The organism is Novosphingobium sp. HNCC26DJ243 (assembly GCF_057180545.1).
On sequence record NZ_JBXUGN010000005.1, the window covers coordinates 57,672 to 115,342 of the forward strand.

The 57,671-nt window shown below is 63.3% G+C and carries 41 protein-coding genes (2 of these 41 cut by a window edge); 8 read left to right on the plus strand and 33 right to left on the minus strand.

Going from position 1 to position 57,671, the window contains the following annotated elements; all coding sequences use genetic code 11:
* A protein-coding gene (locus tag AC2A04_RS14445) for a M28 family peptidase (RefSeq protein WP_484213059.1) crosses the window boundary here: on the minus strand, nucleotides 1–300 show its 5' end (the start). The gene continues 1,041 nt to the left of window position 1, outside the view; 300 of the gene's 1,341 nt are visible here — the first part of the coding sequence; its start codon is at nucleotides 298–300; its stop codon lies beyond the left edge, outside the window.
* Nucleotides 301–438: 138 nt separating this feature from the next.
* On the opposite strand from AC2A04_RS14445, the gene ettA reads away from it, so the two are divergent.
* The gene (gene ettA / locus AC2A04_RS14450; protein ID WP_484213060.1) at nucleotides 439–2,112 is read left to right on the plus strand and encodes an energy-dependent translational throttle protein EttA; all 1,674 of its coding nucleotides are present in this window, start codon (nucleotides 439–441) and stop codon (nucleotides 2,110–2,112) included.
* A gap of 21 nt (nucleotides 2,113–2,133) precedes the next feature.
* Here the strand turns inward: ettA and AC2A04_RS14455 are convergent, their stop codons facing one another.
* On the minus strand, nucleotides 2,134–2,622 hold the full coding sequence (locus AC2A04_RS14455) for a DUF6265 family protein (protein WP_484213061.1): 489 nt from the start codon (nucleotides 2,620–2,622) through the stop codon (nucleotides 2,134–2,136).
* Nucleotides 2,623–2,663: 41 nt separating this feature from the next.
* Nucleotides 2,664–3,176, minus strand: coding sequence for a flavin-binding protein (locus AC2A04_RS14460; protein WP_484213062.1), 513 nt, complete (start codon nucleotides 3,174–3,176; stop codon nucleotides 2,664–2,666).
* Nucleotides 3,177–3,388: 212 nt separating this feature from the next.
* Between AC2A04_RS14460 and AC2A04_RS14465 the strand changes: the two genes are divergently transcribed.
* Nucleotides 3,389–4,378, plus strand: a complete 990-nt coding sequence (locus tag AC2A04_RS14465) for an RcnB family protein (RefSeq protein WP_484213063.1) — start codon at nucleotides 3,389–3,391, stop codon at nucleotides 4,376–4,378.
* Nucleotides 4,379–4,473: 95 nt separating this feature from the next.
* Here the strand turns inward: AC2A04_RS14465 and AC2A04_RS14470 are convergent, their stop codons facing one another.
* Nucleotides 4,474–4,842, minus strand: a complete 369-nt coding sequence (locus AC2A04_RS14470) for a winged helix DNA-binding protein (RefSeq protein WP_484213064.1) — start codon at nucleotides 4,840–4,842, stop codon at nucleotides 4,474–4,476.
* 253 nt (nucleotides 4,843–5,095) lie between these two features.
* Between AC2A04_RS14470 and AC2A04_RS14475 the strand changes: the two genes are divergently transcribed.
* Both AC2A04_RS14475 and AC2A04_RS14480 read left to right on the plus strand, forming a co-directional pair.
* Nucleotides 5,096–5,773 carry a prolyl hydroxylase family protein gene (locus AC2A04_RS14475; protein WP_484213065.1) on the plus strand — a complete coding sequence of 226 codons (678 nt, stop codon included), beginning with the start codon at nucleotides 5,096–5,098 and terminating at the stop codon, nucleotides 5,771–5,773.
* Nucleotides 5,746–7,629, plus strand: coding sequence for a DUF885 domain-containing protein (locus AC2A04_RS14480; protein ID WP_484213066.1), 1,884 nt, complete (start codon nucleotides 5,746–5,748; stop codon nucleotides 7,627–7,629). Before AC2A04_RS14475 ends, AC2A04_RS14480 begins: the two co-directional genes overlap by 28 nt.
* 3 nt (nucleotides 7,630–7,632) lie before the next feature.
* On the opposite strand, the gene AC2A04_RS14485 is transcribed toward AC2A04_RS14480, so the two are convergent.
* The gene (locus AC2A04_RS14485) at nucleotides 7,633–9,240 is read right to left on the minus strand and encodes a lysine--tRNA ligase (protein ID WP_484213067.1); all 1,608 of its coding nucleotides are present in this window, start codon (nucleotides 9,238–9,240) and stop codon (nucleotides 7,633–7,635) included.
* Between the two features lie 125 nt (nucleotides 9,241–9,365).
* Complete coding sequence (locus tag AC2A04_RS14490) at nucleotides 9,366–10,193, minus strand: flagellin N-terminal helical domain-containing protein (RefSeq protein WP_484213068.1); 828 nt, start codon at nucleotides 10,191–10,193, stop codon at nucleotides 9,366–9,368.
* 170 nt (nucleotides 10,194–10,363) lie between these two features.
* On the opposite strand from AC2A04_RS14490, the gene AC2A04_RS14495 reads away from it, so the two are divergent.
* Together AC2A04_RS14495 and AC2A04_RS14500 are read left to right on the plus strand one after the other, a co-directional pair.
* Entirely contained in the window at nucleotides 10,364–13,084 is a 2,721-nt protein-coding gene (locus tag AC2A04_RS14495) for an ATP-dependent DNA helicase (protein WP_484213069.1), read from the plus strand.
* Nucleotides 13,081–13,626: a SixA phosphatase family protein gene (locus tag AC2A04_RS14500; protein WP_484213070.1), complete on the plus strand. Its 546-nt coding sequence runs from the start codon at nucleotides 13,081–13,083 to the stop codon at nucleotides 13,624–13,626. The genes AC2A04_RS14495 and AC2A04_RS14500 overlap by 4 nt, the downstream gene beginning before the upstream one ends.
* On the opposite strand, the gene AC2A04_RS14505 is transcribed toward AC2A04_RS14500, so the two are convergent.
* The 5 genes from AC2A04_RS14505 to rpmF all read right to left on the minus strand — a co-directional run bounded on the left by AC2A04_RS14505 (nucleotide 13,623) and on the right by rpmF (nucleotide 16,713).
* The gene (locus AC2A04_RS14505) at nucleotides 13,623–13,949 is read right to left on the minus strand and encodes a MerR family transcriptional regulator (protein WP_484213071.1); all 327 of its coding nucleotides are present in this window, start codon (nucleotides 13,947–13,949) and stop codon (nucleotides 13,623–13,625) included. The genes AC2A04_RS14500 and AC2A04_RS14505 overlap by 4 nt on opposite strands.
* A gap of 79 nt (nucleotides 13,950–14,028) precedes the next feature.
* Entirely contained in the window at nucleotides 14,029–14,325 is a 297-nt protein-coding gene (locus AC2A04_RS14510) for an integration host factor subunit alpha (protein ID WP_484213072.1), read from the minus strand.
* A 124-nt stretch (nucleotides 14,326–14,449) separates the two neighbouring features.
* A complete protein-coding gene (locus AC2A04_RS14515; RefSeq protein WP_484213073.1) occupies nucleotides 14,450–15,427 on the minus strand; it encodes a beta-ketoacyl-ACP synthase III in 978 nt (325 codons plus the stop codon).
* Nucleotides 15,424–16,506 carry a phosphate acyltransferase PlsX gene (gene plsX, locus AC2A04_RS14520; RefSeq protein ID WP_484213074.1) on the minus strand — a complete coding sequence of 361 codons (1,083 nt, stop codon included), beginning with the start codon at nucleotides 16,504–16,506 and terminating at the stop codon, nucleotides 15,424–15,426. Before plsX ends, AC2A04_RS14515 begins: the two co-directional genes overlap by 4 nt.
* 27 nt (nucleotides 16,507–16,533) lie before the next feature.
* Complete coding sequence (gene rpmF / locus AC2A04_RS14525) at nucleotides 16,534–16,713, minus strand: 50S ribosomal protein L32 (protein WP_183612822.1); 180 nt, start codon at nucleotides 16,711–16,713, stop codon at nucleotides 16,534–16,536.
* Between the two features lie 260 nt (nucleotides 16,714–16,973).
* Here rpmF and AC2A04_RS14530 point away from each other — a divergent pair, with 260 nt between their 5' ends.
* A complete protein-coding gene (locus AC2A04_RS14530; RefSeq protein ID WP_484213075.1) occupies nucleotides 16,974–17,366 on the plus strand; it encodes an MAPEG family protein in 393 nt (130 codons plus the stop codon).
* A gap of 44 nt (nucleotides 17,367–17,410) precedes the next feature.
* On the opposite strand, the gene AC2A04_RS14535 is transcribed toward AC2A04_RS14530, so the two are convergent.
* The 3 genes from AC2A04_RS14535 to AC2A04_RS14545 all read right to left on the minus strand — a co-directional run bounded on the left by AC2A04_RS14535 (nucleotide 17,411) and on the right by AC2A04_RS14545 (nucleotide 19,110).
* Nucleotides 17,411–18,079, minus strand: coding sequence for an MBL fold metallo-hydrolase (locus AC2A04_RS14535; RefSeq protein ID WP_484213076.1), 669 nt, complete (start codon nucleotides 18,077–18,079; stop codon nucleotides 17,411–17,413).
* Between the two features lie 46 nt (nucleotides 18,080–18,125).
* A complete protein-coding gene (locus AC2A04_RS14540; RefSeq protein ID WP_484213077.1) occupies nucleotides 18,126–18,818 on the minus strand; it encodes a S24 family peptidase in 693 nt (230 codons plus the stop codon).
* A 70-nt stretch (nucleotides 18,819–18,888) separates the two neighbouring features.
* A complete protein-coding gene (locus AC2A04_RS14545) occupies nucleotides 18,889–19,110 on the minus strand; it encodes a hypothetical protein (protein ID WP_484213079.1) in 222 nt (73 codons plus the stop codon).
* On the opposite strand from AC2A04_RS14545, the gene AC2A04_RS14550 reads away from it, so the two are divergent.
* The gene (locus AC2A04_RS14550) at nucleotides 19,109–19,486 is read left to right on the plus strand and encodes a hypothetical protein (protein ID WP_484213080.1); all 378 of its coding nucleotides are present in this window, start codon (nucleotides 19,109–19,111) and stop codon (nucleotides 19,484–19,486) included. The genes AC2A04_RS14545 and AC2A04_RS14550 overlap by 2 nt on opposite strands.
* A gap of 64 nt (nucleotides 19,487–19,550) precedes the next feature.
* Here AC2A04_RS14550 and AC2A04_RS14555 read toward each other — a convergent pair whose 3' ends face one another.
* From AC2A04_RS14555 to cobT, 19 genes are all read right to left on the minus strand, one after another.
* The gene (locus AC2A04_RS14555) at nucleotides 19,551–24,122 is read right to left on the minus strand and encodes an LVIVD repeat-containing protein (RefSeq protein ID WP_484213081.1); all 4,572 of its coding nucleotides are present in this window, start codon (nucleotides 24,120–24,122) and stop codon (nucleotides 19,551–19,553) included.
* Nucleotides 24,122–26,158 carry a hypothetical protein gene (locus tag AC2A04_RS14560; RefSeq protein ID WP_484213082.1) on the minus strand — a complete coding sequence of 679 codons (2,037 nt, stop codon included), beginning with the start codon at nucleotides 26,156–26,158 and terminating at the stop codon, nucleotides 24,122–24,124. The genes AC2A04_RS14555 and AC2A04_RS14560 overlap by 1 nt, the downstream gene beginning before the upstream one ends.
* Nucleotides 26,158–28,152 carry a GlcG/HbpS family heme-binding protein gene (locus tag AC2A04_RS14565; protein ID WP_484213083.1) on the minus strand — a complete coding sequence of 665 codons (1,995 nt, stop codon included), beginning with the start codon at nucleotides 28,150–28,152 and terminating at the stop codon, nucleotides 26,158–26,160. The genes AC2A04_RS14560 and AC2A04_RS14565 overlap by 1 nt, the downstream gene beginning before the upstream one ends.
* Entirely contained in the window at nucleotides 28,152–29,570 is a 1,419-nt protein-coding gene (locus tag AC2A04_RS14570) for a multiheme c-type cytochrome (protein WP_484213084.1), read from the minus strand. The genes AC2A04_RS14565 and AC2A04_RS14570 overlap by 1 nt, the downstream gene beginning before the upstream one ends.
* A gap of 178 nt (nucleotides 29,571–29,748) precedes the next feature.
* The gene (locus AC2A04_RS14575; RefSeq protein ID WP_484213085.1) at nucleotides 29,749–31,182 is read right to left on the minus strand and encodes an aldehyde dehydrogenase family protein; all 1,434 of its coding nucleotides are present in this window, start codon (nucleotides 31,180–31,182) and stop codon (nucleotides 29,749–29,751) included.
* A gap of 135 nt (nucleotides 31,183–31,317) precedes the next feature.
* On the minus strand, nucleotides 31,318–33,009 hold the full coding sequence (locus AC2A04_RS14580; RefSeq protein WP_484213086.1) for an acetolactate synthase large subunit: 1,692 nt from the start codon (nucleotides 33,007–33,009) through the stop codon (nucleotides 31,318–31,320).
* A 161-nt stretch (nucleotides 33,010–33,170) separates the two neighbouring features.
* The gene (locus tag AC2A04_RS14585; protein ID WP_484213087.1) at nucleotides 33,171–34,109 is read right to left on the minus strand and encodes a D-2-hydroxyacid dehydrogenase; all 939 of its coding nucleotides are present in this window, start codon (nucleotides 34,107–34,109) and stop codon (nucleotides 33,171–33,173) included.
* Nucleotides 34,110–34,165: 56 nt separating this feature from the next.
* The gene (cysS, locus tag AC2A04_RS14590; RefSeq protein ID WP_484213088.1) at nucleotides 34,166–35,653 is read right to left on the minus strand and encodes a cysteine--tRNA ligase; all 1,488 of its coding nucleotides are present in this window, start codon (nucleotides 35,651–35,653) and stop codon (nucleotides 34,166–34,168) included.
* A gap of 38 nt (nucleotides 35,654–35,691) precedes the next feature.
* Nucleotides 35,692–44,346: a beta strand repeat-containing protein gene (locus AC2A04_RS14595; protein WP_484213089.1), complete on the minus strand. Its 8,655-nt coding sequence runs from the start codon at nucleotides 44,344–44,346 to the stop codon at nucleotides 35,692–35,694.
* A 113-nt stretch (nucleotides 44,347–44,459) separates the two neighbouring features.
* Nucleotides 44,460–46,178 carry a ShlB/FhaC/HecB family hemolysin secretion/activation protein gene (locus AC2A04_RS14600; protein WP_484213090.1) on the minus strand — a complete coding sequence of 573 codons (1,719 nt, stop codon included), beginning with the start codon at nucleotides 46,176–46,178 and terminating at the stop codon, nucleotides 44,460–44,462.
* 277 nt (nucleotides 46,179–46,455) lie between these two features.
* The gene (locus AC2A04_RS14605; protein WP_484213091.1) at nucleotides 46,456–47,229 is read right to left on the minus strand and encodes a hypothetical protein; all 774 of its coding nucleotides are present in this window, start codon (nucleotides 47,227–47,229) and stop codon (nucleotides 46,456–46,458) included.
* 1 nt (nucleotide 47,230) lies between these two features.
* A complete protein-coding gene (locus tag AC2A04_RS14610) occupies nucleotides 47,231–47,956 on the minus strand; it encodes a hypothetical protein (RefSeq protein WP_484213092.1) in 726 nt (241 codons plus the stop codon).
* Between the two features lie 31 nt (nucleotides 47,957–47,987).
* Nucleotides 47,988–50,045 (minus strand): CHASE2 domain-containing protein, encoded by a 2,058-nt coding sequence (locus tag AC2A04_RS14615; protein WP_484213093.1) that lies wholly within the window; start codon nucleotides 50,043–50,045, stop codon nucleotides 47,988–47,990.
* 3 nt (nucleotides 50,046–50,048) lie between these two features.
* Nucleotides 50,049–53,171: a CHAT domain-containing protein gene (locus tag AC2A04_RS14620; protein WP_484213094.1), complete on the minus strand. Its 3,123-nt coding sequence runs from the start codon at nucleotides 53,169–53,171 to the stop codon at nucleotides 50,049–50,051.
* Nucleotides 53,172–53,332: 161 nt separating this feature from the next.
* Complete coding sequence (locus AC2A04_RS14625) at nucleotides 53,333–54,004, minus strand: nitroreductase (protein WP_484213095.1); 672 nt, start codon at nucleotides 54,002–54,004, stop codon at nucleotides 53,333–53,335.
* A gap of 104 nt (nucleotides 54,005–54,108) precedes the next feature.
* A complete protein-coding gene (locus AC2A04_RS14630) occupies nucleotides 54,109–54,699 on the minus strand; it encodes a hypothetical protein (protein ID WP_484213096.1) in 591 nt (196 codons plus the stop codon).
* Nucleotides 54,700–54,707: 8 nt separating this feature from the next.
* Nucleotides 54,708–55,919 (minus strand): M48 family metallopeptidase, encoded by a 1,212-nt coding sequence (locus tag AC2A04_RS14635; RefSeq protein ID WP_484213097.1) that lies wholly within the window; start codon nucleotides 55,917–55,919, stop codon nucleotides 54,708–54,710.
* A 2-nt stretch (nucleotides 55,920–55,921) separates the two neighbouring features.
* Entirely contained in the window at nucleotides 55,922–56,671 is a 750-nt protein-coding gene (locus AC2A04_RS14640; protein ID WP_484213098.1) for a hypothetical protein, read from the minus strand.
* 110 nt (nucleotides 56,672–56,781) lie between these two features.
* Nucleotides 56,782–57,671 carry the final stretch of a cobaltochelatase subunit CobT gene (cobT, locus tag AC2A04_RS14645; RefSeq protein ID WP_484213099.1) on the minus strand. 925 nt of this gene lie beyond the right edge of the window, so 890 of the gene's 1,815 nt are visible here — the last part of the coding sequence; its start codon lies off the right edge, out of view; the stop codon is at nucleotides 56,782–56,784.

The following is a 57,671-nucleotide window of genomic DNA, read 5'->3' on the forward strand; positions in this document are numbered from 1 at the left end:
GACTGCCAGCGTGAAATGGATCGGCGCGAGGAGGCTCGCCTGGTCACGCCCGCGCACGTAGCCGCGGATCGTGAACGGCTCGACCGCGACCTTGGCGAAGCCCAGCGCCTTCAGCCGTGCGCCTGCCCAGACCCGAGCCCTTGCCTCCGCCTCGCTGCCGGGCATCCGCGGACCCACTTCGCTGGTGAGCCCGGCAAGGATGTCCCAGGCGGTGTCCGCCGCCGGTTCCGGCGTCTGAGCCTGTGCTGACAATGGAACGATCAGGGCGGAGAGCGCCAGCGCGCGGAAATTGTTTCGCATGAAACCTTGCCTATCGCTCGGCCGAGCCGCTGCCAAGCCCCTCTTGCCCCTATGGCGCGCCAACCCCCGCTTGCCCGCACCGGCTTGCTCGGATAAGGGCGGCGCAACTCATTCTCGCCATTCATCCAAGGACCCGACATGGCTGCCCAATACGCCTACGTCATGAAGAACATGACGAAGACCTTCCCCGGCGCGCAGAAGCCGGTTCTCAGCGACATCAGCCTGCAGTTCTATCAGGGCGCCAAGATCGGCATCGTCGGCCCTAACGGCGCCGGCAAGTCGACCCTGATCAAGATCATGGCCGGGATCGACAAGGACTACACCGGCGAAGCCTGGGCGGGTGAAAACATCACCGTCGGCTATCTCGAGCAGGAGCCCCAACTCGACGAGACGAAGACCGTGCTCGAAAACGTCAAGGACGGCGCGCGCGGGATCGCCGATATGGTCGATCGGTTCAACCAGATCGGCATGGAAATGGGCGAGGAAGACGCCGATTTCGACGCGCTGGGCGCCGAGATGAGCGAGCTTCAGGACAAGATCGACGCGGTCGACGGCTGGACGCTCGACAACCAGCTCGAGATCGCGATGGAAGCGCTGCGCTGCCCGCCGGGCGACTGGCCGGTGACCAGCCTCTCGGGCGGTGAAAAGCGTCGCATCGCGCTGACCCGCCTGCTGATCCAGAAGCCGTCGATCCTGCTGCTCGACGAGCCCACCAACCACCTTGACGCAGAATCCGTCGAATGGCTGGAAAATCACCTCAAGGAATATGCAGGCGCGGTGCTGATGATCACCCACGACCGCTACTTCCTCGACAACGTGGTCGGCTGGATCCTCGAACTCGATCGCGGAAAGTACTTCCCTTACGAGGGCAACTATTCGACCTACCTCGAAAAGAAAGCCAAGCGCCTCGAGCAGGAAGACCGCGAGGAAAGCGGCAAGAAGAAGGCCCTTACCCGCGAACTCGAATGGATCAGGCAGACGCCCGCCGCGCGCCAGACAAAAAGCAAGGCGCGTATCCGCAAGTTCGAGGAACTGCAGAACGCCCAGGACAACCGTCCGATCGGCAAGGCCCAGATCGTCATCCAGGTGCCCGAACGCCTTGGCGGCAAGGTCATCGAGGTCAAGAACATCTCGAAGGCCTATGGCGACAAGCTGCTGTTCGAAGACCTTTCGTTCATGCTGCCGCCGGGCGGTATCGTCGGGATCATCGGTCCTAACGGCGCGGGCAAATCCACGCTGTTCAAGATCCTGACCGGCAAGGAACAGCCAGACAGCGGCACCGTGGAAATCGGCAGCACCGTTCACCTCGGCTATGTCGACCAGAGCCGCGACGACCTGAACCCCAAGAACAACGTCTGGGAGGAAATCTCGGACGGGCTGGACTACATGACTGTCAACAAGCAGGACATGTCCACCCGTGCCTACGTGGGCGCGTTCAACTTCAAGGGCGCTGACCAGCAGAAGAATGTCGGCAAGCTTTCAGGCGGTGAACGCAATCGCGTCCACATGGCCAAGATGCTCAAGCTGGGCGGAAACGTGCTGCTGCTCGACGAACCGACCAACGACCTTGACGTGGAAACGCTGAGCGCGCTGGAAGACGCCATCGAAAACTTCGCCGGCTGCGCCGTGGTCATCAGCCACGACCGCTTTTTCCTCGATCGTCTGGCAACCCACATCCTCGCGTTCGAAGGCAACAGCCACGTCGAATGGTTCGAAGGCAACTTCGCAGCCTACGAGGAAGACAAGCGCCGCCGCTTGGGCGATGCCGCCGACCGCCCGACCGCGCTCGCCTACAAGAAGTTGACGCGCTGACCCAGTGCAGCCGGTGTTCCGCTATTTGCCCGTGCGGCGGAAGCGGAACACCAGCGTCTCATCCTTGCCGCCGTCGCCATGGACCACCACGGTCGCGGTCATCGTATCCGGCCCCGTCCGTTCGTAGACCAGCCCCGAAAAGTCCCAACGCTCCTTGCCCGCCTGCGTCAGCGGAAAAGCGACAACTTTGTCCTTCTCTTCCCAGCCGGTCAGGTCTGGATTGAAGTGCTTTAGCCGGTAGGCCAGCGATCCGCCGTTCTCGACGATGGTGATGAGTTCATAGAACATCACCGACCCGTCCTTGTTCAGTTGGCGAAAGTGGCCGACCATCTGCCCGCCTGCGGCCGAAGCATAGGTTTCAAGAGCAGGTGCGCCCTCGATGCCATCGCCTTCCCACGATCCTGCCAACCATGACAGGTCGGCCAGCGTTGCCGACGGCGATGGTGTGGCAGCGAGCGCGATTTCCGGGGTCAGGATGGTTGCAGCCAGAGCCAGAAAGGTTGCTTTCATCGACGCCACGCTCCGTCATAATCGGGTAAGAGAAAGCTACATCACGGCGCGAGCCATGTCCCGTGCCAATCTTCGTGGGCGCAGGATCGTTCGAAACGGGCACGCACGCCGCCTTCGTGGGTAAGCTGCAACCAGTCGAGCACGAGAACCTCGACCAGAAGCACCGCAAAGTTCTCGCGTCCGGGCAGCGACTCCGCGAGAGTGGGTGAGCGGCGCAACAGGCTTTCGGGCAGCGCAGACCCGGCCTCGGGCAAGGCGGCTCCCGGACCTTGACTGGCAAGGTAGCACCGCCTGCTTGAAAGCGCCGCGGCGCTCCAGGCGAGGTCCACTGCCGTCCCGTGTTGTTCGACCTTCCCAAGGCCGCGCATGCGCAGCTGAATGCGTGCCACAGGATCGTATGCCAGAACCGACACCCGGGGATTGTCCGCGATCAGTCCGACCTTCGGACTGCGCAGGTCGGTGTGGAAGCGAATCAGTGACAAGTCGGCCTGCGCCTCGCGCAGGACCATGATCCTCAAGTCGCCGTCAGCCGTGCCCACGACGGGTGTATGCATCGGGTGACGCGCACTGTTTGCGGCTTGTGCGAGGCGGGCAGACGCATCGCGAGGCAATTCTGACAGCGACAAATCCATTCATTGAACCCATTACAAACCTGAACGAGAAGCTGTCAGTCCGGTTCAGGGATCGGACAGCGCGACTCATCTATTACCAACGTATTAAGCCGCGAAGGGTTTTGCGGCGAACAATCGGGAAAGGGTCGGCTACCATGTCCGACAAGTCCAATTTGAAGAACTCGGCGTTGGCGGCGCTTGCCTTCGCCCTCGTCGCAACGGCTCTTCCTGCATCGGCCTCTGCCGAACCCCAGCGACGCGAGGAACGCGGTGGCAGGGCGTGGGGCGGCGGCAATGATGGCCAGCGCGGCGGTGGCGACTTTCGCGCCAGAGCGATGGGTCAGGGGCAGGCGCAGGCCCGCCCGCAGCAAGCGCCTCCGCAACAGGCGCGCACCGAACAGCCGCCGATGGAACGACCGGCAGCGGGCTGGCAGGGACGCGGCAACGCTGGCGAAGCTCCGCGGTGGGGATCGCAGGATCGTGGATCGGGCAATCGCCCCGGACGCGACTGGCAGGCAGGTACGGTAAACCGCCCTGCCCCCGCCGAACGGGCAGCGACGCCTGCAGTGCCGCAACGTGGCTGGGACGGCACGCGCTGGAATCCCAGCAATGGCGCTCGCGTCGAAACCAGCCGTGATCGCGATCGTGATCGTGATGGCAACCGGGATCGCAACTGGTCAGGCAATCGGGATCAGCGCGACGGGTGGAACGGTCGCAACTCGACCTACACCGACCGCAACCGCCACGACAACAACTGGCGGGATAACGATCGACGCGATGGCGACCGGTGGCGGCAGGGCAGCCAATGGCGCGGCAACGATCGCGATAACCACCGGCGTTGGAGCAACGACTGGCGGCGCGACAATCGCTACAACTGGAGCAGCTACCGCAATACCAACCGCAACCACTATCGGATGCCGCGGTACTACGCGCCCTATCGCGGTTACAATTACAGCCGCCTGTCGATCGGGTTTTTCTTGAACTCGGGATTCTACGGCAGCAACTACTGGATCAACGATCCATGGTCATACCGCCTGCCCCCGGCTTACAGCGGCTATCGCTGGGTCCGGTACTATGACGACGTCATGCTCGTCGACACCTACTCCGGCGAAGTCGTGGACGTGATCTACAACTTCTTCTGGTAAGAATGACGGAAGTGGCAGGCGCATCAACGTCTGCCGCACCGCAGGCAAGGTTTCGGTGACGAAGGCCTCGCGCACCAGTTGCGCGGGGCCTTTGGTCATTCAACACCGCTGGACGACATCGCCAGAAGAATCGAGCGCATCATGCTGCGCCCCGCGTCGGTCAATCGGACGTAGCGTCGGCGCGCGTCGGCGTTGTCGGCGATGCGATAGATCAAACCTTCACGCTCGAGCCGGGCGATCCAGCGCAGGATCGTGGTCGACGGGACACCGGCATCGAGGCAGACGCTGGAAACCTGGATCTCGGTGCGGCGGCGTTCGGCGATGTAGAGATCCAGCAGAATATCCCAGCCGGGCTCCCCGAACAGGCCCTTGCGACCTGATGCGGCGTCGCGCTTTCGGCGCAGGCCATAAAGAGAGGCTGCGACACGCAGGCACTCGATCTCCGGATCAACGAAGGCATCCAAGTAAAATTCCCTCCAAGTTTACATCGGAAAACCATCAAGCCCCCCGGCTCGACTGCCTGACAAATCAACGCCGCCTCAAACGCTGCTTGCCGGGCCTGGTCATCCGGCCGCCAATCTCCACTCGATTGAACGGCGCCGCATGGATTAAACGAAAACTTCGGGTAATGCTTGATGAAATATTACCATTTGTCCGGTTCGGACCAATTCGCCACTCTTGCACCGTCCGCCGGGATATCGCATTACCGCTTGAACCATGGCCATTTTTCGCCGGAAAGCCGGATCAGCAGCAGAGCAACTGGCGCTCCGTCAGGTGGGCGAAATCGTACGCGGCCGCCTTGCGAGCGATCCGGGCGTCTACCGGATTCCCGTCGATGGGCTCGAGATTTTTGGCGTGGCCGACTTCTTCTCGCTGGCCGAATGCGAAAAGCTGATCGGCATCGTCGACAGCGTCGCCCGCCCTTCGCCAACCTACAAGGGCACCGATGCCACCGGCCGCACCAGCTATAGCGGTGATGTCGACCCGTTCGATCCGTTCATCCTGATGCTGCAGCGCCGGATCGATGACCTGATGGGGATAGACCCCACGTTCGGCGAAACGATCCAGGGCCAACGATATGCGCCAGGTCAGGAGTTCCGCGGCCATTACGATCATTTTCTGCCATCGCAGCCATTCTGGGATTCCGAGCAGAAGCGCGGGGGACAGCGCAGCTGGACGGCGATGGCCTATCTCAATGCGGTCGAAGAAGGCGGCACGACAGATTTCACGCGGATCGACCTGTCCATACCACCCCAGCCCGGCGCATTGCTGATCTGGAACAACATGAAGCCTGATGGCACGCCCAATCCCGATGCCATGCATGCCGGAATGCCGGTCTTGCGTGGCACCAAATACGTCCTGACCAAATGGTACCGGGCCCGTCCGTGGTGCTGACGCGCGTCTCGTTGCGCGCGGCCCTTGTCGTATGGCTGGCCCTTACGCTGGCGAATGCACCGGCCGCACGGGAAATCCCGTCCGCTCCAGCGGCCACTGCGCGCATCGACAGCGTACCTGCGCCCGTCAGTCGGCTTTCGGCAGATGCTGCGCTCGACCGGCTCTTCGCGGAGGATGCAAGCCAGAGCCTGGCGCTCGACCCAGTCGCTGCGATCGAACAGGGCCAGACGGTATCGGTCCGCCAGTTCACGCTGCTGTTTACGCCGGAGTTATCGCGATTGCGCCGCGAGGCCAATGCCCGCACGCTTGCCAGTCTCGCAAGGATCGACCCTGTGCGGCTGGACGAGGCCCATCGCATTTCGCGCGCGGTCTTCGCAGATGCAAAGACCAGCGAGCAGGCACTGCTCGCGCCCGAGATGCGGGCCCTGCTCGATGTCGAACCGTTCAATCATTTCGGCGGCTTTCACGTTGGCTACCCTGAGCTTTCGACGCCCGGAAGCGGAGTGGCGCTCGATACCCTGACCGACTACGAGCTGCTGATTGCCCGACACCGCGCGCTGCCGCAGGTCTTCGACCAAGCCATCGCGCGCTTTCGCGAAGGTATGGCCAGCGGGATGACATCGCCGCGCCTCACGATCGACAACATGATCGTCCAGATAGACGGTCTGCTGGCGCAACCCGTCAGCCGTTCGGCCTTCGTCGCTCCGGCCCGGCAATTTCCCGACTCGTTCTCACCCGCAGACCGCGACCGTCTGACACGCGAACTGACCGAGGTGACGCGGCGCGAGATCTATCCTGCCTATCGCGCCCTGCGTCGGTTTCTGGCCGAGGAATATCGCCCCGTCGCGCGCGAACAGGTCGGCCTGTCTGCTTTGATTGGAGGCGAGCGGCTTTACCGACTCCTCGCGCGGTCGAATACCACGCTCGATCTTGATCCTGCCGACGTCCACCAGATGGGCCTGAGCAGCGTGGCGCAGATCCAGACACGGATGGAAGTGGTCAAGCAGCAGCTCGGCTTCACCGGGCCCTTGCGAGATTTCTTCGACCACATCCGCCGCGATCCCCGCTATCATCCACGCAGCGAGCAGGAACTGGCTGACGGCTTCCGGGAAACCGGGCGCAAGGTCGATTCGCTGGCACCGCAGTACTTCCTGCACCTCCCGCGCACGCCATTGCAGATACAGCCATACCGCGCCTATCGCGCCCGGTTCGAGGCGGGTGGCAGCTACGCCCAAGGCTCGGCAGACGGGCGCCTGCCCGGTGTGTTTTTCTTCAACACTTACGATCTCAAGAGCCGGTTCCTGACGGGCGTTTCCACGCTCTACCTTCACGAAGGCTCTCCGGGGCATCATTTCCAGATCAGTCTCGCGCAGGAAAACACCGCCCTGCCCGACTTCCAGCGCTTCGGCGGCAATACCGCCTACATTGAAGGTTGGGCGCTCTATGCCGAAACGCTCGGCTACGAGATGGGCCTGTACAAGGACCCCATGCAACACTGGGGCACCCTCGACGACGAGATGCTGCGCGCGATGCGGCTGGTGGTCGATACCGGCATTCACACGCGAGGCTGGACCCGCGACGAGGCGGTGGCCTACATGCTCGCCAATTCAGGGATGGGGCGCAGCGACGCCCAGGCCGAAGTCGATCGTTACGTCGCCAATCCGGGACAAGCGCTCGCCTACAAGATCGGCGCGCTCACGATCCAGCGCTTGCGCCGCGAGGCGGAGATCGCGCTCGGCCCCCGCTTCGACATTCGCCTCTTCCACGACCAGATCCTCGGCAGCGGCGCCCTGCCGATGCAAGTGCTGGAAACCAAGGTTCGCGGATGGATCAACCGGACCCGCGCCGCGCGCTGACCGTCAATCGCCCAGCGCTTCGGCAATCAGCCTGCGGGTGTTGGCAACGCCGTAAAGCGCGATGAAGCTGCCCATGCGCGGCCCTTGCGGGGATCCCAGCAGCGTCTCGTAAAGGCACTTGAACCAGTCGCGCAGCTGCTCGAACCCGTAGTGCGGATCCTTGCCGATCTCGTAGACGATGTTCTGCAGTTCCTCGGCCGTCGCGCCGTCCGACGTCGCTGCCAGTTCCTCGTCGAGGGCGGCAAGCGCCAGTGCCTCATTGGCCTCGGGCTTGCGGCGCTTGAGCGTGGGCGCGATGAAATCACGGTTGTAGGCCAGCGCCCGCGTCACCAGCCCGTCGAGTGCCGGATGCGCTGCAGGGTCGGCATCGTCGACATAGTTGCCGAGATAGGACCAGACCTGCTCACGCGTCGCTCCTGCGCCCAGCACGCCTACGAGATTGAGCAGAAGGCCATAGGTTACCGGTAGCCTGTCCCCCTCGCCGCCATGATAGCCGTTGGTGCGCAGCAGGTGCCACACGGGGTTGCCGAGCTGCTGCTCGACCGGCTGCGTCGGCATCTTCTCGCGGAACTGCCAGTATTCATCGACCGCACGCGGAATGATGCCGACATGAAGCGACTTGGCGCTCTTGGGCTCGCGGAACAAGTAAAAGCCGAGCGATTCATCGCTGCCATATTCCAGCCACTGCTCGATCGTCAGGCCGTTGCCCTTCGACTTGGAAATCTTCTCGCCCTTTTCGTCAAGGAAGAGTTCGTAGATCAGGCCCTCGGGGCGGCGTCCGCCGAGAACCTGGGCGATCCGCCCCGACTGCGTAACGCTGTCGGTCAGATCCTTGCCGCACATCTCGTAGTCGACGCCCAGCGCGACCCAGCGCATCGCCCAATCGACCTTCCACTGCAGCTTGGACCAGCCGCCAAGGATCGTGTGCTCGATCGTCTCGCCGGTCACATCCTCGAACCGGACGATCCCCGCTTCGGCATCGACCACTTCGATCGGCACCTGCAGCACCTGGCCATTGGTCGGCGATACCGGCAACACCGGCGAGTAGGTCTTGCGGCGCTCCTCGCGCAGGGTGGGCAGCATGATGTCCATGATGCCCTGGAAGTTGCGCAGCACATTGCGCAGCGCATCGTCGAACGCGCCCGCATTGTAGCGATCCGAGGCCGAGACGAATTCGTAGTCGAACCCGAACTGGTCGAGAAACTCGCGCAGCATCGCGTTGTTATGATGCGCAAAGCTCTCGTGCGTACCGAACGGATCGGGAATGCGGCTCAGCGGATGGCCGAGATGGGCCTCGAGCACGGCCTTGTTCTCGATATTGTCGGGCACCTTGCGCAGCCCGTCCATGTCGTCCGAAAATGCGACAAGGCGCGTCGGATGCCCCCCGGTCAGCACTTCATAGGCGCGGCGGACCAGCGTGGTGCGCAGCACTTCCTGGAAGGTGCCGATGTGCGGCAGGCCCGAGGGACCATAGCCCGTCTCGAACAGCACTGGCACGAGCGCGCCCGATGCATCGCGTTTACCGCCCGCGAAGCGCTTGATCAGCTTGCGGGCTTCCTCGAAGGGCCATGCCTTGGAGGTCTGGGCGGCGGTCTGGATGGCATCGGTCATGATGCCCGCCCTTTTGCGCGCGGACGCCGCTTTCGCAAGCAAAAGCTGGCCAGGGCAATCACCGAAAAGGCGGGACCGCGCGCACGCGATCCCGCCTTTCCGTGGAGGTGCTTCCGAAGGGAGGCTTACTTCAGAAGCGAAAGTACGTTCTGCTGGGCCTGATTGGCCTGAGCGATCATCGCGGTCGATGCCTGGCTCAGTATCTGGGCCTTGGCCATCGCGGTCGTTTCCGCCGAATAGTCCGTATCCAGAATCCGCGAACGGGCATCCGAAAGGTTGGTAATGTTGTCGTTGAGATTGCTCACCACCGATTCAAGACGATTCTGGCCTGCACCGAGCAGCGAACGCGCGCCCGAGATCGAATCCAGTTCTGCGTCCAGCGTGCCGAGCAATGCGTTGGCGGTCGTTGCAGTGGAAACGTCGTAGGAACCGGGAGCGCCACCCGACGCCTGCAGCGTGGTCAGGTCGGCGATCTCGAGGTCCACGGTATCGGTCGAATCCGAGCCGGCCTGGATGGTGATGGCGGTTACCGAACCGTCGAACAGCTGGACGCCGTTGAAATTGGTGTTGGTGATGATCTGGTCGACCTGCTCGGTCAGCTGATCGACTTCGCTCTGCATGTAAACGCGGTCGGTAGCGTCCTGATAGGTGCCCGACGCCGATTGCGCGGCGAGTTCGCGTATACGCTGCAGCATCGCGGTGACTTCATTCAGCGCACCATCGGCGGTCTGTGCAAGGCTGATGCCATCGTTGGCGTTGCGCACGCCCTGGCCCATGCCCTTGATCTGCGACGTCATGGTGGTGCTGATCGCGAGGCCGGCGGCATCGTCCTTGGCGCCGTTGATCCGCTTGCCGGTCGAAAGGCGCTCCATCGCGGTGCCGAGCATCTTGTTGGCCGTATTGGAAGCATTCGTAGCGCGGGTCGCGCTGATATTCGTGTTGATGACTGCCATGTCCCATTCTCCACTATGGGGCGGAGTCGGGTGACACTCCGCGATTGGTCCCGCAGATCAGAACGGTGCACGGGCCGGTATTTTAAGGCCCGGGGGAAAAGTTGACGGCATGGAGCGCTTTGTCGGGTTGTCGCTTGCCCCGTGTTCCATTCCTGTTCTAACGCAAACAAGTGACGGACCGGCCCGCCCTCTCGCTTCCGGCGATTCATGCCAGCCACGGCGGCTGCTGGCTGCGCGAAGGGTTCGCCACGCGCGGCGTCGGCAAGGGCGAGGCCATCGTTGCGGCAGCAGATACGCCACTGCTGATGCTCAATGCGCCGCTGGTCGCCAGCCGTCTGGGTTATCCGGATCTTTCGGGGCTAGACCTGCTCGAACTCTACGCCTTCATTCATCCTGCGCGCTTCGTCGTACCGACACCCAAGGGCCTGGCTCATGCCCTCGGCCTAGATGAACCTTCCGGTGACGATCAGGTCCCCCTGCTCCTGCAGCAGGCTGCCGAAGCGCTGCTTGCCACGTGCGAGCGGGATAACTGGGCCGAGCGTGAAGGAGCCTGGACCGCATTGCAATCGCTGGTGCGGATGCGCTGGCCCTGGGCGACGCTGCTGACGCCCCGGATTGCCAAGCCCCAACGTGCAGAGCGTTGGCTGTTTGCCCGCCTGCCTGAATGGGAGGAGACGCCTGAACGCCCGCAGCCTGCGCAAGTGACGCTCGATGACACGGCGATCGCGGCCCGCCTGGCCGACCTCACGGGTGCGGGCGCCGAAGAGCGGCCCGCGCAGCAGGACTACGCGCGCGAGGCAGGACGAACCTTCAATCCCCGCACCGCGCAGCGCCAGCCGCACATGGTGCTGGCGCAGGCCGGCACCGGCACCGGCAAGACATTCGGCTATCTCGCCCCCGCCTCGCTCTGGGCCGAACGCTCGGGCGGCACGGTCTGGGTTTCGACCTACACCAAGGCGCTGCAGCGCCAGCTTCGCCGCGAAAGCCGCCGCGCGTTTCCCGCCGAGCGCAACGGCAAGCCCCCCGTAGTCGTGCGCAAGGGCCGCGAGAACTACCTCTGCCTGCTCAACCTTGAGGATGCGCTGCAGGGTGGCTTCGGGGGTCGCGCGGCGATCCTTGCCCAGCTTGTCGCGCGCTGGGCCGCGTTCTCGCAGGATGGCGACATGATCGGCGGCGATCTGCCCGGCTGGCTGGGCACGCTGTTCCGCAAACGCGGCATCGCGGCATTGACCGACCAGCGCGGCGAATGTGTCTATGCCGGTTGCCCGCACTACCGCAAATGCTTCATCGAGCGCTCCGCTCGCGCCTCGGCCAGCGCCGAGCTGGTGATCGCCAATCACGCGCTGGTCATGGTCAACGCTGCGCGCGGACGGGACGCGGCGCAGCGCCCCACCCGGATCGTGTTCGACGAAGGACACCACGTGTTCGAAGCGGCGGATTCGACTTTTTCGGCAGCCCTGACCGGCGCCGAGACGATCGAACTGCGCCGCTGGGTAATCGGGCCCGAAGGCAAGTCGCGCGGTCGCCGGCGCGGGCTTTCCGCACGCCTTGCCGATGTCGCCAGCTATGACGAAGAGGGCGAGCGCGCGATTGCAAATGCGCGCGAGGCGGCAGAAGCATTGCCCAGCGAAGGATGGCTCGCGCGGGTGGTTGAAGGTACGCCGTCAGGGCCGCTGGAGGAACTGCTGTCGGCAGCACGGGCGCTGACTTACGCGCGCGACGAAAGCGGTGGCCAGGATGCAGGCTATGGGCTGGAGACTGAAATTGCCCAGCTCGACGGCCCCTTCATCGAAGTGGCTGGCCGCGCGCAGGAGGCGCTTGAAGCGCTGCGCAAGCCGCTCGTCCGGCTTGGCCTGCGGCTGGAGGCTCTGATCGAGGACGGACCGGACTGGCTCGACGGCCCCGCCCGTGCCCGCATCGAAGGCGCGCGCGGGGCGATCGGCTGGCGCACAGATCTTGTCGCGGGCTGGATTGCCCTGCTGGCACGGCTTGGTGGCCCGGGCGATCCCGATTTCGTCGACTGGCTGGCGGTCGAACGCTCGGACGGTCGCGAGTGGGATGTCGGCCTGCATCGACATTATCTCGATCCGATGAAGCCCTTCGCCGAAACCGTGCTGGCGCCATCGCACGGCGTGATGATGACCTCGGCCACCCTGCGCGACGGCGATGACTGGGACAGCGCGGTCCAGCGCAGTGGTGCGCCGCATCTCGATATCGCACCGCGCCTGTTCTCCGCCGAAAGCCCGTTCGACTACCAGAACCAGGCCGAAGTCCTGATCGTCACCGATGTGCCCAAGGGCGATATTCCGGCGCTTGCCGCAGCCTACGGTCGGCTGATCGAGGCATCGGGCGGGGGCGCGCTTGGCCTGTTCACCGCGATCCGTCGCTTGCGCGCGGTCTATGGCCGGATCGCGGATCGCCTCGCGCGCGGCGGGCTGCCGCTGTTTGCGCAACATGTCGATCCGATCGACACCGGGACGCTGGTCGATATCTTCCGCGACGATCCCCGCGCCTCGCTTCTGGGCACCGACGCCTTGCGGGACGGCGTGGACGTGCCGGGCCATTCGCTGCGGCTGGTTGTGATGGAACAGGTGCCTTGGCCCAAGCCCTCGATCCTGCACCGCGCGCGGCGTCTGGCAGGCGGCGGACAGGCCTATGACGACCGTATCATCCGGGCGCGCCTCGCCCAGGCCTTCGGCCGGCTGATCCGCTCGGCCGGAGACAAGGGCCACTTCGTGGTGCTTTCATCGGCTTTCCCCTCACGCCTGCTCAGCGCCTTTCCGGCTGGAACGCCGATCCGCAGGGTCACGCTCGATGTGGCTTTACAAAGCGTTGTCGGCGGTGTTTCTGAAGATCAGACAGCAACCAGCCGCGCCGAGGGGATCTCGTGAAGACACTCGCCCTGTTCCGTCACGCCAAGTCGGATTGGAGCGATGCGCGCGCCCGTGATTTCGATCGACCGCTGAACGAGCGTGGCCAGCGCGGGGCCCGCGCGATGGGCGATTACATCAAGACCTCCGGTCGGCAATTCGCGCGCATGATCGCCTCGCCCGCAGTCCGCGCCGCAGAGACGGTAGAGGAAGCGAGCCGCGCCTGGGGCTGTACTTTCAAGGTGGAATGGGACCGGCGCATCTATCTGGCGAGTTCGGCAACACTGATCGATCTGCTGAAGGAGATCGAAGGCGATCCAGCCAGCGTCCTGATGGTCGGCCACAATCCTGGCCTTGAGGACCTGATCTTTGATCTCGTGCCTGACGACGGCACCTCGCCCTTGCGCGACGTGGTGGAACAGAAATTCCCGACCGCGACCTTTGCCGTCATCGAACTCGACGTGAACGACTGGTCGGCCATAACCGAGGGCTGTGGTCGCCTTGTCGAACTCAAACGCCCGCGCGATCTCGATCCGTCGCTTGGCCCTGTCCTTGTCGACTAGTCGGCGTCAAGCGCCGCTGCGAGACGGTCACGGATGGCACGAAGCGCCTGCGATGCGCTGAACGGCTGATCTTCCTGCGGTTCAACCGGCTTTGGCGCGGCCAGCACCGTGGCCGACCCCGCCTTGCCCCCCTTCAACGCCTGCCGTGCCCCCTTGATCGTATAACCCTCATGGTTGAGGAGCCGGTTGATCTCGGTCAGCAAGGCAACGTCCTGCGGGCGATAGTACCTTCGCCCGCCAGCGCGTGTCAGCGGGCGTAAAGCCGGAAACTGCTCTTCCCAATATCGCAGCACATGCTGGCGAATCCCGAGCAACTTGGCCACTTCGCCGATTGTGCGAAATGCCCCGGGATCCTTGCCATCAGTTGGATCTGGAATGGAATTTTCCGTCATCACCAAGCGCTCAGCCTTGGCCGATGCGGTCCTTCAGCATCTGGCTGGCGCGGAAACTCAGGACGCGGCGGGGGGTGATCGGAACCTCGATCCCTGTCTTGGGATTGCGTCCTACCCGCTCGGCCTTGTCGCGCAGCAGGAATGTGCCGAAGCCCGAAATCTTGACGTTTTCCCCATCAGCCAGTGCCGTGCACATGTGGCGCAAGATGGATTCCACCATCTCGAGCGAATCCGCGCGCGACAAACCGACGCGGCGATTGATGCTCTCTGCAAGATCGGCTCGCGTCAGAGTTCCGATTGAACGCATCCCCGATTTCCCCCTCGATATTTGTTTGACCCAAGATCGCGGAGAATAACGCCGATTCTCAGGAACGCAATGCAATGCCTTGGGGATAAAGGATAAGGGGAAAGCCGACCTGAAACTGACCGGTTCAGACCCTCGCGAGGCAGGCGCCCCAGGTAAATCCGCCGCCCATTGCCTCGAACATCACAAGGTCACCCGGCTTGATCCGGCCATCCTGCACCGCCGTATCATAGGCCAGCGGAACCGACGCGGCGCTGGTATTGGCGTGACGGTCGACCGTCACGACCACCCGGTCAGGCGAGAGTCCAAGCTTGCGCGCGGTTGCATCGAGGATGCGCAGGTTGGCCTGGTGCGGCACGACCCAGTCGATGTCATCTGGCGCGTAACCGGAAGCATCGAGCACTTCGGAGAGCACGTTCGCGAGGTTGGTTACCGCGTGGCGAAACACCTCGCGGCCTTTCATGCGCAGCTTGCCAACCGTGCCGGTGCTCGATGGCCCGCCGTCGACATAGAGCAGTTCGTTGTGGGCGCCATCAGCATGAAGGCGCGAGGCGATGATACCCGGAGCTGCCGGATCACTTTCGTCGACGACCTGCGCTTCAAGCACGATCGCGCCTGCGCCGTCACCGAACAGGACGCAGGTCGTGCGGTCTTCCCAGTCGAGAATGCGGCTGAAGGTTTCGGCACCAATCACGATCGCGCACTTGGCCATGCCGGTGCGGATCATGGAATCTGCCGTTGCCATGGCATAGAGAAAGCCCGAGCAGACCGCGGCAACGTCGAAGGCAATGCCCCCGTTGCAGCCCAGGTTGTGCTGCACGATTGTTGCGGTCGCCGGGAACGTCTGGTCCGGCGTCGCTGTCGCCAGCACGATCAGATCGACGCGCGATGCATCGATACCGGCCGCAGCAAGTGCCTTGCGCGCAGCTTCGGTCGCCAGCGTGGAGGTCGTCTCGCCTTCCCCCGCGATATAGCGGTTGCGGATGCCGGTACGCTCGACAATCCACTCGTCGGTCGTTTCGACCATCGTGGTCATTTCGGCGTTGGAAACCGCCCGCTTGGGCAGCGCGGATCCGCTGCCGCGAACAATCGAGCGCAGGCTCATGCCGCGTTCTCACCATTGAGCGCGCTGGCCCGGCCACGACCCGTCGTACGGATCGCCTCGGCACCCACGCGTGCAAGGTCGGCCGCGATGCGCTCGGTCAGGTTCTCTTCGAGCAAGCGAGCGGTAACCGCGACCGCATTGGCCACCCCGACCGCCGATGCGCCGCCATGGCTTTTGACCACGATGCCGTTGAGGCCGAGGAAAACCGCGCCGTTGTGATTGTTGGGATCGAGATGATGCTTGAGCAGCTCGGTCGCCGGACGCGAGATCAGGAAGCCGAGCTTCGAGCGCAACGACGAGGAAAAGCTTCGGCGCAGCAGGTCCGCGACAAAGCGGGCCGCACCTTCCATCGATTTGAGTGCGATGTTGCCGGAAAAACCGTCAGTCACGACGACATCCACGTCGCCGCGCGAGAGCTTGTCCGCCTCGGTGAAGCCATCGAACGAAAGCGCCAGCTCTTCGGCCAGCGCCTTGAGCTGAGTCGCCGCGTCGCGCAGCGAATCGGTGCCCTTGGTTTCTTCAGTGCCGATGTTGAGCAGACGCACGCGCGGCGCATCGAGATTGCTGACGATGCGCGCATAGGCCGCGCCCATGATCGCGAACTGCACCAGGTTGCGCGCATCGCAATCGGTGTTCGCGCCAAGATCGAGCATGACGAGATCGTTCTCGCCAAGCGTGGGCAGCAGGGCGGAGAGCGCCGGGCGATCGATGCCGGGCATCGTGCGAAGTGCCAGCTTGGCCATGGCCATGAGCGCGCCGGTATTCCCCGCGCTGACCGCAGCGCCGGCGTGGCCCTGCTTCACCGCGTTGATCGCCATGCCCATCGACGTGGTCTTGGCCCGACGCAGAGCCTGCGTCGGCTTTTCCTCGCCGCTGACGATGTCGGGGGCGTGGAGAATTTCCGACGCCCCGCGCAAGTTGGGATGATTTTCGAGCGCCTGCTTGATGCGCTCCTCGTCGCCGACGAGAAGGAACTTGAAGCGGTCATGGCGACGACGGGCAAGTGCCGCGCCTTCAACCATCACGCGCACGCCTTCATCGCCGCCCATCGCATCGACGGCGATACGCGGCAGGCTCATGTTCCCGAATCCCCCCCGTTTATGGGCTTAGAGCCCGACGGCGATGACTTCGCGACCGTTGTAGTGACCGCAAGCATTGCACAGGTTGTGCGGGCGCTTGAGTTCACCGCAGTTCGAGCATTCGTGGAATGCATCGGGCGACAGAGCGTCATGGCTGCGGCGCATGCCCCGGCGTGAGGGCGAAGTCTTTCTCTTGGGGACGGCCATCTCGGCACCTGTTCCTGAAATTGCGTAGTTTGTTGCGGGCGCGATAGGGAAAACCGATCCATCGCACAAGCCCAATCCCGACCATCCGATCAGTTGCTGGACCCGTACGCAGCGACAAGCACAGCAGGAACGGGATTCGCCGAAACGCGGGCGAAGGCGCGCCTATACGGATTTTCTGATGCTTTGCAAGCTCGGCCGCGTTACCACTGCGGCCATCCTCACCTTGCCGGAGAGGATATCGAGGGGGAGTACTACAAGGCATGACAATTCTGCCCATCACGCTCTGCGCGGCCGCCGCATCAGCCGTCATCAACATCTGGCTGTCGATCCGTATCGGCATGATCCGCACCGCCCGCAAAATCAGCATCGGCGACGGCGGCGACATGGACCTGATCGCGCGCATGCGGGCGCAAGCGAACTTCGTCGAGAACACGCCGATCGTGCTGGTATTGGTCGCGGCGATCGAACTGGCGCGCATGGGCAACCCGTTCCTGCTCGGCGCAGCTGCAATCTATCTGCTTGGCCGCGTTGCCCACGGCATCGGCATGGATGGCGGCAAGCTCGGTTTCCTGCGCGGACTCGGTACGCTGATCACGATGCTCACCCAGCTGTGCCTTGGCATCTGGGCGGTATCAATCGCGTTGGACATGTGATGCAAAAGCAGCCTCGGCCTTGCCGCCGGGGCTTCTTCCTTTCGTCAGCCGAGCGCGTAGTCGCTGACGAATGAATTGGTCTGGCGTTCGCGACCGAACGTGCTGTTGGGACCGTGTCCGGGCACGAACATGATGTCGTTGCCCAATGGCCAGAGCTTCTGCGTGATCGAATCGATCAGGTCCTGATGATTGCCCAGCGGAAAATCGGTTCGACCGATCGAGCCCTGGAACAAGACGTCGCCGACGATGGCAAAACGTGACGGTGCGTGGTGAAAGACGACATGGCCGGGCGTGTGGCCGGGGCAATGAATCACGTCGAGCTCAAGCTCGCCGATAGTGACCTTGTCGCCATCCGACAGCCAGCGATCGGGTTCGAACACCTCGCCGGTGATGCCCCAGCGCTTGCCGTCCTCGTCGAGCTTGGCAATCCAGTAGCGGTCTGCCTCGTGCGGTCCTTCGATGGGCACCCCCAGATCCTTTGCGAGAATGCCCGTGCTGCCGCAGTGATCGATGTGGCCATGGGTCACGAGCAGCTTCTCGATCGTGACGCCTGAACGCTCGACCGCCAGCTTGAGCCGGTCGATATCCCCGCCCGCATCGATGAATGCGCCACGCATGGTCTTTGTGCACCACACCAGCGTGCAGTTCTGCTGCAGCGGCGTGACGGGAATGATGGCCACCTTCATCGGCGGCGTCGCGGTCGTTTCGGTCATGCGCGGGAAATGGCCTTTGGCTGCGGTGTTTGCAAGCAGCATGCGCTCACAGCCGTCCGCCCTTCCAGACGACGCGGCCAAGCACTTCCACCTCGCGCAGCGGACGCTCCATCCGGGGATAGGCCGCGTTGTCCGAGATGATGTGCAGCGTACCACCCGGCCCTGACTCGAGCCGCTTGACCAGCAGCACATCGTCCAGCCGGATCACGTGAATGCCGGCGCGCGTGGGGCGCGGGGTGCGATCGACGAGAATCTCGTCGCCATCGCGCAAGGTCGGCTCCATAGAATCGCCTTCGACCTCAATCACCGAAAGCATCGCGGGCTCCAGTCCCTGCCCCTTGAGCCACCGGTTGGAAAAGCGCAGGCGCCCGGAGGGAATTTCCTCGGCCGCATGCGCTCCCGCACCGGCCGACGCGCCAAGCGGCAGGCGCGGAATGTCTGCCCATTCAGCCAGTGCTGTGCGCAGCGATGACGGGACCGGTCGGCCCTTCCCCGTCCCTACCACGACCGCCTCTTCGCGCACGCCGGCACCCAGCTCGCCTTCGGATACGCCGAAGAACTGCGCCAGCGTGCGCCGGTCGTTCTCCTCCAGCTTGCGCGGGCTACCCTTGCGCACGAATTGCTGGAGGTAGGTGGTGTTGCGGCCGATCAACGCAGAAAGCGCGGCAAGGCTCACGCCCCGCGCGCTGGCCAGCGCGACGAGCCGGGAACGCGCTCCTGCTTCGGTCTGGCTTTCCATCGGGCGTCTCTCCAATCTCGAAGGACTTTTCCTAGCGTTGTAGGATTTGAACGTCAACATAGGAAAAATCCTATTTCGAGTCGCAACTACCTGTCCGGAGGGTCAAGCCGAGATGCTCATCCGCAAGATCGAGAGATTCCTTGAAAACACCGGCATGCCGGTCACCAAATTCGGTCGCCTTGCCGCACACGATCCCCGTCTCGTAGGCGATCTGCGCAATGGCCGCGAACCCCGTTCCGCAATGGTGCGTCGAATAGAACATTTCATGAACACGTTTGGAGGCAATGTCCATGCTGCTTGATCTGCATGCGTTCGAAACGAAGTCCGAAGCGACAACCACCCCTCCCCCTCGGAGATTGACGCCTGGCGAGCGGTTGCTGCGCGAAGTGCGCGAAATCGCAGGGCAATTCGCCGAAGTGGTCAGCCACCGCGAAGTGCCCTGGGCGAGCATCACCTTCAGCGGCGCGCGGCACAGTCTCGTCCTGCGCTTCGCCGGAAGCGACGCGGTGAGCGATGGGGAAGCCTTCATCGCGGGCTTGCCGGAACACGAGTTCAGGCTACGCGGCAAGCTTGTGGCTGACGCCAGTATCCTGCGCGTGGATCAGGATGTGCTTCCATCGCCCCTGATGGAAGTGGAATGCGAGATCCTGGTTCTCGACGAAGACTGAGCGGGGTTGCCAGGAATGCCGGGCGCCTGCGTGGGCGCCCGGTCTCCTCTCCAACCGATAACGCCTAGCGATCCAGCCTTGAAAGCAGCGGCGCGGATTTTGCGCCCACCCACAGGCTCATGTCGACCGCGTTGGAGACACGGAACACATCACCCTTGCTGTTGAGAAACAGCTCTTCCATCTCGGCGCGATTGAACGGACGCGAGCCGAGGCGTCCGAAGATCGCCATCTGTCCGCCCGTTTCATCGACGCCGCGATCGCGGTCCAGCCCCTTGGACAATGCAAGCGCCGGACTTGGCGTCCGCGCCCAGGCGATCAGTTCCGGCCTCGGCTCTGGCGAGAAGCCGTAGAAGTTGGGCTGGCTCGATGGCGAGGTAAGCTGCAGAACCTTCATCCCGTTCCGGCCATCGGCGACATAGGCAAAGAGCGAGGCATTGGTGGACGCGACGATGACGTCCTCTGCATCGTTCAACTGCCCCTCCGCCGTGTAGCTGGCGTAGATCGACGGACGCGTCGGCGCAGTAATGTCGACGATCACCAGACCCTGCGACTTCGCCGCGACGTAGGCATATGTACGCGCAAGGTAGACCCGGCGCGCATCGGCCAATGGCACGACCGCACCGGCAACTGCTCTGGGCTGGGCCAGATTGGTCACATCCATAAGCTCGAGGCCATTGGCGGTCGTCACCCACAGGTATCGGAATTGCACCGCCGTCGCGCGCGGATCGCGCAAGGTGACGACCGACGTGATGCGCGGATCGAGACAGGTCTCGCCCCCCTTGGCTGCGCTGACCTCGCAAGGCTTGTCCGCGCTCCACGGCTTGGTCAGATGGACCGTCACCAGCGCCTTGTCGGTCACGACATAGGCATAGTCGCCCGCCAGCGTGATATGGCGCGCCCCGCTCAGCACACCATCGGGATTGAAGGTCATCGCGCGGGAGAAGAAGTTGTTGCGGAATTCGCCGTCGGCCAGCGTGTCGACATTCACCGCGATCAACCCTTCGACCGCATCGGTGACAAAGGCGTAGTGGTAGATCGGCGAGAAGGGCTGTTCCTGGTTGACCGTGCGCAGCTCCGGCGAATTGCGCGTCGGCGCAATCGCCTGATTGGTGGGCAGCGCCATGCAAGTGGCGTTCGTCGTGTCAACGTGGGTGTCATGGCCGAGCGACGAGAACGGCGCCGTCAGGATCCGCTCGGACGTGCCCTTGTTGCCGATAGAAGCGATATCATAGGCACGGAAGCCACCCTTGCCTTCGGCGACGAACATGTATTCCCCGCGCATCTGCAGGCAGCGCACGGCATCCTTCGTGCCTTCTGTCACATTGGCAAACTGCTCGTGACCGGTCGTTTCGCCCGAAAGCTTGCCGTCCATTGTCTTTCCGCGCGTCCAGTTCTTCAGTTCGCGCCCGTTGTCCTCCACGTGCTGCTTCCAGAAATCGGGATAGGCATAGCGGTGGAGGTAGGAGCCGATAACGGCCTGCGGCTCGTCCCACTCGGTCACGCGGACGGCTTCAAAGCCACCATCGAGCCCGAACCACGCATTCATGCCGACAAAGTTGACGTAATTGGTGCCGAGAAGCAGCAGTTGCGCCATGGTGGCGTTGTTGTCTTCATCCTTGCTGACATGGCAGTCGGTGCACTGCTTCGTCTCGTTCTTTCGCACGGTATGCGGGAAATGCGGCGCGAAGGCCTGGCTGGAGTAGCCGATCGACGAAATCGGCGGCTGCTGCACGTAAATGCGTTCGCGGTTGATGTTGGTCGAAGACAGGATCAGCGCCGAGGTCGAACGGATCGGCGCGGTGATCGCCTTGCCGCTGACCGGATTACCGCCAGCATCGAACTGTACCGGATCGCTGCCCGATGACTTGTTGCGCTGGTGCTTGCCCAGCTGGAACATGTCGTCGCGCGCGACCTGCGGGTTATAGGTCGCGTAATTGCGGGTGTAATCTTCCTCGTACTTGTGGGTGGCCGACTTCCAGTTCGCCTCGATCGGGAGATGGCAGCCCGCGCAGCTAGTCGTCCACGAAAGGTGGCACGTGAAGCAGGCCATGTCGTCGTCGCGGTGCGCGCGTTGCTCCTTGGCTACGCCCGTGCCGAACTTGTAGACGCCATCCTCCGATGCCGACTTGGCCATCAGCTTGGCGCGCGCGGCCTTTGGATTGAAGATCGGTTTGCCCGCTGCGTCCATTTTACCAGCATAACGCGCGTCGACCGAGTCCTTCACCAGGCTGACCCGCCAGGAGAGGTTGGGATCGATGATCGAGCGCTGCACCAGCACGCGGCGTCCATCGGCCTCGTTGAACCATTCGAAGCGGCGCTGGCCATCAGCATTGCGCAGGAGTGAAAGGTTGTTGCCCTTTTCGGGCGCGGCAAGGTTCGATGTCAGCAGCGTCGGGTAGGTGTCTGGCGTACCGTGGCAGTCCTTGCACCCGATCTCCACCGCGTTGGCAACTTCGCCGTAGATCAAGCCGTTGCCGTGGCTGTCCTGCGAGAAGTGACAATCGGCGCACTGCATGCCGAGCTGCGCGTGGATGTCCATCATGTGGACGGCCTTGCCGGGATTGTCGGGACCGGGCTCGACGAATTTGCCCTCCCTGCCCTTGCGGAATTTGGCTGGATCGGACGGGTCTACGATGTGCGCCTTGTCGGTGCCGTAGGACGTCATGTCACCTTCGTCATCGAGCAGGTTGCCGCGACGGTCGCGTTTCAGGATCGCGCGGAAGTTCCAGCCGTGACCGTGGTAATCGGCGAACTGGGTGTCCTTGAGCTGCTCGTTGAGGTCATAGACGTTGCGCAGGAACTCGACATCGCGCCACAGGCCGCGCGTCGAGGCGCCTTCCGGATTGCGATCGAGCACTTCGCGCTGCTCGTCGATGTTGGGATAGAACTGCTTCTTGAAGACCTTGGCATAGTCCTCGTCCGACATGCCGGCGGGCTTCGGAGCGCGGTTCTCAGGACCGGGCCACATCGACGGCGCATCGGATTCGTAGTCCCACATCGTGTAACCGAGGTACGAATTCAGGAAGATGTTCGGCTGGTGCATGTGGCAGTTCATGCACTGCGCGGTCGGGATTGCACGGGTGAAAGCGTGGACCAGCGGGTGCCCGCGCTCACGATCCTGCATGGCGACAGGACCAGTGGTTGCGTGCTCGTCGCCATGATCGGCACCGGACTTGGCATGGCCCTTCTCGTCAAGACCCGCCATGGCATGCGCCGAAGCCTGGTCCATCTTGTCATGGTCCATCGTGCCGTGTGGCGCGACGCCCTTGCCCGGCGCGTAAACAAGCTGCTCGGCCGAGGAAATGGCCCGCGCGCAGTCCTCTTCGTCCGCTGCGGACTTGCCGACATAGGCTCCCTTGCCCCCTAGGACCGTGCCACGCACCTTGTCGTGGTGCTCTTCCTTTTCGGCGTCGTAGGAGCCGTAGGCCCCCTTGCGGTGCTGGCCTTCGCGCAGGCCGTTGATCGTTGGGTCGGCGGTGATCGACTGACCGTCGCGCCCGCACTTGGCGTAATTCAGGCTGTGACGCGGCTCGCGGTCGTTGGCGTAGATCACGTGGCACGAAGCGCAACCCGATGAGCGATAGTCGCCCGGCTGGTCATTGGTGCCCATCTGGAACAGGAACGGGTCGTTCAGGCGGGTCTTGTGGATGTTCAGGACCGGAATCGCCACGCGCAGACCGGTGGCTGGTCCGCGGTTCGACTGCTTGAGGTCCGGGCGCCCCGGTTCGTCCAGACGCTGGATCAGGCCGGTCGAGTTGGGTAGGCCGATTTCGGGGAACTGCGGGTTGATCGTACGGCCGCCATCCTCGAACACTCGGAACACATCGCCCGGCGGAATCGTGTGCCAACGCGGGAGCGGATACATGATCGGCAGCGCGCCGCGCGACTTCTCCTTTGGCGTGACCGTGCCCCACATCGGCTTGCCGTCGGGGCCGATTTCCTTTGATCCCGACTTGATCAATGCCGCTTCGCCATTGCGGGTAAAGCTTTCGCCGAACATGTAGTTCTTGAAGGGGACGATGCCGTTGTTATAGGCAGCGCCGCCCCACAGCATCGCACCCGTAGACATCAGCGAGCGTTCCGACGCCTCGATGATCGACATATGGCACGCCCCGCAGGAATCGCGCGCCACGCGATAGTCCGATGGGTTGACGAAGCGGATGAATTCCGGGCTTTCCTTGGCCAGCAGTGCATAGGACCGCTTCGGGTTTGCCGACGACGGCCAGCCCCAGGCAACCGGATACTTGGGCAACACGTGGGCATCTTTCAGCGCGCCCATGTACTCCATGGAGTTGTGGTTCCACGATCGATCAGCAACGACCTTGGTATTGCCGCCATGGCAGTCCGCACAAGACAGCACGACCGCGGGGCTCGCGTGCATCGTGCGGTGATCGCTCTTGGTGTGGCAGCTGACGCAGCCTGCATTCTGCTTGTCGACATAAGCCCACTGCTCTTCGACCGTATCGCCCGGCTGACCGCGCGGCGCGGCCGGTGCACGGGTGTGCATGACTTTCTGCGCCTTTTCCTCGCCCGAAGCATAGAGCGCGCTCGGCACCAGCAGCGCGGCCAGTGCCGCAACGAGCCATGCCAACGGAAGAGTGCGATTGCGGCGCGTGGGTGTCATGGTCTCGGTCATCAGAAGGCCAGGGTCGCATTGGCGAGGACAGAGTAGAAGCGGCTTGCCTTGCCCGATTGCGCGAACAGATCGTCAAAGCCGCCGCCCGGTTCGAGCACGGCTCCCGACAGGCGGAACACGAGATTCTGCGAGGCGTTGGGCCGCCAGATCGCCGAGACCGATGCATCCCAACCGATGTCCTTGGGAATCGAGCCTTCGTTGCGCAGGACCTGAAGGACCTTGGTGTTCTCGAACCACAGGTGGTTGACGTTGGTCGACACGCGCACCGTTGGCGTCAGGTCGAAATCAGTACCCACGCCCAGCAGCATCGTGCCCGGATTGGTGAAGTTCGACTGCCCCTGCTCCTTGGACGAGCGCAGCGAATTGAGGATGCCGTTGCGGCCATTGATCGATATCGCACGGCCGCCGCCGGCAAAGGGGATCGTCTGGCGAATCCAGTAGCTGGTGTCGGCACCGGCAAACTGGGGGTTTTCGAAGATCGCGTCGAACCCGCCTTCGACCTTGTCATAGGGGTCGCTGTCGCCACTGGCCCAGAGGCCCGAAAGGCGAATGCGCGTCCAGTCGATGTCATAGCTGAGTTCCGCAGCAGCCATGAACGCCTTGATCTCGGCGGGGCGGCTGGTCAGGAAATTGTTCCGGTCCTCTCCGAGCGCGGCATAGGCCTGCGCCGTAAGGTTGAGCCGCCCGATGTGGCCATCTGCTGCATAGCCCAGATAGACAACATCGTATTCGCGGCCGCGCAGATCGCCCAACAGCGCAGGACGAACCGGGAAGCCGTTGGTGTCGACATGAACCTCATTGCGCTCGCGGTTCATGTTGTAGGTGACCGAGACCTGGCTGGTCAGGCCCACCACCGGGAAATCCTGGCGGTACAGGTTTGCCATGAACACCCAGTCGTTGCGCGGCGTCTGGCTGACATCGTTGAGGCCCGAGTTCGTCTCCTTCTCGAGCCGCCAGAAGGCAGCGAGATTGAACTGGAAGCGGTTGTTGTCGCGGTTGCCGAACAAGCGAACGCCCAGCTGGTTGTCGTTGAACAGGAAGCCGCGAAAGTCCGACTGCATCGGCTGGATGCCGGTGCGAAGCGAGACAAAGTCGTAGCGCTTCGTGTCGAACCGGCCGATGTGATAGTCGATGAAGGCTTCCTGCAACCCGATGAAGGCATCGGTGCGGCGCGTGCCCTTGGACGGTTCGACGAACAGGACGCGCCGTTCCGGCACCTGCACATGATTGATGTTGGCCGCCACCGCGATGCGATATTCCACCACCGGCGGCTTGTACGCGGTCATGCCCTTGAGCAGCGACACGCTGGCAATGAAGGTCTGGGACAGCACAAGGCTGTTGCTGCGGCCGAACGTGTCGATCTCGTTCGGGTTGGTTGTCGTCTGGTTGCCAACCGGGATCGGGAAGCTGCGCGGCTCAACCACTGTATCGGAGATGGCTCCGGCCAGCAGAAACCAGTCCTCGCCCTTGAGAAAGCCGGGGCGCTTGCCCTTGGCGAGCGGTAGATCACCCTTCAGCAGGTTGTGGTGAAACGGATCGAGCTTCGAACGGCAGACGTATTCGAGCTTGGGAAACAGGGTGTAGAGCGAGCGGTCCTTCTTGCCCGTTGCCGCATCCTTCTGCGGACAGAGCGAGGACATGATGCGCCAGCGATCGGGCAAGCCGACATCGAGGCCGAGATCGCCCATCGGGCCTTCCCCGTCGTACTTGTCGTAGAACGCTTCGGGCGGCGGGGCATTGACCGCGCCCGGATTGTCCTGTTCGACCTTGTCAGGCAGCCGCTTGTTGAAACCGGGGCGGCGGCGGCCATCGATCAGCGCGTCGTCGGCCTCGGTCTCACCCCCCGGCAGAGCAGTATTGGCCGGAGCTGACTGCGATACCGTATCGGCCTGCGCAGAGGCCGCCTGTTGCGGCGCAGCCTCGCCCGGTTCAGCTGCCTGGACGGCTGCAAGCACGTGAAACGGCAGTGCAATCGCGGTCGGCGCCGGATGGGACAGGCCGAGCGCGGGTGCGATCAGGGCGAAGACCTGCTGCATCACTTGCCCTCGCAAGCGTTCTGTTCGGACGTGTCGAGGAACGGCGCGAACGGGCAGTTGACGTAGCGCAGCCTCAAGCCCGAACCCACCGGCACCACGATCGTATCGGCACGGATCGCCTTGGGTGCATTGCCGATGCCGCCGACCTTCGACCCCCCGTTGTGCGCCCCCAGAAACGCGATCATGTCATCCTGATCGATGCCATCGCCCGAAATGCCGATCGCCCCGACCAGCTGGTTGCCGCGATAGATCGGCACCGAGCCGGGAAAAATCTGGATACCGTTGGCAAGGCGCTTCTTGCCGGTAGGCGTGTCTGGCACCGCCGTGCAGGTCTGGGATACGTCGCGCGCATTGAGCGAGCCCTGGACGAAGACCGCATGCTGGAGCAGGTTGGCCTTGACCAGAGCGATCTGCAGGCCGGTGGCAAAGGGGCTGAAATCGTTGATCGGACGGGACAACGGGCCATTTGGTCGGCCAAGCTCGCCATCCGGGAAATAGGGACGCGAAAGATTGCCGCCCGACCGATCGGCAAAGGCAATCTTTCCGGTAAGCGCAGTCTGGTCGCCCAGAAAATCGCGCGTCCGCTTCACGAAGGCCGGAATCTCGGCATCGGTATTGTCGGTCAGTTGTTGCGCGGCCACGCTGTTCGAGAAGAACGCGGCCGTCCGCGCCTTCTGCAGCGACACGTCGATACCGAAGATCGGCGCGTCCGGTCCGCGTACGAGTCCGAGGACCTCGCCGAAAGTATCGACGACCGAGATCGAGACCTGCGCCCGGCTGTCGACAGGTCGGCGGATCTGCGCGCGGGCACGCGTCATGATCGTGAACGCCTCTTCGAGCACCGCGCGCACTTCGGCAGCGGTCAGCGGCTGGCTGACGGCGCTGCTGTCGGTCGCCCCCTTGATCGGATAGCGATTGCTGCCCGAGCCGTTGCTCAGGACATAGGCATCGGCAAGCGAGAACTCTGACGAACTGGCGCGGCGAATGCCGCTCTTTTCGGTTCCGTAGGCCGTGCCCGCCACCACGGCATTACCGTCGTAATAGCCGCGCACCGGGATCAGCGTGCCGGCCACGTTGTTGATTGCGGCAAAGCTCGTCTGCAGCGCGTGAAGTCCTTCGACGCGCGCATCGGAGAAGCGCAACGTCGATCCATCAACGGTGATGCGATCGGCGCGAATGTCGTCGGCAGGTGCAAAACCCTGAATGCCGGCGAGCGCCATGTATTCCTCGGGATCGCCATCGACGTCTGTCACGTTCGGATCGTAACCGTAGTCCCCGTCCGCCATGACGCCGATCGCACCGACCACCACGCCGTTCTTGTAGAGCGGCAAGCCGCCCGGATCGGCAGCAAGACCCAGTGGCGAGCGCTTGGGGCCGATGAATGCCGAGGAACCGGCGTTTCCGGCGGAAAAACGCGCTGAAAGATCCGAACAGGGCAACTGGCTGAACTGCACTCCGAACAACGGCCCGGCCTCAAGCCCCGGCGTGTTGGGTGCCGGCGGAAAATGCTCCTGCACGATCATGCTGGCCGTGCGCGTCGAGAAGGCATTGCCGCTTGAAGAAAGATAAGCGGCCGTCACCGCCTTCGAGATTGCGCCCATCGTGGCATCGACTTCGAGCCCCTGTGCATCCACCTCGCGCGGCGAAATCTCGCCCGTGGCGGTCCGGCGGCTGGTCATCATCCGGGTCAAGGCACCGTTCATGCGGAACACCGCCAGCACGTTGCCCACGCGATCGACCACCGCAATGATCGCCGGATAGTTGAGCGCCTTTGCCTCACCCACCGCCTGCGCGATGATCTGCTGTACTTCGTCAGCGGTCAGCGCTTCCTGCGCGGGATCAGAGAAGAAGCGCGCGCTGGCGGTCGGCGTCGGGCTGGGTGTGGGGGTGAACGTGCCGCCAGACGACGAATCCCCGCCGCCGCAGCCAGCCAGCATCAGCGATAGCGATGCGGCAAGGGATGTGGTCTGGCGCAGGATGTAAGGCATCTGCATCAGCGCAGGCTCCGGATCGATCTGACCGCCCCGCCCAATGCGCGACGGAAGGCAAGCGGCTGGAAGCCATTGGGATCACGCACCGCCGAGTAGGCCTGGTTGATCTGGATGCGCAGGTTTCCGGCCGAGGCCGGTGGAACCATGCCCTGATTGACCAGGCCGTTAAGCAGGGTATCGACGGCCATGACCGACTGCACCGCACCTTCGTAGTCGGTGTAGCGCTCGCCGATCGCTTCGCTCGCGATCGAATCCATGATCGCAAAAGTCTGCTCGCGCGTGAACGAGGCGGACGCGAAGCGCGACGACAGCGCATCGGCCGACTGGCGCAACGCCTGCGCAGCCGCCACCGTTTCAGCGCGATTGGCAAGCATCGCCCGGTGGAACGCCTTGGCACGTGCATCGAAGTTGGCGGCGGCATCAGGCGCGATGACCTTGGCCGCAGCCAGCAGCATGATCATGTTCTCGTCATTGTAGGGAGGCATGCCAAGGTGGATCGGTCGGCCCGGATTGGTCACCGCCGTGACATTGCCCTCCTCGCCATCGTAGATCCGGCGATGGCACGAATGGCAATCGTAGAAGGTGAATTCGGGGAAGATCCCGTCGACCGCACGCGCAGGCTGGCTGAACAGTTCGAGGCTGCGCTTGACCGCCTCGGCCTGGCCCACCGCCCACATGCGCATGCCGTTGGTCTTGCCGCCCTTGCGCTGGACGTAATCGGCGTCTTCGTCGTGATGCTGCTGCAGCGTGGTGAACAGATCCATCTCGAAGGAAATTCGCGGATGGCCCGCTGCCATGATCCGGTGCGCGATGAACTGGCCCTTCGCATCGCCCGAGAAGTGGCAATCGAGGCAGACCTGCGCCTTGACCTGGGGGCGGGTCAGATCGGTCATCCCTTGCGCGACATTGCGCGCATGGCTGGCGCCGACCGTATAATGCGTGGAAAGCCAGCCGCCTGACGCGCCGTGGCAGGCTTCGCAATCGACACCGTCGGTGTCGCGCGCCGCACCGGGCGAGGAATGGCAACCGGCGCATTCGCGCTGCACGCCTGCCGAATCGAGACCCATGCGGCGAACGATGGCCTGGCCGCGCGGCTCCTGGATCACGCGCCAGGCGCGGCTGTGCGCACCCGTTGGCGATGAATCTTCCTGCCAGCGCAAAAGCTCGTCCTGCCTGACGACCGCGCCATCGGCAGCACTGCGCCCGTGACAGGTCGACCCTGCACACGAAGACACGCCCTGATGGCCGCGCAGAACCTCGGACGCGCCTTGGGCCTGTACTGCTGCGGGAGAGACAAGCGATGACGCGCCAAGCGCGGCACATGCCATGGCAAGGCACAGGGCGAACGCCGTTGCGCCCTTGCGCGGGACAGCCCGAAGCCGTGCGCCAAGCCGCCGTATGGACAAGAAATTGTCGAGCATTGCCCCTCGTCCCCACCGGTCCCCACGCGACCGGGCCATTGCCCTGTACCGCGCGCTTGCCGGAAGTGCTGCAATGCGACCCCGTTGGGTTGAACCTAGGCCAGTCTGCCCTTGCGGTTCAAGTGACTATTCATGTTTCCGACAGATTTCCGGCAATTAAGCTTCGCCCCAAGGGCGATCAGTTGCGGCGGATGACAAGGTTCCGGATTTCGGACATGTCTTCCATCGCGAAGCGGATGCCCTCGCGCCCAAGCCCCGAATCCTTGACGCCGCCGTAGGGCATGTTGTCGACACGGTATGACGACACATCGTTGACCACGACGCCGCCGACATCGAGCCGGTCCCATGCGTCCATGACCTTGTGCAGATCGGCAGTGAACAATCCTGCCTGAAGGCCGAACTTGCTATCGTTGACCTCGTCGAGCGCGGCGTCCCAATCGGTGAATTTTGAAAGGATCACCACCGGTCCGAAAGCCTCTTCGGTATAGACGTCCATTTCGCGACTGCAGCCTTCGAGCAGCGTAGCCTCGAGCATATTCCCTTCGCAGCCGCCGCCCGCGAGCAGGGTTGCCCCGCCTGCCACCGCAGCGTCGATCCATCGCTTGAGCCGCTGCGCCTCCTTGGCCGAGATCATCGGTCCGATGAATGTCTCGCGTTCCTTGGGATCGCCTGACTTCAGAGTCTTGACCCTGGCCGCCAGCATGTTGCGGAAACGGTCATAGATGTCGGCGTGGATGATCACGCGCTGCACATGGATGCATGACTGGCCCGACTGGTAATACCCGCCAAAAATGATCCGGGCGAGCGCGTGATCGAGGTCGGCATCCTTGTCGACCACGACCGCCGCATTGCCGCCCAGCTCCAGCACGACCTTCTTCTTTCCCGCCTTGCCTTTGAGATCCCAGCCGACGCCCGGCGAACCCGTAAAGGAAAGAAGCTTGAGGCGCTCGTCGGTGGTGAAAAGGTCTGCCCCATCGCGGCTGGCGGGCAGGATCGAGAACGCGCCCTCGGGCAGGACATCGCACTCGGCCAGAACTTCGCCCATGATGATCGCGCCGAGCGGGGTCATCGATGCGGGCTTCATAACGAAGGGACAGCCCATCGCGATGGCCGGGGCGATCTTGTGTGCGGCAAGGTTGAGCGGGAAGTTGAACGGCGAGATGAAACTGCACGGCCCGATCGGCACGCGCTTCCACATGCCCATGTAGCCCTTGGCGCGCGGGGAAATGTCGAGCGGCTGGACCTCGCCGTAATTGCGCGTCGCTTCCTCGGCAGCGATGCGGAAGGTGTCGATCAGACGGCCCACTTCACCTTCGGAGTCGGCGATGGGCTTGCCGGCCTCGATGCACAGCGCATAAGCCAGTTCGTCCTTGCGCTCCGCGAACCGGCGGACGCAGTGATCCAGCACGTCGCGCTTCTCATAGCTTGCAAGCTTTGCCATCGGCTCCGCCGCTCGGACCGCCCCGGCGATCGCCTCATCGATCACGTCGGGAGTGGCGAGCGCGGTGCGAAACGCGATCTCTCCGGTGAACTTGTCGGTCACCGCAAGATCGGTGTTGGGCTGCACCGCCTTGTTGTTGAGATAGAGCGGGTAGACGTCTTTGAGTTTCATCGTTTGCCTCTGCCGGGAGCACATCCGCTCCCAAAAAAATTCGTCATTGCGAGCGCAGCGAAGCAATCCAGAGGGATACTTACGACGACTCTGGATTGCTTCGTCGCTGCGCTCCTCGCAATGACGAGCGGATTGCTACAGCGACTTCGACAGTTCCTTGATGTCCTTGTTCAGTATCTGGTCGTTCTCCGAATAATCGACCGGACAATCGATCAGGTGCACCCCCGGCGTGGAATTGCAGTGGGCCAAAAGTTCCTTGAGATGCGCGGCACTCTCCACGCGGTGGCCTTGCGCGCCGTAGCTCTCGGCGTACTTGACGAAATCGGGGTTGCCATACGTCAGCCCGAAGTCCTCGAAGCCCATGTTGGCCTGCTTCCAGCGGATCATGCCATAGGAGCTGTCGTTGAGGATCAGCACTGTGAGGTTGAGGCCCAGGCGGACGGCGGTCTCCATCTCCTGGCTGTTCATCATGAAGCCGCCATCGCCGCAAATCGCCATGACCTTGCGATCGGGATAGAGCATCGCGCTCATCATCGCAGACGGCAAGCCAGCGCCCATGGTGGCGAGCGCATTGTCGAGCAGGACGGTGTTGGGTTGATAGGCGGTATAACCCCGCGCGAACCAGATCTTGTAGACGCCGTTGTCGAGACAGATGATCCCGTCTTCAGGCAAGGCATCGCGGATCTGCTGGACAAGGTGCGGCGGAAAGATCGGAAAGCGGGTGTCGGCAGCCAGCGGCGCGGTGTGCGCGACTTCGGCCGCGCGATAGGCCAGCATGTGATCGAAGTTCCATGCCGGATTGGGCGTGATCGCTTCCTTGATCTGCCAGATCGCGTTGGCGATATCGCCGATCACCTCGATCGAGGGGAAATAGACCGGATCGACCTCGGCAGTCTTGGTCGAAACGTGGATCACCGGCGTGCCACCCCCATCTTCATTTTCGGCGCGCATGAAGAACGGCGGCTTCTCGATCACGTCGTGCCCGATGTTGACGATCAGGTCGGCATCCTCGACCGCGCGATGCACGAAGTCGCCGGCTGACAGCGCGGCGCAGCCCAGGAACTTGGGGTGGCGCTCGTCGATCACGCCCTTGCCGAGCTGCGTGGTGAGGAACGGGATGCCCGTCTTCTCGACCAGTTCGGCCAGCATCTTGCCCGTCATCTTGCGGTTTGCGCCCGCACCGATCACCAGCACCGGGGCCTTGGCGTTCTGCAAGGCTGTAACGGCCTGCGCGATCGACTTGGCATCGGCATTGGGCCTGCGGACCAGACTGCGCTTCAATGGGCGCGAATCGGTATGCTCGTCGGCAATGTCCTCGGGCAATTCGATATGCGTGGCGCCCGGCTTTTCTTCCTCGGCAAGGCGATAGGCTTCGCGCAAGCGGCTGGGGATGTTGTCCGATGATGCCATCTGGTGCGTGAACTTGGTGATCGGCCCCATCATCGAGACGACGTCTAGGATCTGGAACCTGCCCTGCTTCGATTTCTTGATCGGCTTCTGGCCGGTGATCATCAGCATGGGCATGCCGCCAAGCGTGGCATAGGCGGCAGCTGTGACGAAGTTCGTCGCCCCCGGCCCGAGCGTCGCGATGCACACGCCGGTCTTGCCGGTGTGGCGGCCATAAGTCGCCGCCATGAAGCCCGCCCCCTGTTCATGCCGCGTCAGGATCAGCTTGATCTTGGTGGAGCGGGAGAGCGAATCAAGGAAGTCGAGGTTTTCTTCGCCGGGCACGCCGAAGATGTACTCGCAGCCCTCTTCCTCAAGGCATTCGATGAAAAGATCGGAAGCCTTCTTGCCCCCGCCAGCGTGGATTGCGCCTTCGGCCATTCGCGTCGCTCCAATTGTGAAAGGCGCGCGAAATGCGACGCCTCTCTCCCCTAGTCGGATGCGACCCCACGGGCAGTTGGCGATGCGTGTCGTTTTCGGCCCCGCATCAGCCCTGCGGGACAAGGGGTAACAAACACGAAGGGCGGAGTCACCCCATGCCTTCAGTAGCCGAGAGAAAGATCGACGCGCGGCTCCACCGGCTCCCCACGATGATAGCGATCGAGGTTTTCCAGAAAGCGGCTGGCGGCGCGCTCGAACATTCTCGTCTGCGAGCGCCCCGACAGATGCATCGAGACATGGGCGTTGGGCTCGCTCCACAAGCGATGTTCGGGAGGGAGCGGCTCTGGCGTCGTCACGTCAAGGAAGGCATGCCCGGGGCGGCCTGCGGCCAGGGCCTCGATCAAGGCATCCTGATCGACAACCGAGCCACGCGCCACGTTGATGAGCGTTGCACCCGGTTTCATCGCCGCGAGTTCGTCCCTGCCGATCATCGCATCGGTTTCGGGCGTCGCGGGCACGGCGAGGATAACCCAGTCGAAGGTCGAGAGTTGCCCGCGCCATTCGTCTGGCCCGAGCGCCCCCTCCCCGCCGGAGCGCCGGACCTTGACGATCTCGACACCGAACCCTGCAAGGCGTGCCTCGACATTCTGTCCGATTGCCCCATAGCCAAGGATCAGCGCGCGGCTGCCGAACAGCTCCACCTTGCCAGGTGAATCCAGCAGCCACTCATGCCGATCCTGCGCACGCACGACCTCGCGATAGCCCTTGGCGACCGTGAGCATGGCCATGACGACATATTCAGCAATCGTGATCGCATTTATCCCCACGCCGTTGGTCAGGACTACACCTCGGGCGCGCAACTGATCGAGCGGGAAGAAATCGACCCCGGCATAGACCGAGTTCAGCCATTTCATCTTCGTCGCCAGCGCAATGGCCTTTGCCATGCCCGCAGGCTGATAAAGGTCGAACCAGCCGATCTCCGCCTCGGGAGCAAGTTCGAACAGTTCCTCGGCAGTACGGAAGAAGCGCGGCTCCACCCAGGCGGGCAACCGCCCCTCGACGAGCGGGGCGGCCATGGCATTCATTACTAGGACGGTCATCGCAAACTCCCGGTCAGACGGTGAGCCTAGCGCCTGCATTGCGAAATGAAACCCGTTCAGACGAGCTTCCACTCCCAGCCGAGCGGGTCGCCGTCCATGGCATCGACACCCTTGGCCGCAAGTTCGTCGCGCAGGGCGTCCGAACGGGCGAAGTCCTTCTCGGCGCGGGCGGCCTTGCGCGCTGCGAGGATGGCTTCGATCTCCGATGCCTCGATATCGACGCCCTTGGGCCGTATCCGCAAGTCCTCGCGGACAAGCGTCATCACGCCCAGCCCCAGCACGGCGTCCATCGCAGCAAGCGCGGCAAGCTTTTCGGCCGGATCGACCTTCTTCAGTGCCAGCACTTCCTCGAACACCGTCAGCGCGACCGGCGTATTCAGATCATCCGAGACGGCGGCATCGAAACGTTCGAGAAAGGGCAGGAACCGTGCGCCCGGCAAGGCCTCGCCTTCGGCACGTTCCTTCAACTGCGCGATCGCAATCAGCATGCGCTTGAGGCGCGTCAAGGCGGCGGACAGCCCGTCCCATGAAAATTCCAGCTCGCTGCGATAATGCGCCTGCAAGCACATCAGGCGGTAGGCCATCGGTGAGTAGCCCTTGTCGACCAGCAGTTGCAGCCTCAGGAACTCGCCCGACGACTTGCTCATCTTGCCCGAGCGTTCGACGAGGAAGTTGTTGTGCATCCACATCCGAGCACCCGAATTGGCAGGAACGTCGAGCCCGCCACTTGCCTTGTCACTGCAGCAGAACGCCTGATTCTGCGCTATCTCGTTCGGGTGGTGGATCTCGCGGTGGTCGATCCCGCCGGTATGGATGTCAAACGGGAAGCCGAGCACTTCGCCCGACATGACCGAGCATTCGAGATGCCAGCCCGGAGCACCCTTGCCCCAGGGTGAATCCCATTCCATCTGGCGCTTCTCGCCCGAAGGGGTCTTGCGCCAGATCGCGAAGTCGGCAGCGTTGCGCTTGCCTTCGACGGCCTCGATCCGGCCTTCCCCGTCCTCGGTCTGCGCGCGGGCAAGGCGGCCGTAGTCGGCCACGGTCGAAACGTCGAAGTAAAGCCCACTGTCGAGTTCGTAGCAGTGCCTGTCGGCAATCCGCTCAGCAAAGGCGATCATCTGCGGGACATAGTCGGTCGCCACGGTCCAGTTTGCCGGCTGGCGAATGTTGAGCGCACGGACATCGGCCCAGTAGGCCTGCTTGTAGTGCTCGGCGATGTCCCAGATCGACTGTTGCTGTGACGCCGCCATCCGCTCCATCTTGTCCTCGCCCGCATCGGCATCATCGGTCAGATGGCCGACATCGGTGATGTTTATGACGTGGGTGAGCTTGTAACCCTTGAACGAGAGAGCACGCCCGAGGACGTCGGCAAACACATAGGCCCGCATGTTGCCGATGTGCGGATAGTTGTAGACCGTCGGCCCGCACGAATAGACCCGCGCCTCGCCGGGATGGACCGGCTGGAACTGTTCAAGCTGGCGCGTCAAGCTGTTGAACAGCTTGAGCAGAGCGGACGGCGAGAAAGGCGCAGGGGCATTGGACATGAGCCAGCCATTGCCCCGCCCCTGCACATTCGGTCAAGTCATTCGCCGCGCGGCGCGTTGTCGTCGTCCCGCTCGTCGCCGATCAGGTCGTCGTTTCCGGTGCCGGTCACCGGTTCGTCGATCAACGGCTCAAACCCTGCAGGCGCAATCCGGTTAAGCTGAATCAGCGAGGTCTGCACGAAACTGTCCAGCGCCACGAGCGCGTTATCGGCCGGATTGCCCTTCAGCACTTCGGCAATGACATCGCGCGTCTCGACGATTTCTACCGTCGGCGTCTCCGGATCAGGAGGCGGTGGCGGCGGTGGCGGCGGAGGCGGTGGCGGTGGTGGTGGTGGCGGCGGCGGCGGCGGCGGCGGCGGCGGTGGCGGTGGTGGCGGTGGTGGCGGTGGCGCCGCGCAATTGGCGACATTGGCGATCACGCAATTGTTCATCGACGACAGGGTCGTGAACTTTTCGACGAAGTCGGTCACTCCAATGGCTGCGATGCCGGTCTTTCCGGCTACGATCCCGTTGATCACGATATCGAGCGACGCGCCGTCGCGGCTGTCGATCGCCAGTGTGCCTGCCACGAGTCCCCGACGATCGTCGAACGCGGTCCCGGTCGCGGTATTCTGGATGTAGACCTCGCGGTCGGATCGCAAGTCTACCGCTCCGGCTTCGACCAGCGTGCGGCCCGCCGTCACCCCGTCGTTGGCAGAAAGCCGCGTCGAGATGGCGGCCGTTCCGGTCAGTTCTGTAATGTCCTGAAGCGCGCTGCGCGTGACCATGGCGATGCTGCTTGCCGAGATCAGCAGGGAACCTGCACTGTCCTGGCCATCTGCTAGCCGGATCGATCCGTTTGCAGCGTCGAGGAAGAATTGCCCGGCAGCGTCGATCGTGAGCGAATTGCCCTCGGCCCCAGTCATCGCGAGTGCGCCAAGCACCGAAATCTGTCCACCTGCATGCAGGATCAGGCTGCCGCTTTCGCCAATCCGGCCCGCTACCGAACCCGCTTGCGCTGCCACGTCGAGCTTCCCGACGGTCATGTCGCCTTGCCCGCCCAGCGACAGGTCACCGGAGGATTGGATCCTGGCAAACTCGGCATTGTCCAAGGCATAGGTGCCGTTCTGGACAGTAAGACCGTCACCCAGCAGGACTGCGCCGTTACCGCCGTTGCTCAGGGCAATCGTGTTGGTATGCGCCGCTTCTCCAAGTTGTCCGGCCGATGAAATGGCAATGTCCTGCGAAGAAAGCGTCATCGTGCGGCCTGTCGCGAGGCCATTCAGCCGGAACACTCCGCCGGCATTGGCTGCAAAGGCGTTTGCCGCATCGGCGATGGTATCGATCTGGATGTCACCCAGCGCGTCGATCCGGATGTCACCAAGGCCGACCGCACCTGTGGGCCCGTTCGCCCGTGGCCGGACGGCGCCTCCGAAAACATTGCCATACCCGGCGGACAGACGGGAGATGGTGACATCGCCACCCGTCGAGAACAGCGCGATGTCGCCGCGAGCGTCGATCACCTGGCCGGTAATCGATCCGCCTGCGGACACGTCGACATTGCCCTTGTTGGCGTCGATGCGGTTGATGGACAACGCGCCCGACGTTGCAATCCGGACGTCTGCCGCAGAGACGGTAATCGCTCCCGAGGCCGACAGCGACGGGAGATCGACAATTCCGCCCGCGAGGATGCGCATTGCCCGGCCCGAGATTGCGGCAAGCGACACATCGCCGTCTGTATCGATGTCCACATCGCCAGTTGCGGAAAGCGACGTCGCGACAAGACCGCCTGCAGCAATCGACATGTCGCCACCCGAAGTTGCCGAAGCGAGGGTAAGCGAGTCTGATGCATTGATCGCAAGGTTCGAGCCTGCATCCACGGTACGGCCACGGATCGTGTCCCCCACGAGGCTGATCGCGCCTGCTGCCGAAATCGCGTCGAAAGTCAGTAACACGGGATCGATCGAGACCGAGCCTCCTGTCGATTGGACCGAACCGAGGGCAGCGGTATTGTCCACCTTCAGCACGAGATCGCCGACCGAGCTTAGCAGGGAAGCCGTCAGGTCGCCCGCCGTTGCATCGAGCGTGCCGCCCGCGATTGCGGAATTGCCGGTGATCGCTCCTGCCGCAAGCGAGAGGTTGCCGTCCACATCCAGTGTACCGAAACCGATTGTGTCCCCTGCAAGCGCAAGATTGCCGATCGCTCCGGTGCTGTCGAGATCGAGAGCACTGCCCGCAACAAGGCTGCCGTTGTGGCCACCCAGATCGAACGTGCCGATCGCGATGTCCGCTCCTGCCTCGACCTGCGAATCTGCGCCAAGCGTCAGCACGCCCACACGCAGCGAGCCCGGCGTCGTAAACAGGCCATCCGTCCCGCCGCCGACTGCAGCAGCGCTCGTCAATTCACGTGCGGCTGTGATCGAACCTGCATCAATGTCGCCTGCAAAGCTCAGACCGACATCGTCGACCGTCGCCTCGACAATGCCGTTTCCGGTCAGGCTGCCGGCCCCGGATAGCGAAACCGTGCCGCTCCGGACCGATGAGCCCGACTCGAGCGAGATGCTTCCCTGCTGCGATGTCAGCTCGATCGTGCCCGACGCCGCGAGCGCGGCGGTGAGTTCTCCCGCACCCAGCGCGATGTCGCCCGTCGAGGTCACCCGGATCGTCTGTCCCGATACGTTGCCGGCAAGCCTCACGTCGAGCGGGCGCGTGGTCTGCCCGATGTCCACGGCTCCGCCCACCTCGATGGTCCCCAGGCAGATCGCACCTTCGAGACAGTCTGGATCGAGCCTGCCGCCATCGTCGCGACGGGGATCGCTTGCTGCAAGCAGGTGCGAAACATCGACCCGTATCGATGCTCCGCTGAACGAAGCCGCCCGGGCGTCTATCGCAGCGCCGATCAGGCGGATGGCTCCGCCGTTGGCCTCGACCGATGTCCCGCCACCAATGCCGAGCGTCGCGATGTCATCGGGCTCGAGCGTATAGGTAAGCTTCAATCCGCCGGCATCGAAGGTCACCGCGCGCGTGCTGTTCGGCCCGGCCAGGTTTGCGGTGATGCTATTCTGGCTGCCGACAAGGATATCGTTGCCGCTTGTGAATGAAATACCGCGCTCGGCTTCGAACGTGTTGCCATCGGTCACCGCTATGCCGCCGCCGCTTGCAAACGTCATGTTGCCCGAAGCGGTGAACTGCCCTCCTCCGCCGATTTCGCCGAGCGTCAAAGTGCCAGGGTAGTAGAATGTCGCCCCGTCGATGACAGCACCGGCACCGATATTGATATCCGCGCCCGTTGCATTGCGCACGCTGACATCGTTTCCGCCGCGTACCTGCACGTTCCCATTGGAGAAATAGCCGCTGCCCGCATCGCCCGTGATGTTGCCAAAGGCGTAGACGTCTACCGAAGCCAGCCCCGCGACCACGGCCGGACCGATCAGATTGAACTCGCCGAATGCGTCAGCGCGGAACTGATCCCCTGCATGGACCGGCGCGCATGTAGGATCGGGGCATGAAGCGCTTTCGATGGAAATCCGGCCCTGCGCCGCGAGTTGTATGTTCGTGGCCCTGAACTGCGCCCCGCCAATGCCAGAGATGGCGATCGATGCATCGCTCGAAACATCCGCGAGATTGCCGACGAGCGCATTGCCGAGGCCATCTGCGGTAATGCTTATCGGCCCGGCCGATACCAGGGTCAGGTCGGTATCGATCTCGATCGGCCCCGACCGCGCACCGATTGCGATACCGGTCCCGTCCACCGCGCTTCCCGAATCATCGACCGTGAGGCCTGCAAAACGGAGGGAGTTGGTCGTTAGCGAACTCGCCGCATCGAGCGATACAAAGCCGGCCACTCCGGAAAAGCTGAAACCTGGAAACGCGATCTCGCTTGTTGCATTGACGGTCGTCAGTCCACTGATCAGACTTCCCGCATTGCCCTGGGCATCATCACCGGATGCAAACGAGACGTCACCGCCAAACGGTATGACGTAGCTGCGTTCGCCCAGATTGCCCGATCCGCCCGGACCGGCTCCAGGCCCTGCAACATCGAGTTCGACGTTCGTGAAGCCCCGGGCCTTCACGTCCAGGTCGTTGAATTTCAGGTCGCCGCCGACTGCCGAGAAACTGGCCGTCCCGCCAATGCCGGGTGCAGAGGTTCCGGTATCACCGCCATTGCCGCCAACGCCGCCACTGGCCGAATTGCTGCCTCCAGTGCCACCTCGACCGCCAAATCCGCCGAAGCCTGATGACTCGACCATGGTTGTGCTGCCAGACCCGATGTCGATTTCACCACTGGAATTCGCAGCGAAAGAAACCGTGCCGCCATCAGCCTGGCCACCCTGACCTCCGCGGCCACCATTTCCCCCTGTTCCGCTTTGACCCCGCGCGCCCCTGCCACCGCTACCGCCAAATGCGCGGGCTACGAAAACCGCGTCGCCACTGGTGGGGACGAGCAACATGCTTCCGCCCTGTTCGGCCAGCACGGTGATGGCCCCGGCAGCGGCATCACCGCCAGCGCTCCCGGAAGCGCCCGTGCCATTCGCGAAGTCGTATCCGGTGCCGTTGACGCCGCCTCCGCCGTAGCCCAGCACATAAGCGCTCAGGTCAGCAGCTCTGATCGAGGCGTCCCCGGTGGCTGTCAGCGCAATAGCGCCACCAAGGCCCGCCCCCCCGGCACCACCGATCGAGGCGTCCAGCGGCTGGCTGCCTTCGACCACAAGAAGCCCGCCACCGGCCCCGCCGCGCCCGGTCGATTCAAGAACGATCGACCCGAGATCCACGCGGCCGCTGGTTTCGGCACCGATCGATATATGGCCACCGGAGCCTGCGCCGCCTGCCCCTCCGTTGCCGGTCGTACCGAACCCGTTGGCGGCAGCATTGCCGCCAAGGCCACCGGCACCGCCCGTGCCAATGCTGGTGAAAGTGGATAGGCCGGACTGGTTTTCGATCGTCAACCTGCCACGGTTTGCCGCGCCGAACGAGAGGTCGCCGCCAGCACCGCGGCCGCCCGCACCGCCGTTACCGGCAGCATCAAGCGTGGCGGAACCGCTGCCGCCCCGACCGCCGGCCCCGCCCTTGCCTTCAAGCAATATCGTGGTGCTGATGGCCGCCAGATTGGCGGCAGCGCCATCTGCAAGAAGCGCCACGTTGCCACCGATGCCGATGCCGCCTGCGCCGCCATCGGTACCATTGGCCGAATTACCGCCCCGGCCACCCGTGCCCACCGCCGATAGCTGCACCGTAGCCAGAATGGCGTTGCCGCCCAGTGATGTCACCGTGACATGTCCGCCGCGACCGTTGCCGCCGGCCCCTCCTGTTGCCCCATGCTCACCATTGAGGCCGATGCCGTCTGCGGTTAGGCGAATGTCGCGGCTGTCGTCGCCGGAGGTCAACTCGTCGAAGTCGGTGCCCAGAGTGAGAGTTGCCGAACCACCAGTGCCGCTTGCACCTGCTGCTCCCGCGCGGTTAGTCGCCAGCGGGAAGTAGGCCGTATTGCCCGCGAGCCCGCCTTGCCCCGTGGCGTCAATGCGAATGTCGGCCGCATCGAACTGGCCAGACAGGAAGCTTATGCCGGCCGCACCCCCGACCCCGTTCCCGCCCGCACCCGAATCACCGGGCAGTCCGCCAAAACGTCGGGCATAACCGCCCGCTCCACCTTCACCGATCGCATTGACCGCCACCGCAAGGGGCAGGCTCGTCCCGCCGTTGCTGCCGAGAATACCGCCGTTGATCGTCAGCTGCGCCGTGCCACCGCTACCTAGCCCGCCGACACCCCCGGTTCCGCCCGATTCAATGCTCGATCCACCATTGCCGAAATAGCTGAACGAGCCGCCTCCCAGATTGACCGACTTGTTGCCGTTGGCTTCGATCGTGATCACATCGGAAAGAAGACTGCCCCCGGTGATTGTCGCAAGCGCCGATCCGCCTGTCCCGACCCCGCCCACGCCAGCCGCTATGCCGAGACTGGCATCCTGCCGTGCACCGTCGCCACCAGTGGCAGATGCGATGATATCCAGTGTTCCGATCCTGGCATCACCGCCCGAAATCGCAAGCGTAGCCGTTCCACCAACACCCGCTCCACCCCGGCCGGGCGCGGCACCGGCCACGTTGAACGAGCTCCCGCCCTCACCGGTGGCTGATATCCTGACGGTTGATGCGGCGAAGGTCCCGCCGCTGATGCCGAAACTCGTGGTTCCGCCGATCCCGTCCGCAGCATTTCCCGCCTGAACCACGGTATCGTTGCGTGCGTTGTTGTTTGGCCTGCCGCCAAGCCCGATGTTCCCGATTGAAACAGTTTCTGCATCGAGACTGGAATTTGCGCCCTGCTGGAGGAATGTCACGTTCCCGCCGGTGCCTGCGCCTCGCGACCCGCTTGCGTCGAACCGCTCGCCCGCAACGCCTGTAGATTGCAGGACCAGATCGAACGTGGAAAGTGAACTGTCGGCAATCGAAAGCGATACGGCACCACCTCTGCCATCGCCGCTGCCGCTGCCACTTCCGCTGCCTCCAATGGCATCGGAAATCAGCGAGACTTCGCTGTCCGACACCAGCGAGGCTTCGTTGCGCAGGATAGCCGAGACACCGCCACTCAATGCATCGACGCCGCTCGCCTGCCCCTCGCTGGCAGACGTCTCGACGACCTGCCCGGCAAGCAGCGTGCTGTCATCCAGCAGAAACCGGATATTGCTCGAACGCGCCCTGCCGGTAGCCGAGCGCCCCGTTGCCGCGAGAGATACCAGCGAACCGCCCGTATCGAGACTTGACCCGTTGGTCATCGAAAGAGCGACCGTATTGACTGCCGTCAATTCGCCAAACGCGGTACTTTCCAGAAATACCGGTCCGTCCCTTGTAGTGCCGCCGGCGGCATCGAAAGATAGCGACACGTCGCCCAGCGTAACCGAGCCCCCGCCGACGGCGCTCGCATAGTTCGAGACATTGACGTTGCCGATCTCGAAGGTCGCCGCTCCGTTTGCAAAGGCGACCGATGCGCTGCCAGCACTCGCATCATGCGCGAGACCATTCGAACCCTGCGCCGCGCTCGCTTCAGAATAGACCCCGATGCCCGAACCTGCCGTGAAGGTTCCACCGTCGATCGAAAGGCCTGCATTGCCAGAGGTTGCCGTACCGCCATCGACCGGCGTCTGGAAACTGCTGAAGAACCCGTGCGACGCCAGCGACTGCAGCGATAGACTGCCAAGATCGATGCCGCGAGCCGAATTGCTTCCCCCTGGCTGGATGGCCACAAATGTCGCGTCGCCGGCCGTGGAATTCCCGTAGGACCGTTCTCCTACGCCTCCGAAAGCATTGGACGCAAGGAACGTGTCGCCAGCGCTGAAGCTGCTGTCGTCGATGGCCACGCTGACATGGCCAGCGATCGCGTCATCGCCGACGCTGTTGGCTGCAAGAGCATCGCCATTGTCGGGATCGGTCTTGATCACGGCCTCCGCAGTCGAAACCAGGCTGAGCGTGCCGCCGATGCTGACCGTGCTGCCATTTGATGCCGTCAGAGTAATGTCGCCACTGCGTGCCGTACCGGGAACCGACGCGTTGGTGGCTAGCACATCGAGGCTGCTGACCGCCGTCAGCGCGTGACCATTGTCGACATCGATCCGTACGTCGCCCTGGGCATAGAAGTCGGCTTGGGCGTTGAAGGTTACGTCAGACGTCTTCGCATCGATGGTAACGGCGCGTCCGGCATACCCTGAAACTGCGTTGCTCGCGGTGAGATCGGTAAGCGTCAGCCCGGCCTTGCCGCCTTCGTTGACACCGGCGAGCGCCGAGCCCCCGCCGACATCGAACCCGGCGGACAGGACAATCGAACCGTCAGCTTCGCCCTGCGCGGTGTCGGCAGCCTTGTAGCCCATCGCCCCCGAAACAATCGCGGTCATCGCCTGATTCTTGGGCACCGCCACGAGGTGAATTCGATGATAGGGATCGTTGGACGTGGCGGCGGGGCCAGTGGTCGTGCCGGTATGCGATACGCCGATCGAATCGTCGGTGCCGCTGTCCACCACGATGTCGAACAGGCCATTGTTGATCGTCAGCGTCGCCGCTTCGGCACCGACATAGGCGACAGAACCGTTGACTTGAACCGTCCCGCCCTGCGAGACTCGCGGCGCTACCAGCGCGACATAGCTGCCCTGTTGCTGAATGGCGCTCAAGCTCGCGCCATTCTCTATCGTGACCGACGACATCGGCAAGGTGGCCTTGCCGAAACGGATTTCGCCCTTGTCGCCCAGCAACCGCGAGACCGTGTCACTCGACGGATCGACCGTGATCGGCAGCGAAGTCAGCACGAGGCTGCCGACGTTGAATACACCTGTGGCGCCGGCCACCCACCCGCCGGGATTATAGAACCAGATGCGGCCCTGTGAGCCGGACTGCACTGTCCCCGAGATCGAGAGCGGGCCGCCGGTGCTGGAACTCGAGACCCGGTTAAGCACCGTATAAGGGCCGCTGGAATCTGCGGTAAACGAGAGTGTCGATCCCTGCGGAAGGAACGTGCCGGTAGGGCTGGTGATCGCCCAGTCGATCAACGCTTCGTTCGCATTGACGAAGACTGTGTCGGTCTTCGTTGCCGGGTTGTAGACAGGGGCATTCGCACCAAATTGGACGGTTGCAGTTCCCTGCACTGCTTGTGCACGCACGCTTTGCGAATTGGCTGAAAGCGCCAGCGCGGCCGCTCCCAGAGCAACGCCGACCATGAGCCGCGCGAATGCCAATTTGCGGCGCACGGGCCCTGCCGGCACTTTGAGCAAAGGTTTGAGCCGGGCATTTGATGCAACAACGCACCTGTCGCGCGCCACCAGTGGCCTCGGCTTGATCGCGTGATTCATCACAGCCTCCACGGCAACAGCTGGAACGAAAGATTGAGCATGAACCGGGCCTTGCCCTTTACGTTCAGGCCCACGGGATCGTGCAACGGCACCGCCACGCCTGCATCCAATCGCACAGCATCATGGATGGCCGCGCGCAAGCCACCGCCGACCGATACCAGCTTCTGCGGATTGAGCCCTGCAAATGCCCTGTCATGGTTCCACACCCAAGCCGCATCGACAAAGGCATAGGGCTGCAGCGCGTTGCCGCCGACCGCCTTCGGGATAAGCGAACCGACGCGCACTTCTCCGCGCAGGGCAACACCGCTGTCGCCCAGTACCGAACCCGGATCGTAGCCGCGGCCTATCGTGTAGTTGCCGCCCGAGAACTCTTCGTAGGACAGGAGCTTGTCAGGGGAATACTGTGCCCGGGGCTGCAGACTGAAGGTCAGGCCTCGAACCGGACGATAGTCGAATACGCCACCGGCCTTGACCACGAAGCCCTTGGCAGTGCCCTCGATGCGGCTCGGAGTGACCTTGCCCGCGCCAAGGCAGGTCACGGCCAATGCGCCCCGGCAGCCACGTGTCGCGCCGAACACGCCGATGCCCTGCCGCACCTCAGTCGTCAGTCCCCATGCCCAATGCGGTTCGAAGGGCGTAAATCCGTCGCGTCCGGTGAGGCTGCGCGGTGCGACACCGTTGGTTTCGAGGCGCGCATAAAGCACGCGAAGCCTGTCACGGTTGAGTGCGATCTTGCCGAAATCGAGGTCCTGATTGGCAACTTGTCCGCCCAGAGCGAACGCGAGATTCCAGGCTTGCGACCGGACCAGCGGATAGGAACCCTCGACCGTTGCCGACAACGTTCGCGAATGGAAATCGGAGCGCGCGCCGGTGACGGTGGGATTGGTCCAGCCATAAGTGAAGTCACCGCGAAGCGTGAACCCCTCGCCTCCCAGCCGCATTTCGTGGCCGACCTGAAGCACTTTCTGCTCGTCGAGATCAGTCGTCGTGAAAAAGCTGGCCGTAGTCGCGTCGCCAAGGCCCGTAAGCCCGTTGATCTGCATTCGCGCCAATGCGCTGTACCGGCCGACGCTGCGCGACCCGTAGTTCTGAAGGCCCAGATCGGCATAGACCGCATCGCGCCGCACCGAGATTTCCCCGACGACCTCGCCCGGCGAACCTTCCAGTGGCCGCAGCGCCAGTCGCACGTCCAGGCCCGGAATGTCCTTTGCGAGCAGCAGATAACGCTCGGCAGTCTTGCTATTGAAAACGGGTTCTTGCGTCAGCTTGTTAAGATAACGCAGCAAGATATCTTCAGACGCTCCCGGATCGCCCTTGACCTGAATGCGGTTGAGGTGGGCGAGCAGCACGTCGAGGCGGACTGCGCCCTCGCTGATCTTCTGTGGAGGCACCTGCACCGCCGCGAGGTATCCGGCCTGTCGCAGCGCCGTTGCCGCTCGATCGCGAATTTCGCATATCACCGAAATCGGCAAGTCACGCCCGACCAGGTCGGAGTAGCTGCCCGAAAGGTCGAAGCCCGGCAGATTCGTCATCCCGGTGAAGGTTACCGAGGCAAGCTTCAGGCGGATGCCGGCGAAATCCGGGGCGGCCAAAGGACAGGGCGCCCGTTCCACTTCGTCAGTATCTACCGAGACTGGCCCGCTGCGGTTTAGAGTGCCCTCGGCGACACCGCGTTCGATCTCCTCGCGCGTCGGCGGTTGTACGCCAGCAGGTGGCACGGCCTGGGCATGGCTGGCTGACGTCCACAGGCATGCTGAGGCGGCGAGCAACAACGAAGGTAAGCAATGGCCGCGCGATGTGCGGCGCACCAAGAAAGACAGGTCCCGAAACGGAACAGCAAATCTCACCCGGAATCGGGGGCGCACAGAATCGCGACCGGCCATTCGAATCGAATCTCCACCTTGCGCGACCCGGTAGTGTTGTAGGTTAGGCTGTTAAACGCCTATCTATAAACGACTTTTCAAAATTCCCGACACTTGCGAGCTTTGGCGCAAATCATAGGGGATTTTGCGTAGTGTCCTCTTCTTCGAGCGTCGCTGCAAGCCAATCGAACTGCGCCTTGCAACCGTTGTCCAGAAGCAGGGTGCCAAGTGCCGCCGCGTCGGCAGGTACTGTCTCTGGCTCGATCATCACGATCTGGAATTCTGCCGCCTTGTCGGGCGTTGCCTCGTCGTAAATCCGGTAGGTGCGGCTTTCCTGCGGAGCCAGCATCGTCTTGGGCCAGGCAATGCCGACGGTCTTCGGCGGCCACTGCATCCGCACCATTTCGCCGCCCGAAGCATCGGTCAGCCAGGTAAAGCTGCGCCTGGCCGACGCCCCGCGCCACAAGTAGAGATCGCTCCCGCGCGGCACGCAAACGTTGCCGCCCTGTTCGGTATCGGCAAGCCAGATGCTGACTGGGAGCACGGTTTCGCCCGAACTGTCGCCCGCGCCACGCACAGCCCCCGCACGAACCGAAGCCGGATTGCTGAGCGAGCGCGCAAGCAGCGCTGCGGCGCCGCGATCGCGGTTGATCGCCCCGTCAAGCGAGAAGGTACCCGCACCGCGCAGGATACGCGTGCCCGCCTTGTCGAGAACCGTCACGACATCGCCGGCTTTGAGCACGACAACCGCCTTGGCCGGTAGCCGCTTGCCCTTGGGGTATTCCACCGCCGATGGACCTGTGGAGCGGACCACGACGGCCTGCGCCCACGCAGGCACAGCCGTTCCTGCCAGCCACAAGGCGGCGGCTCCGGCCAGGGTGCGCGCAAAAGACACGCTTTCGCCCATGTCAGCCCCCCACCTGTGCCGGTGCCGCAAGGCCCGCCAGCAGGTCGAGTTGCGCTGTGCAACCCTTCTCGGCCATCGCAGCGGCAACGTCGACCTCGTCGCTCGGCACGCTGGCGAGCAACATTGTCCTGATCTTCACCGGGGCCCCCACCGCGTTGCTGAAGGTATAAGTCTGCCCGTCGATCACCGGGACGCTTGCCGAGGGCCACACTTTGAGCGCGCTGCCCGCGCGCCAAGCCACGTCGGCCGTGCTGCCATCTTGCGAAAGCAGTTTGCCCGTGCCTTCCTCCGTTCGCGCCGGGCGCCACAGGACCACCGTGGCCGGGTCGGCCACGCAGTATGTCCCTCCTTTGCTGACGTCGATGTACCACACGTTTTCAGGGCCTGAAGGCGTGGCCTCGGCCGGGCCCATCGGCGCACCGCGCACGGCTCCGGTCCGGGTGCGCGCACCTCCGCCCCTTGCCATCATCGCTGCCAGCGCCGTACCTCCCGTTGCCGCGTCACGATTGACCGTGCCGTTGAGGCTGAATGTTCCCGGGCCTGACAAGACGCGCGTGCCTGCCTTGTCGAGAACGGTCAGGCGGTCGCCCGGCTTGAGCACCACCGAAGCGTCGGCCGGCAGCTTCTTGCCCTGAGGGTAGACGGCCGCAGATGGGCCGGTCGATCGCACCACGACCGATTGCGCCAGCGCGGTGCCAGCCGCTAAAACTCCGGCAATGGCCGCCACGCCGGCGCAGAGGGACCGCAGGGCCCTGCCATCAACCAAGTACATAACTCTCTCCCTTTTGCGTCTGCCGCAATCTTTGGATCAGGTTCATCATCGCAGCGTCGTCTTGCGCCGATTCGAGCATTGTGTCTGTGAGAGCTTTCACACGTTCCGCCTCGCCGGCTGAATGGGCGCTGATCGCCGCAACGCTCATCCTGCGCCGGTCGACATCAAGTTCGGGCACCGGTTCGAACACCTCGACGGGAGTATTCCTTCCACGCAAAGTGACCGTCCCCATCGGCCTGAACCAGTCAAGGCCCGACCGCTCGGCCGCCTCGCGGCTGACCAGAACGGTCGTGTCGAGCGACTTGTTCGCACCTTCCAGCCGGGCCGCGGTGTTCATCGCATCGCCAAGCGCAGTGTACTGGATGCGTCCTTCGCCCCCAAAGTTGCCAACCACGGCCTCGCCGAAATGCACGCCGACGCGCGTCCTGCCGATCCGGGGCACCTCGTCACCGACCGAACGCCGGAACTCCTCGCCCGCCAGGTACATCGCATGGGCGGCGCGCACGGCCCGCTCGCCATCGTCGGGATAGGCGATCGGCGCGCCCCAGAAGGCAACCACGGCATCCCCGACGAACTTGTCCAGCGTCCCGCCGTATTCGAGAACCACCCCGCTCAACCGGTCGAGATACTCGTTCAGCAGACGCGCGATCACTTCCGGTTCAACCGCGTGCGTCAGCTTTGTAAAGCCTTCCAGATCGCTGAACAGGCAGAATATCTCGCGCTTTTCGCCATGGAGCGAGAGCCGCTCGGGATTGCGCATGATTTCTGACGCCACCGAGCGCGGGAGGTATTTGCCCAGCGCGCCTTGCGCAAATTCGCGCTGCGCCGCGTTGATGGCGCGCAGGCTCGAACTGATTGCGGTAAAGGCCACGCCCCAGCCGATCAGCCAGCCTGTCGCCGGCAGATCAAGCGTATCATAGCCTGCGCGCTCGACCGCAAAGGGCACCGCAAGAAACAACGCGAACTGCCCGATCACGGCCAGCGCGAGAACCCACGTGCGGGTCTGGGCAAGTGCCGTCGCCGCTCCGAGCCCGACGGCAAGGATCGCCGCCAGCACCTTGATCCACTGCGCCGGGGGCACTTTCCACGCCTTGTCGAGCAGTTGTGCCAGCATCGAGGCATGAACCTCCACGCCGATCATCCGCGTTTCACCCGACACGGGATTGCCCGTGCGCGTGAACGGCGTGTCGAATTGGTCGAAGTCCGAAAAGTCGCCGCCGACCAGCACGTAGCGGCCCTTCACCGCATCGGCGACGAGCGGCGCAGTTTCGGGATCGGCAAGGAGATCGATGGGGATCTTGTCGAAAACCGGACGATCGCTGGCGGTCGGCACGCGATAGCGGATCGGTCCGGTGTATTTGGCGAACCGGGCGTCGGCATCGTTGCTGCCCTGAGTCAGCGCCAGCGACAGCAGAGGCGGCAATCCGGCATACTGGCGCGGCCAACGCCGTGCGACGCCGTCGGCATCGGTTTCGAGGAGGATGCTGGCGGGTTTGACAAGGTCCGTCCCCGCAGTCGTCAAGAAGCTGCGCAGGTCCTGCTCCTGCTCGTAGGTGATCGCTTCCGGGTTGGTACGATTGTCGGCAAAGGCGAGGTAGACCGGCGTATGCATCGCCTTGAGCGAGGCGCGCAGCGCGTCGTCGTCGTCCTGCGGGCTGTCGAACAAGACGTCGATCCCGATGCCCTTGGCGCCTAACTGGTCGATCTGCGCGAGCGCCTTGGCCAGGATCGTGCGATCAACCGGCGATATCTGCCCGGTCGCCCGGTTGGTATCCGCAGTATAGACGACCAGCGTCACCCGCTTGTCGGTGTCGGTTGGCGGCGCAAAATTCGCAGCCCGGATGTCGTAGAGTGCGGCCTCTGCATCACGCAACAGCGGCAGGCGCCATGAATTGACGGCGATGATGAATGCCAGCGCCAGAAGCAGCGCCGCTATCGCTACGCGCTGCCAGCCGAGTTGGGCGAGGCTGCGCAAGGCCGTCCGCCCCATGTCGCGGCTCCCCGCCAGTTCCTTCTCCCGCTTGGCACGGGCTTCGTTCGGCATTCCTCAGTTCCCCGCCATCGCAACGCGCGCATCCCTTGCCCCGACAAGCGGGCGCGCGCCATCGCCGATCACCGCAAATCCTGCCCAATAGTACGGATGGGACGTATCGACCTCGGCCATCAGCCCCTGCTGCGCCTTGAGCAGCGCTTCGCCTGCCGACGTTCCCGCCGGGGCTTCAAAGAGTCCGTTGATCAGACGCGCTGTCGCATTGAAATCGTCGGGCGCGGGCCAGTGACTCGCCAGCACCGACCGGCTGCCCGCTCCGATGAAAGCGCGCACAAGGCCTTCAAGCGCCGATCCGCCCCCGCTGACGATCCCCGCCGCGCGCGTCGCTGCGACATCGGCCTGCCCGGCGGTATCGCAGGCGGAAAGGATGACCATGTCCGCATCGAGCCGGAGATCGAATATTTCCGAGAAGCTCAGCAATCCGTCCGAGCCCGCAGGCCCGAATGAGGTGACGAGCGCAGGACGCGCAGGACAGGCAGGAGCCGGCGGCGTGACAAGACCATGGGTCGCAAAGTGCAAGATCCGGAAATTGTTGAGGTCTCTCCGCGACTTGATCGCCGTATCGGAGAAACCGGCTCCGGTCATGAGGTCGGTCCCCTGACCGCCCAGCAATTGTCTCGCCTTGATCAGCTCGGCATCGGAGATAGGCCGGTTCCAGGTCGCCAGGGGCCAGCTGCAATCCGCCAGAACCGCCCCATCCACACCGCGCACCCTGACGATCCCGAGCGCGGAGGCCGACGAAACCGCCGCATTGTGCCCGAGCCCGAGATAGGCCTCACCCGCACGTGAACCTGCCTGCTTTCGGGCCTCCATGAACGAGCGCGCCGAAACGGCGGTCGAAACAAGCCTGTCACGCCCCAGCCAATGGACGCCCCGCACGTCGAAAGGATCGCCTTCCGGATCTTCCGCCTGAGACAGGTACGCCTTGGCCGACCGTTCATCAGTTACCAGCACGTTGACGGGAAGGCTCAGCATGGCCCCATCGGCTTCAAAGATCAGGTGATGCGCCGCCGCCAGATCCGCAGCAACCGGACCGAACAGGGCGGTGTAGACCTTGTTGGCTTCGTCGGCCGCATAAGTGCTCGTCACGTGCTGGCGACCATCGAATCGCGAGATCGAATCACGGATGGCCTGCACCTTTGCCTGAAGCTCGCTCGCGCTGATCGCGGCGCGGTACCCAGTGGCACGCTTGCCGTCCGCATAATAGACGAAGACGTCCTGCCCCAGTACCGCCATTTTGGCATAGGCCTCGCCCGCTTGCAGGCCCTTGCGCAAGTCCTGTTCGCTCAGCACGCCCTGCGACACGACGCGATACCGGGCGTAATTGGCAAGCTGGATGACGGTCGAGCGCTTTTGCTCTTCAAGATCCTGAACCTGACGCGCAGCATCGCTGATTTCGTCGGTACGCGCGGCGGCGTCTTCAAGACGCTGCAACGCGGCGTAGGTCATGCGCGCGCGCTCGATCGAGCGACCGAGACTCAAAGATTGCCGAAAGAGCGTTGCAGCCTCGTCACTTCCTGCCGAAAGCTCACGTGAAAGGACAGCTTGGGTTTCAGCCACGCCGGGGCGCACCAACACCTGGCTTGCGGTAAAGAACTCGGCGCTGGCCTGAGGATCCGCCGCCATCTGCGATGCCAGACGATCGAACCACGGGCTCATCTGGCGCGACAGGCCGGACAAGCCGTTCTCGCGCTCGACGGAGCGGGCAACAACCTCGCGGTAAATCGGGACCGCCTCCCCAATCCGGTCGTGCCGGGTCAGATAGGCCGCGAGTCGTGCTTGCGCAGCGGCGAGGCTGCGCGTCTCGGGATACTGTACGCTGACAATCCCCACGGCCGAGCGGAGCAGCGCTTCGGCATCGCCAAGTCGCCCCTCGTCTTCGGCAAGCGTCGCCAATTCGGTGAGTATTTGTGCGCGCATCCGCACGATCGAGACGACCCGGCCATTTCGTACCCCAAGGGCCCTGCCTTGCGCTTGCTCCAGCGCCGCGCGAGCCTCGCTGCGATTGCCCATCAGCCGCAGGATCATGCCGCGAAGTTCAAGTGATTGCGCATCGAGGATCGTTGCGCGCTCGTCTTCGGTCAGCCGAAGGTCGTCGACCAGTCCGATCGCATTGGCCGTGACGTCAGAGGCATTGATACGGCGTGAGATCGACTGCGTGAGTTCCAGGGACTGGCGCAAGGTATCGGCGCCCATCGCGCTGGATTGGCGCAGCGGCGCTCCAAGACGTTCGAGCGCCTGCGCATGACGCTCCTGGTTGAGCAGGTGGATCGTCTCGTAATTGCGCCGCAAGCGCTCCACGACGCCACTTCCCGCCGGCAGGGCATCAGCCTGTGCAAAAAGCAGATCAGCATCGGTGAACTGGCCCAGGTTCGAACGCTGAAGCCCTGCGTTGACGAGGAACTCGACGCGATCGATCGGGATATCCCCCGCCGATGCCTGCCGTTGTTCCAGTGTCTCGAAATAGGCCGCTGCCTCGGCATAGTCGCCCGAGTTGTTGCGGCGATAGCCTTCGGCAAGGGCAGTCGAGGGATCGAGCGTCAGCGCCTGGATGCGGGCATAGGCCTCGGTATCGTCGATCGATGTCGTGGCTACGGCGACCGGCTCGTCGATCAGGCGGTCAGCGAAGATCGTGCGCAGCGCCAAGTCCAGCACGCTGTGGTAGGCCGAAAAGCCTTCCACCGAAAGCGTCGATTTTCCGTTATTTACACTGACAACTTCATAAGCCAGATCAGGTTTCATCCAACGGCAATCCAGACGCGTGCGCCCGCCGACGGACGTGGTGGGAGCACCCGGGCAGACGACATCGGCCTTGCGATTTTCGGCCAGTCGCCCCCCGACCTCGTCGCGCGGACCTCGCAGCGAATGAACATATCCCACCGGCAAGGCCGAATCCCGGCAAACGATGGCCCAGGTCCGATCCATTGGATGGCGGTTGACCGGGTCGGCCACGCGCGACTGCATCTGGCAAAGCGCCTTGCTGCCGCCCGAGCCCAACGGAAAGCTGTCACGGAGCAGAACGCTGCCGTCCTCTGCCCATGCAGGCGCTGCAGCGCCCAGCGCCATGGCGCCGACGCTCGCCGTCAGAACTGCCCAGTTTTTCGCCTTGAGGTACCGCATGAGCGCTCTCCGAAGCCGGGTCTCCCCAAGCCCCTGCCACGTGTGTGTTTCGCGCTACCCGAAGTGTCAGTTATGCTGTTTCGACCAGCATAGGCGCAATGACGACGCTCTGCCAGTTGCGATATGCCGCTTTGATCGCGTGCGATTGTACCAATCCGACGTCAGAAACCGAGAAATTGTACGTGACCGTCGATCGGCTCGCGTTCGCGCTCGAACGCGTTAACGCTGGCGGCGGCGTCGCGATAGCCGATGGCCATCCCGCAGAAGAAAAGATGCGTCTCGTCACTCACCCCGATGAACTCCTTGATCAGCCGGGCGTGGAACGAGAGGAATTCCTGCGGACAGGAATCGAGCCCCTCCTCGCGCAGCAGCAACATGATCGTCTGAAGCCACATGCCGGTGTCTGACCATTGCGCCGGGCCCATGCGCCGGTCGAAATAGCATAGCAGGACCGCAGGCGCGCCGAAGGACATGACGTTGTTGCGCACGAACAGCGTACGCGCCTCGGCATCGCCCCGGGCAATCCCCATCGACTGGTACATCGCCGCCCCAACGCGCTGCAGCCGCGTCTTGCATTCAGGGATCACTTCGGGCTGACTGAAGCTGTACTCGGGCGGATCTTGGAACGGGGCTGCGAGCATCTTGCCCTGCAACTCGGCAAGCGGCTCGCCCGTCACGATTGTTGCTTGCCAAGGCTGGAAATTGCACCCCGACGGCGCCCATCGCGCCCGATCCATGACCCGCTTTATCACCTCGAGCGGCACTGGATCAGGCATGAACGCCCGGACCGAACGGCGAGAAAGAACGGCTTCGCTGACAGACATCGTGCTCATGCCGCATTAACTGCCCAGTTAAACAAGGGCCGTCAACCCGACACACCTAGTCCCGCTCTATTCGGATGCTGCTGGCTTTGCGATTGACGGCAACCGTGGACCCGTCAGAACTTCAGGTTCTCTGCAATTTTCCGGAAGTCTTCCAGATCCTTGCCGAAATAGTAGATGGCCGGGGCCTCATAGGTGACCATGTAGAGCTTGCCGTTCACGATCGAACCTATGGCCTCGCCCTTGCGCTCGACCTCGTCGTCACTGCGGACGTAGCTGTAGGTGAAGCGAATGGCCTGCTTGCCGTTGACTGTTGCAATGTCCTGGCTGTCAACGCTGATACGGCTCACCTGATACTGGCTACGGTATGTGGCCTCGAGAAGACCGGGGATATCGGGCAAGAGCATGTTCGCCACTACCTTAGGCAGCGGAAATTCTTTCTTATTGCGTTCCTTGTAGATCGGCATCCCGCTCGAGATTCCTCCAAAGAAGGAGACCTTGTTAAGGCCGTCGCCGTCACGCGTCCAGACCTCGACGCCCGGACCATCGGTGCGGCTGAGCTTGTTCCATTCGCCCGACGACGTGGTCGCGATCGATGACTTGGCGACACCCTTGTGCTCGCCCGGCCCGACCAGAGAATTGGCCTGTGCAGCGAAAGCGTAAAGCAGGAAAGTGGCGCCAAGAGTTACGTTTGCGATCTTGTTCATGAACTATCCTAACTGCCTGCTAGCATTCTGATCACATTACCGTCGGAAGCATCGGGCTTCAGGCTGAGGTACGCGCGCAGGGCGGCCTTGCCGTCAGCCTCCTTACCGTTGCGCAGCAGCGACAGCCCAAGTTCACGATGCACGTCTGGTTCGGCATACCCTTTCGAGATTGCCTCCCGGAAAAGGTCGGCCGCGGTTGCCAGGTCTCGCGGATTGCCGCGCTGCCTGAAAAGCGCTCCGCGCGCAAAAAGCAACTCGCCCGTCCAGCCTTCCGTCGCCGAAAGACTTTGCAGCAAGTATTCCGAACCACCGAAGTCGTTCGCTTTGACTTGGGCGTCGAGGAGCCTGGGCAGAAACGGGCGGATCGCATCGCGATACTCCCGGGCCCGCAGTTCACCTGCCTTGCCCAGCTTGTCGGCCTCTGCCTTCAGGTAATTCGCCCGCTCGAACGAAGCCGGATGGGTGCCGAAAAAAGCCGCCTTGTATTCCCGACCCGGCTTCAGCCCTCGCGATACGGCACGCGCGTCGGCCTCTGCCATGATCGACTTCCAGACTTGCGCAGCCGCAGATGGGTCGTACGGTGATTCAGACGTGTATTTCAGGCTCAGCAGGTCCGCTGCCGTCTCCTGATCGCGACTGAATTTGTAGTAAGTTCCGAAAACGGCCATTTGCAAAGTCGTAGTCTGGTTCGAGCCCGAGCCACCCCGTCCGATGTTGGCAGCGCCCGCACCAAGCACAGTTATCCAAGCCGCGAGGTTGGCGGAATCGCGCTTGGCCTTTATGCCCGACAACGCGTGTCGCAGTTCGAAGTGCGCGAACTCATGACCCAGGACAGAGGCCAGTTCCGCCTCGTTCTGTACCCTGAGGAGCAGTCCGGTCCACACCCGCATGGTCCCGTTCGGGGCCATCGACGCATTGAACTGCGGAACTTCGACGACGTAGATACGGACGCTGTTGCAGCGATCCTCACCTACTTCCCTGCACAAAACGCCCTTGAGGTAATTGTTCAGGCCTTCGTCTCGCATGACCAGGATCGAATCCCGCAGAATTCGCTCATCCTCGTCGGCTTCCATCCATATGCCGCGCTCGTCCTTGGTCTGGGGCTCGTAGGCCTTGGTATATGCTGGGAGCCCAACAGAAACCTGCTTCGCCGGCGGCTCGGCGCCGACAAGCGCGAATGCCGCACAGGCAAGCAGCGGCGCCCTGAAACGGACAGCCAAGGTTACTTGACCTCAGCCGGTTTTGCTTCGACCGTCCGGCCAGGAAAACCTTCCAGCAACTGCTCAACCCGCTTGGCCGCGCCGTCCTGGGTGCGCACGTCGCCTCCCATCTGTCGATCAGCATTCAGCCAGACGAGTTCCCCGGTCTTCAGATCGACAAGGCCTGCGTGCCCCCAATGCACGCCCGAAGTGACTCCGATCCCGCCCATGGCAGCAAACAGTTGCAGCATTTTTCGTCCAGCCGAGCCATAACCGTCGTAGGTGTTGATGAAGAGCGCATAGTCTGCACCCTGCAGAGAGCCGAGGCTGGCGAGGCCGTTACCCACGCCCCACTCGAACGCGCCCTTGCGCTTCTTGGTCGGCAGGCGATTTCCCGGAAAAAACTGATACTCAATGATCGAATCGGCAAGCGTTCCGAACAGATTGGAATACTGCGTGACCATCGGCCCATCGCCCGTAACGCCTTCTTCGTACTCGACGACGACGTTGCCGAGCTTGCCCTGATTTTCTTTCAGAGCCTTGGCGATGTAGTCACGCGCGTTCGTAGTCCAATCCGCGTTGGGGGTGATGACACCGCCAGCCGACTGCGATCCCACTCGAACCGTCGGACGCATAAGTACGACGCGAACAGTGCCAGGCTTGAGTGCAAAACCGGGCTTACTGCCCGTCTTTTCCTGCGCACACACACTTGACGCACCAAGAAAAAACAAACCGCAGGCCAGAAACGCCAGCATGCTGCGAAACAGTTTCATGAAGATTCTTCCCCCAAACCCCGCATCATCAAAGCCTGCCGGGCGGAGAATTACAAGCCTTTAGTCTGTGGATAAAAGAAGCCGAAATGGGTAAAAGCCGCTATGCGACTTTACTCATCCTCAAACAAGTCAGCCAGTTGTTCGATGATCGTGCCGCCCAATTGTTCGGCGTCCATGATCGTTACGGCGCGCCTGTAGTAGCGCGTGACGTCGTGGCCGATGCCGATGGCGACAAGCTGGACCGGCGACTGCTTCTCGATCCAGTCGATCACCTTGCGCAGGTGCTGTTCGAGATAGCCGGCATTGTTTACCGACAGGGTCGAATCGTCGACCGGCGCGCCGTCGGAGATGACCATCAAGATTCGACGGTCCTCGGGGCGTGCCAGCAGGCGGGTGTGGGCCCACAACAGCGCCTCGCCGTCGATGTTTTCCTTGAGCAGCCCCTCGCGCATCATCAGGCCGAGGTTCTTGCGCGCGCGACGCCACGGCTCGTCGGCCTTCTTGTAGACGATGTGGCGCAAGTCGTTGAGACGGCCGGGCTGCGCGGGCTTGCCGCCGGCCAGCCAGGCCTCGCGGCTCTGTCCACCCTTCCAGGCGCGGGTCGTGAAGCCCAGGACCTCGGTCTTGACGCCGCACCGCTCCAGGGTGCGCGCAAGAATGTCCGCGCTGATCGCCGCGATCGAGATCGGCCGCCCGCGCATCGAGCCCGAATTGTCGATCAGCAGCGTGACGATCGTGTCCTTGAATTCTACGTCGCGTTCGATCTTGTACGATAGCGAATGGCCCGGCGAGATGACGACGCGCGCCAGCCGCGCGGCATCGAGCAGGCCTTCTTCCTGATCGAAGTCCCACGAGCGGTTCTGCTGCGCCATCAGGCGGCGCTGCAACCGGTTGGCCAGCCGCGTGACCACGCCCTGCAGCCCCTTGAGCTGCATGTCGAGGTAGGCACGCAGGCGCGTCAGCTCTTCCTCGTCACACAAGTCGGTCGCCGCGACGACCT

What these genes read in the sequence shown, in the direction of transcription:
- AC2A04_RS14575 (WP_484213085.1), bottom strand. Translation starts at nt 31,182, where the DNA reads ATGAAACTCAAAGACGTCTACCCGCTCTATCTCAACAACAAGGCGGTG.
- AC2A04_RS14510 (WP_484213072.1), bottom strand. Translation starts at nt 14,325, where the DNA reads ATGCGTTCAATCGGAACTCTGACGCGAGCCGATCTTGCAGAGAGCATC.
- AC2A04_RS14570 (WP_484213084.1), bottom strand. Translation starts at nt 29,570, where the DNA reads ATGCTCGACAATTTCTTGTCCATACGGCGGCTTGGCGCACGGCTTCGG.
- AC2A04_RS14480 (WP_484213066.1), top strand. Translation starts at nt 5,746, where the DNA reads ATGGTACCGGGCCCGTCCGTGGTGCTGACGCGCGTCTCGTTGCGCGCG.
- AC2A04_RS14585 (WP_484213087.1), bottom strand. Translation starts at nt 34,109, where the DNA reads ATGACCGTCCTAGTAATGAATGCCATGGCCGCCCCGCTCGTCGAGGGG.
- AC2A04_RS14625 (WP_484213095.1), bottom strand. Translation starts at nt 54,004, where the DNA reads ATGAGCACGATGTCTGTCAGCGAAGCCGTTCTTTCTCGCCGTTCGGTC.
- ettA (WP_484213060.1), top strand. Translation starts at nt 439, where the DNA reads ATGGCTGCCCAATACGCCTACGTCATGAAGAACATGACGAAGACCTTC.
- AC2A04_RS14475 (WP_484213065.1), top strand. Translation starts at nt 5,096, where the DNA reads ATGGCCATTTTTCGCCGGAAAGCCGGATCAGCAGCAGAGCAACTGGCG.
- AC2A04_RS14535 (WP_484213076.1), bottom strand. Translation starts at nt 18,079, where the DNA reads ATGACCGAAACGACCGCGACGCCGCCGATGAAGGTGGCCATCATTCCC.
- AC2A04_RS14545 (WP_484213079.1), bottom strand. Translation starts at nt 19,110, where the DNA reads ATGGACATTGCCTCCAAACGTGTTCATGAAATGTTCTATTCGACGCAC.
- AC2A04_RS14615 (WP_484213093.1), bottom strand. Translation starts at nt 50,045, where the DNA reads ATGCCGAACGAAGCCCGTGCCAAGCGGGAGAAGGAACTGGCGGGGAGC.
- AC2A04_RS14455 (WP_484213061.1), bottom strand. Translation starts at nt 2,622, where the DNA reads ATGAAAGCAACCTTTCTGGCTCTGGCTGCAACCATCCTGACCCCGGAA.
- AC2A04_RS14465 (WP_484213063.1), top strand. Translation starts at nt 3,389, where the DNA reads ATGTCCGACAAGTCCAATTTGAAGAACTCGGCGTTGGCGGCGCTTGCC.
- AC2A04_RS14565 (WP_484213083.1), bottom strand. Translation starts at nt 28,152, where the DNA reads ATGCAGATGCCTTACATCCTGCGCCAGACCACATCCCTTGCCGCATCG.
- AC2A04_RS14555 (WP_484213081.1), bottom strand. Translation starts at nt 24,122, where the DNA reads ATGACCGAGACCATGACACCCACGCGCCGCAATCGCACTCTTCCGTTG.
- plsX (WP_484213074.1), bottom strand. Translation starts at nt 16,506, where the DNA reads ATGAGCCTGCCGCGTATCGCCGTCGATGCGATGGGCGGCGATGAAGGC.
- AC2A04_RS14550 (WP_484213080.1), top strand. Translation starts at nt 19,109, where the DNA reads ATGCTGCTTGATCTGCATGCGTTCGAAACGAAGTCCGAAGCGACAACC.
- AC2A04_RS14580 (WP_484213086.1), bottom strand. Translation starts at nt 33,009, where the DNA reads ATGGCCGAAGGCGCAATCCACGCTGGCGGGGGCAAGAAGGCTTCCGAT.
- AC2A04_RS14490 (WP_484213068.1), bottom strand. Translation starts at nt 10,193, where the DNA reads ATGGCAGTCATCAACACGAATATCAGCGCGACCCGCGCTACGAATGCT.
- AC2A04_RS14515 (WP_484213073.1), bottom strand. Translation starts at nt 15,427, where the DNA reads ATGAGCCTGCGCTCGATTGTTCGCGGCAGCGGATCCGCGCTGCCCAAG.
- AC2A04_RS14540 (WP_484213077.1), bottom strand. Translation starts at nt 18,818, where the DNA reads ATGGAAAGCCAGACCGAAGCAGGAGCGCGTTCCCGGCTCGTCGCGCTG.
- AC2A04_RS14640 (WP_484213098.1), bottom strand. Translation starts at nt 56,671, where the DNA reads ATGAAACTGTTTCGCAGCATGCTGGCGTTTCTGGCCTGCGGTTTGTTT.
- AC2A04_RS14560 (WP_484213082.1), bottom strand. Translation starts at nt 26,158, where the DNA reads ATGCAGCAGGTCTTCGCCCTGATCGCACCCGCGCTCGGCCTGTCCCAT.
- AC2A04_RS14485 (WP_484213067.1), bottom strand. Translation starts at nt 9,240, where the DNA reads ATGACCGATGCCATCCAGACCGCCGCCCAGACCTCCAAGGCATGGCCC.
- rpmF (WP_183612822.1), bottom strand. Translation starts at nt 16,713, where the DNA reads ATGGCCGTCCCCAAGAGAAAGACTTCGCCCTCACGCCGGGGCATGCGC.
- AC2A04_RS14630 (WP_484213096.1), bottom strand. Translation starts at nt 54,699, where the DNA reads ATGAACAAGATCGCAAACGTAACTCTTGGCGCCACTTTCCTGCTTTAC.
- AC2A04_RS14605 (WP_484213091.1), bottom strand. Translation starts at nt 47,229, where the DNA reads ATGGGCGAAAGCGTGTCTTTTGCGCGCACCCTGGCCGGAGCCGCCGCC.
- AC2A04_RS14530 (WP_484213075.1), top strand. Translation starts at nt 16,974, where the DNA reads ATGACAATTCTGCCCATCACGCTCTGCGCGGCCGCCGCATCAGCCGTC.
- cysS (WP_484213088.1), bottom strand. Translation starts at nt 35,653, where the DNA reads ATGTCCAATGCCCCTGCGCCTTTCTCGCCGTCCGCTCTGCTCAAGCTG.
- AC2A04_RS14620 (WP_484213094.1), bottom strand. Translation starts at nt 53,171, where the DNA reads ATGCGGTACCTCAAGGCGAAAAACTGGGCAGTTCTGACGGCGAGCGTC.
- AC2A04_RS14460 (WP_484213062.1), bottom strand. Translation starts at nt 3,176, where the DNA reads ATGCATACACCCGTCGTGGGCACGGCTGACGGCGACTTGAGGATCATG.